This is a genomic window from Williamsia sp. 1135, assembly GCF_002095395.1.
Lineage (GTDB): Bacteria > Actinomycetota > Actinomycetes > Mycobacteriales > Mycobacteriaceae > Williamsia.
Genome location: NZ_MJEI01000074.1, coordinates 1 through 57,164 on the forward strand (window position 1 = coordinate 1; position 57,164 = coordinate 57,164).

At 65.0% G+C, this 57,164-nt stretch carries 54 protein-coding genes and 2 pseudogenes (1 of these 56 running past the window's edge); 28 read left to right on the top strand and 28 right to left on the bottom strand.

Going from position 1 to position 57,164, the window contains the following annotated elements:
• Positions 1-1,956 (top strand): DUF222 domain-containing protein (locus BFL43_RS06655; protein ID WP_143695148.1); only part of this gene is annotated, 1,956 nt, incomplete at its 5' end.
• Here BFL43_RS06655 and BFL43_RS06660 read toward each other — a convergent pair.
• Positions 1,894-2,703 carry an ABC transporter ATP-binding protein gene (locus BFL43_RS06660; protein WP_240498112.1) on the bottom strand — a complete coding sequence of 270 codons (810 nt, stop codon included), beginning with the start codon at positions 2,701-2,703 and terminating at the stop codon, positions 1,894-1,896. The two genes, BFL43_RS06655 and BFL43_RS06660, sit on opposite strands and share 63 nt — an antisense overlap.
• A gap of 188 nt (positions 2,704-2,891) precedes the next feature.
• Between BFL43_RS06660 and BFL43_RS06665 the strand changes: the two genes are divergently transcribed.
• The 8 genes from BFL43_RS06665 to BFL43_RS06700 all read left to right on the top strand — a co-directional run bounded on the left by BFL43_RS06665 (position 2,892) and on the right by BFL43_RS06700 (position 12,774).
• Positions 2,892-3,923: an ABC transporter substrate-binding protein gene (locus BFL43_RS06665; RefSeq protein ID WP_206186627.1), complete on the top strand. Its 1,032-nt coding sequence runs from the start codon at positions 2,892-2,894 to the stop codon at positions 3,921-3,923.
• A 31-nt stretch (positions 3,924-3,954) separates the two neighbouring features.
• Positions 3,955-4,608: a hypothetical protein gene (locus BFL43_RS06670; protein WP_206186628.1), complete on the top strand. Its 654-nt coding sequence runs from the start codon at positions 3,955-3,957 to the stop codon at positions 4,606-4,608.
• Positions 4,605-6,254 (top strand): ABC transporter permease subunit, encoded by a 1,650-nt coding sequence (locus BFL43_RS06675; RefSeq protein WP_084891802.1) that lies wholly within the window; start codon positions 4,605-4,607, stop codon positions 6,252-6,254. The genes BFL43_RS06670 and BFL43_RS06675 overlap by 4 nt, the downstream gene beginning before the upstream one ends.
• A complete protein-coding gene (locus BFL43_RS06680) occupies positions 6,251-6,871 on the top strand; it encodes an XRE family transcriptional regulator (protein WP_084891803.1) in 621 nt (206 codons plus the stop codon). The genes BFL43_RS06675 and BFL43_RS06680 overlap by 4 nt, the downstream gene beginning before the upstream one ends.
• The gene (locus BFL43_RS06685) at positions 6,868-7,983 is read left to right on the top strand and encodes a mandelate racemase/muconate lactonizing enzyme family protein (protein ID WP_084891804.1); all 1,116 of its coding nucleotides are present in this window, start codon (positions 6,868-6,870) and stop codon (positions 7,981-7,983) included. Before BFL43_RS06680 ends, BFL43_RS06685 begins: the two co-directional genes overlap by 4 nt.
• Entirely contained in the window at positions 7,980-8,831 is an 852-nt protein-coding gene (locus tag BFL43_RS06690; RefSeq protein ID WP_084891805.1) for an NAD(P)-dependent oxidoreductase, read from the top strand. The genes BFL43_RS06685 and BFL43_RS06690 overlap by 4 nt, the downstream gene beginning before the upstream one ends.
• Positions 8,832-8,914: 83 nt before the next feature.
• Positions 8,915-10,285 (top strand): 3' terminal RNA ribose 2'-O-methyltransferase Hen1, encoded by a 1,371-nt coding sequence (locus tag BFL43_RS06695; protein WP_346425949.1) that lies wholly within the window; start codon positions 8,915-8,917, stop codon positions 10,283-10,285.
• Positions 10,282-12,774 carry a polynucleotide kinase-phosphatase gene (locus BFL43_RS06700; RefSeq protein ID WP_084891806.1) on the top strand — a complete coding sequence of 831 codons (2,493 nt, stop codon included), beginning with the start codon at positions 10,282-10,284 and terminating at the stop codon, positions 12,772-12,774. The genes BFL43_RS06695 and BFL43_RS06700 overlap by 4 nt, the downstream gene beginning before the upstream one ends.
• 2 nt (positions 12,775-12,776) lie before the next feature.
• Here BFL43_RS06700 and BFL43_RS06705 read toward each other — a convergent pair whose 3' ends face one another.
• The gene (locus BFL43_RS06705) at positions 12,777-13,772 is read right to left on the bottom strand and encodes a helix-turn-helix domain-containing protein (protein WP_084891807.1); all 996 of its coding nucleotides are present in this window, start codon (positions 13,770-13,772) and stop codon (positions 12,777-12,779) included.
• Between the two features lie 98 nt (positions 13,773-13,870).
• On the opposite strand from BFL43_RS06705, the gene BFL43_RS06710 reads away from it, so the two are divergent.
• On the top strand, positions 13,871-14,713 hold the full coding sequence (locus BFL43_RS06710; protein WP_084891808.1) for an NAD(P)H-dependent oxidoreductase: 843 nt from the start codon (positions 13,871-13,873) through the stop codon (positions 14,711-14,713).
• Here BFL43_RS06710 and BFL43_RS06715 read toward each other — a convergent pair.
• The 5 genes from BFL43_RS06715 to BFL43_RS06735 all read right to left on the bottom strand — a co-directional run bounded on the left by BFL43_RS06715 (position 14,657) and on the right by BFL43_RS06735 (position 19,047).
• Positions 14,657-15,658, bottom strand: coding sequence for a cytochrome d ubiquinol oxidase subunit II (locus tag BFL43_RS06715; RefSeq protein WP_084891809.1), 1,002 nt, complete (start codon positions 15,656-15,658; stop codon positions 14,657-14,659). The two genes, BFL43_RS06710 and BFL43_RS06715, sit on opposite strands and share 57 nt — an antisense overlap.
• Positions 15,655-17,106 carry a cytochrome ubiquinol oxidase subunit I gene (locus tag BFL43_RS06720; protein ID WP_084891810.1) on the bottom strand — a complete coding sequence of 484 codons (1,452 nt, stop codon included), beginning with the start codon at positions 17,104-17,106 and terminating at the stop codon, positions 15,655-15,657. Before BFL43_RS06720 ends, BFL43_RS06715 begins: the two co-directional genes overlap by 4 nt.
• Positions 17,107-17,227: 121 nt before the next feature.
• Positions 17,228-17,464, bottom strand: a complete 237-nt coding sequence (locus BFL43_RS06725; protein ID WP_084891811.1) for a hypothetical protein — start codon at positions 17,462-17,464, stop codon at positions 17,228-17,230.
• 96 nt (positions 17,465-17,560) lie between these two features.
• Positions 17,561-18,427, bottom strand: coding sequence for an LLM class flavin-dependent oxidoreductase (locus tag BFL43_RS06730; protein ID WP_084891812.1), 867 nt, complete (start codon positions 18,425-18,427; stop codon positions 17,561-17,563).
• A 44-nt stretch (positions 18,428-18,471) separates the two neighbouring features.
• The gene (locus tag BFL43_RS06735) at positions 18,472-19,047 is read right to left on the bottom strand and encodes a hypothetical protein (protein ID WP_143695149.1); all 576 of its coding nucleotides are present in this window, start codon (positions 19,045-19,047) and stop codon (positions 18,472-18,474) included.
• A gap of 128 nt (positions 19,048-19,175) precedes the next feature.
• On the opposite strand from BFL43_RS06735, the gene BFL43_RS06740 reads away from it, so the two are divergent.
• Positions 19,176-19,457 carry a hypothetical protein gene (locus BFL43_RS06740; protein ID WP_084891814.1) on the top strand — a complete coding sequence of 94 codons (282 nt, stop codon included), beginning with the start codon at positions 19,176-19,178 and terminating at the stop codon, positions 19,455-19,457.
• Here the strand turns inward: BFL43_RS06740 and BFL43_RS06745 are convergent, their stop codons facing one another.
• Positions 19,458-20,504, bottom strand: coding sequence for an alpha/beta hydrolase family protein (locus BFL43_RS06745; RefSeq protein WP_240498106.1), 1,047 nt, complete (start codon positions 20,502-20,504; stop codon positions 19,458-19,460).
• 158 nt (positions 20,505-20,662) lie between these two features.
• On the opposite strand from BFL43_RS06745, the gene BFL43_RS06750 reads away from it, so the two are divergent.
• Positions 20,663-22,069, top strand: a complete 1,407-nt coding sequence (locus BFL43_RS06750; RefSeq protein WP_240498107.1) for an FAD-binding oxidoreductase — start codon at positions 20,663-20,665, stop codon at positions 22,067-22,069.
• Positions 22,070-22,074: 5 nt separating this feature from the next.
• Here BFL43_RS06750 and BFL43_RS06760 read toward each other — a convergent pair.
• The 6 genes and pseudogenes from BFL43_RS06760 to BFL43_RS06785 form a co-directional block, all read right to left on the bottom strand.
• Positions 22,075-24,003 (bottom strand): annotated as a pseudogene (locus tag BFL43_RS06760) (amino acid transporter).
• A 9-nt stretch (positions 24,004-24,012) separates the two neighbouring features.
• Complete coding sequence (locus BFL43_RS06765) at positions 24,013-25,269, bottom strand: alpha-hydroxy acid oxidase (RefSeq protein ID WP_084891817.1); 1,257 nt, start codon at positions 25,267-25,269, stop codon at positions 24,013-24,015.
• Positions 25,270-25,331: 62 nt separating this feature from the next.
• A complete protein-coding gene (locus tag BFL43_RS06770; RefSeq protein WP_084891818.1) occupies positions 25,332-25,877 on the bottom strand; it encodes an NADPH-dependent FMN reductase in 546 nt (181 codons plus the stop codon).
• Between the two features lie 6 nt (positions 25,878-25,883).
• Complete coding sequence (gene msrA / locus BFL43_RS06775; protein ID WP_084891819.1) at positions 25,884-26,399, bottom strand: peptide-methionine (S)-S-oxide reductase MsrA; 516 nt, start codon at positions 26,397-26,399, stop codon at positions 25,884-25,886.
• The gene (gene msrB, locus BFL43_RS06780; RefSeq protein ID WP_084891820.1) at positions 26,400-26,858 is read right to left on the bottom strand and encodes a peptide-methionine (R)-S-oxide reductase MsrB; all 459 of its coding nucleotides are present in this window, start codon (positions 26,856-26,858) and stop codon (positions 26,400-26,402) included.
• An 86-nt stretch (positions 26,859-26,944) separates the two neighbouring features.
• Complete coding sequence (locus tag BFL43_RS06785; RefSeq protein ID WP_240498108.1) at positions 26,945-27,316, bottom strand: DUF202 domain-containing protein; 372 nt, start codon at positions 27,314-27,316, stop codon at positions 26,945-26,947.
• A 52-nt stretch (positions 27,317-27,368) separates the two neighbouring features.
• Between BFL43_RS06785 and BFL43_RS06790 the strand changes: the two genes are divergently transcribed.
• The gene (locus BFL43_RS06790; protein WP_084891822.1) at positions 27,369-28,613 is read left to right on the top strand and encodes an MFS transporter; all 1,245 of its coding nucleotides are present in this window, start codon (positions 27,369-27,371) and stop codon (positions 28,611-28,613) included.
• 3 nt (positions 28,614-28,616) lie between these two features.
• Here the strand turns inward: BFL43_RS06790 and BFL43_RS06795 are convergent, their stop codons facing one another.
• From BFL43_RS06795 to BFL43_RS06805, 3 genes are all read right to left on the bottom strand, one after another.
• On the bottom strand, positions 28,617-29,321 hold the full coding sequence (locus BFL43_RS06795; RefSeq protein ID WP_240498109.1) for a hypothetical protein: 705 nt from the start codon (positions 29,319-29,321) through the stop codon (positions 28,617-28,619).
• 234 nt (positions 29,322-29,555) lie between these two features.
• Complete coding sequence (locus tag BFL43_RS06800; protein WP_084891823.1) at positions 29,556-30,938, bottom strand: DUF2252 domain-containing protein; 1,383 nt, start codon at positions 30,936-30,938, stop codon at positions 29,556-29,558.
• A 6-nt stretch (positions 30,939-30,944) separates the two neighbouring features.
• Positions 30,945-32,150 carry a DICT sensory domain-containing protein gene (locus BFL43_RS06805; RefSeq protein ID WP_084891824.1) on the bottom strand — a complete coding sequence of 402 codons (1,206 nt, stop codon included), beginning with the start codon at positions 32,148-32,150 and terminating at the stop codon, positions 30,945-30,947.
• 158 nt (positions 32,151-32,308) lie between these two features.
• Between BFL43_RS06805 and BFL43_RS06810 the strand changes: the two genes are divergently transcribed.
• The 4 genes from BFL43_RS06810 to BFL43_RS06825 all read left to right on the top strand — a co-directional run bounded on the left by BFL43_RS06810 (position 32,309) and on the right by BFL43_RS06825 (position 34,835).
• A complete protein-coding gene (locus BFL43_RS06810; RefSeq protein ID WP_084891825.1) occupies positions 32,309-32,845 on the top strand; it encodes a DNA starvation/stationary phase protection protein in 537 nt (178 codons plus the stop codon).
• 154 nt (positions 32,846-32,999) lie between these two features.
• A complete protein-coding gene (locus tag BFL43_RS06815) occupies positions 33,000-33,431 on the top strand; it encodes a VOC family protein (RefSeq protein ID WP_084891826.1) in 432 nt (143 codons plus the stop codon).
• 49 nt (positions 33,432-33,480) lie between these two features.
• A complete protein-coding gene (locus tag BFL43_RS06820; RefSeq protein ID WP_084891827.1) occupies positions 33,481-33,855 on the top strand; it encodes a nuclear transport factor 2 family protein in 375 nt (124 codons plus the stop codon).
• A 5-nt stretch (positions 33,856-33,860) separates the two neighbouring features.
• Positions 33,861-34,835, top strand: a complete 975-nt coding sequence (locus BFL43_RS06825) for an alpha/beta hydrolase (RefSeq protein ID WP_084891828.1) — start codon at positions 33,861-33,863, stop codon at positions 34,833-34,835.
• A gap of 3 nt (positions 34,836-34,838) precedes the next feature.
• Here the strand turns inward: BFL43_RS06825 and fmdA are convergent, their stop codons facing one another.
• The gene (gene fmdA / locus BFL43_RS06830; protein ID WP_084891829.1) at positions 34,839-36,092 is read right to left on the bottom strand and encodes a formamidase; all 1,254 of its coding nucleotides are present in this window, start codon (positions 36,090-36,092) and stop codon (positions 34,839-34,841) included.
• A gap of 12 nt (positions 36,093-36,104) precedes the next feature.
• Positions 36,105-36,395, bottom strand: coding sequence for a zinc ribbon domain-containing protein (locus BFL43_RS06835; RefSeq protein WP_084891830.1), 291 nt, complete (start codon positions 36,393-36,395; stop codon positions 36,105-36,107).
• A gap of 141 nt (positions 36,396-36,536) precedes the next feature.
• Between BFL43_RS06835 and BFL43_RS06840 the strand changes: the two genes are divergently transcribed.
• Positions 36,537-37,448: an LLM class flavin-dependent oxidoreductase gene (locus BFL43_RS06840; protein WP_206186629.1), complete on the top strand. Its 912-nt coding sequence runs from the start codon at positions 36,537-36,539 to the stop codon at positions 37,446-37,448.
• A gap of 12 nt (positions 37,449-37,460) precedes the next feature.
• Here the strand turns inward: BFL43_RS06840 and ddaH are convergent, their stop codons facing one another.
• Both ddaH and BFL43_RS06850 read right to left on the bottom strand, forming a co-directional pair.
• Positions 37,461-38,234: a dimethylargininase gene (gene ddaH / locus BFL43_RS06845; RefSeq protein ID WP_084891831.1), complete on the bottom strand. Its 774-nt coding sequence runs from the start codon at positions 38,232-38,234 to the stop codon at positions 37,461-37,463.
• A gap of 81 nt (positions 38,235-38,315) precedes the next feature.
• Positions 38,316-38,993: an SDR family oxidoreductase gene (locus BFL43_RS06850; protein WP_084891832.1), complete on the bottom strand. Its 678-nt coding sequence runs from the start codon at positions 38,991-38,993 to the stop codon at positions 38,316-38,318.
• A 77-nt stretch (positions 38,994-39,070) separates the two neighbouring features.
• Here BFL43_RS06850 and BFL43_RS06855 point away from each other — a divergent pair, with 77 nt between their 5' ends.
• The 3 genes from BFL43_RS06855 to BFL43_RS06865 all read left to right on the top strand — a co-directional run bounded on the left by BFL43_RS06855 (position 39,071) and on the right by BFL43_RS06865 (position 42,039).
• Entirely contained in the window at positions 39,071-40,411 is a 1,341-nt protein-coding gene (locus BFL43_RS06855) for a glycogen debranching protein (RefSeq protein WP_143695150.1), read from the top strand.
• Positions 40,411-41,331, top strand: a complete 921-nt coding sequence (locus BFL43_RS06860) for an alpha/beta hydrolase (protein ID WP_084891834.1) — start codon at positions 40,411-40,413, stop codon at positions 41,329-41,331. Before BFL43_RS06855 ends, BFL43_RS06860 begins: the two co-directional genes overlap by 1 nt.
• Positions 41,332-41,418: 87 nt before the next feature.
• The gene (locus tag BFL43_RS06865; RefSeq protein ID WP_084891835.1) at positions 41,419-42,039 is read left to right on the top strand and encodes a TetR/AcrR family transcriptional regulator; all 621 of its coding nucleotides are present in this window, start codon (positions 41,419-41,421) and stop codon (positions 42,037-42,039) included.
• An 11-nt stretch (positions 42,040-42,050) separates the two neighbouring features.
• On the opposite strand, the gene BFL43_RS06870 is transcribed toward BFL43_RS06865, so the two are convergent.
• Positions 42,051-44,123, bottom strand: coding sequence for a PhoX family phosphatase (locus tag BFL43_RS06870; RefSeq protein ID WP_206186630.1), 2,073 nt, complete (start codon positions 44,121-44,123; stop codon positions 42,051-42,053).
• 124 nt (positions 44,124-44,247) lie between these two features.
• Here BFL43_RS06870 and BFL43_RS06875 point away from each other — a divergent pair, with 124 nt between their 5' ends.
• On the top strand, positions 44,248-45,042 hold the full coding sequence (locus BFL43_RS06875; RefSeq protein WP_084891837.1) for an LLM class F420-dependent oxidoreductase: 795 nt from the start codon (positions 44,248-44,250) through the stop codon (positions 45,040-45,042).
• Between the two features lie 133 nt (positions 45,043-45,175).
• Positions 45,176-46,690: a hypothetical protein gene (locus BFL43_RS06880; RefSeq protein ID WP_240498110.1), complete on the top strand. Its 1,515-nt coding sequence runs from the start codon at positions 45,176-45,178 to the stop codon at positions 46,688-46,690.
• Between the two features lie 50 nt (positions 46,691-46,740).
• Here the strand turns inward: BFL43_RS06880 and BFL43_RS06885 are convergent, their stop codons facing one another.
• The gene (locus BFL43_RS06885; RefSeq protein ID WP_240498113.1) at positions 46,741-47,634 is read right to left on the bottom strand and encodes an alpha/beta hydrolase; all 894 of its coding nucleotides are present in this window, start codon (positions 47,632-47,634) and stop codon (positions 46,741-46,743) included.
• Positions 47,635-47,694: 60 nt separating this feature from the next.
• Here BFL43_RS06885 and BFL43_RS06890 point away from each other — a divergent pair, with 60 nt between their 5' ends.
• Positions 47,695-48,996: a TrpB-like pyridoxal phosphate-dependent enzyme gene (locus tag BFL43_RS06890; RefSeq protein WP_084891839.1), complete on the top strand. Its 1,302-nt coding sequence runs from the start codon at positions 47,695-47,697 to the stop codon at positions 48,994-48,996.
• A gap of 40 nt (positions 48,997-49,036) precedes the next feature.
• Here BFL43_RS06890 and BFL43_RS06895 read toward each other — a convergent pair.
• From BFL43_RS06895 to BFL43_RS06915, 5 genes and pseudogenes are all read right to left on the bottom strand, one after another.
• A pseudogene (locus BFL43_RS06895) lies at positions 49,037-50,057 on the bottom strand (alcohol dehydrogenase catalytic domain-containing protein).
• A gap of 10 nt (positions 50,058-50,067) precedes the next feature.
• The gene (locus BFL43_RS06900) at positions 50,068-51,462 is read right to left on the bottom strand and encodes an aromatic ring-hydroxylating dioxygenase subunit alpha (RefSeq protein WP_084891840.1); all 1,395 of its coding nucleotides are present in this window, start codon (positions 51,460-51,462) and stop codon (positions 50,068-50,070) included.
• Complete coding sequence (locus tag BFL43_RS06905; protein WP_084891841.1) at positions 51,459-51,764, bottom strand: hypothetical protein; 306 nt, start codon at positions 51,762-51,764, stop codon at positions 51,459-51,461. Before BFL43_RS06905 ends, BFL43_RS06900 begins: the two co-directional genes overlap by 4 nt.
• Before the next feature lie 111 nt (positions 51,765-51,875).
• Positions 51,876-52,622 (bottom strand): ThuA domain-containing protein, encoded by a 747-nt coding sequence (locus BFL43_RS06910; protein ID WP_084891842.1) that lies wholly within the window; start codon positions 52,620-52,622, stop codon positions 51,876-51,878.
• A gap of 77 nt (positions 52,623-52,699) precedes the next feature.
• Positions 52,700-53,500 (bottom strand): TetR/AcrR family transcriptional regulator, encoded by an 801-nt coding sequence (locus BFL43_RS06915; protein ID WP_084891843.1) that lies wholly within the window; start codon positions 53,498-53,500, stop codon positions 52,700-52,702.
• Between the two features lie 124 nt (positions 53,501-53,624).
• On the opposite strand from BFL43_RS06915, the gene BFL43_RS06920 reads away from it, so the two are divergent.
• The 4 genes from BFL43_RS06920 to lpdA all read left to right on the top strand — a co-directional run.
• Positions 53,625-54,287, top strand: a complete 663-nt coding sequence (locus tag BFL43_RS06920; RefSeq protein WP_084891844.1) for a TetR/AcrR family transcriptional regulator — start codon at positions 53,625-53,627, stop codon at positions 54,285-54,287.
• Between the two features lie 108 nt (positions 54,288-54,395).
• The gene (locus tag BFL43_RS06925; protein ID WP_084891845.1) at positions 54,396-55,103 is read left to right on the top strand and encodes a histidine phosphatase family protein; all 708 of its coding nucleotides are present in this window, start codon (positions 54,396-54,398) and stop codon (positions 55,101-55,103) included.
• Between the two features lie 24 nt (positions 55,104-55,127).
• Entirely contained in the window at positions 55,128-55,889 is a 762-nt protein-coding gene (locus BFL43_RS06930; protein ID WP_084891846.1) for an SDR family oxidoreductase, read from the top strand.
• Positions 55,890-55,898: 9 nt separating this feature from the next.
• Positions 55,899-57,164 carry the 5' portion of a dihydrolipoyl dehydrogenase gene (gene lpdA, locus BFL43_RS06935; protein WP_084891847.1) on the top strand. The gene runs 126 nt beyond the window's last position, so 1,266 of the gene's 1,392 nt are visible here — the first part of the coding sequence; it begins with the start codon at positions 55,899-55,901; the stop codon falls past the right edge of the window.

Consider the following 57,164-nt stretch of genomic DNA (forward strand, 5'->3'; position numbering starts at 1 on the left):
TCCATCACCGGGATAACGCCGGCGATGTCGTTGCGGGCCAATGACTTGTTGGCCTCGATCGAGCGGGCGCTGACCGGGCAGGGTTATCTGGAATGGGCCCGCTACGCCTATGCCGCGGAGCTGCACCGCCAGCTCGAAGCCGAAAGCGTTGCTTCTCATGATTTCCTGCAGGACGCGTACGTCCAGGCCGCAGCCCGCCTGGCTCTGGCGAATCGGCTGTCTCAGACGGCAGCGGAAAGTCATCTCACCTGTGCGCTCGCGTTGCGGGACCGGTTGCCGAAGGTGGCACTGGCCCTCAAGCATGGTCTGGTGGCCTGGCATCACATCCCGAAGATCGTCTCTCGCACGGATTTGATCGAAGGCACCGACCATGCTGCCGACATCGACCGCGACATCGCAGAGAGTTTGCGCGGCAAGGGGTCGTGGTCGAGCAAGGCTATGCGGGACATGATCGATGCCACCATCTTCCGGCGCGATCCGGACCTGATCCGCGAAGACCGCAAGGACGCCAAAGACAAGCGTGGAGTCTGGAGCGAGGGTGAGCAGAACGGGATGGGCAGCCTGACTGCGACGTTGTCGGCTGAGCACACGGCGATCATCATGAAGCGGTTGGAGATGTTGGCGAAGTCGACCTGCCGGCGCGATCCGCGCAAGAAGGCTCAGCGGATGTCCGATGCGTTGTTCGCGATCACGATGGGCCGCGAGTTCGCGTGCTTGTGTGATGAGGACGACGAGCATCCCTGTGAAGCGGAGATCTGGCCGCTGGTCAAGACGCAGCAGATTGGTGGGGTCGACGTCAAAATTGTGCTCCATGCGATCGCGAATCAGTCCACGCTCGATGGTGAGGACGACGAGCCCGGCTACCTCGAAGGCCATGGCGTCATTTCCGCCGAACACGCTCGCGACCTCGCCAAGCAGGACTCGACCACAGTCCGGCCCACGGGCAACAAGACTCGACCAGCACCCAAGGCTGCGCCGGAGCCCACGCCAGAACCAGCGGAGACAGCGTCAGGGTCCGAAAAACCTGGTACCGCCGAGTTTTCAGGCCCGCAGGCGACGGCCGACCCGGGCGAGGATGTCACCAACGAATCCGAGGCCAGGCACTCCTCGAGCGACACCGAAGCAGAAACCGAACATGAGACCGTGGCCGAACGCGGTGTAGAGCCGGGCGGCACCGCACCGAATGATGGTGCGGCTCCTCACCAGCATGCGTCCGGGGGACACCCCGGTGCGGGTGCAGACGGTGCTTGCTCGTCATCGCAACCGAACCGCGCAGCCCGACGTGCGGCGAAGAAGGCCGCCACCACGACGATGAACATGCCCGCACCGCCGAAGGATCCCCGATTCGGATATCTCGACAACGTCGACTGGGATGCCGTCAAACCACCCGTCTTCCAAATGATCCCACTTCCGCCGGTCAAGCCCGGCGACCACTACCGACCCTCGGCGGTTCTGGATGCCTACCTTCGGATGCGCGACCTGTATTGCATGTGGCCCGGCTGCAACAAACCCGCCTGGTCCTCAGACCTCGACCACACCACCGAATACAACCACGAGAACCCCGCCGCCGGCGGCCATACGCACCCGACTGGGATGAAAGCGCTCTGCCGTTTTCACCACCTGCTGAAAACGCATTCGGACTGGCTCGATGACCAGTACATCGACAGCCGCGGACGAACCCGAACCGTGGTCATCACCCCTGAAGGACGTGTCTACGACGGTCCCGCCTGGACCGGCGACGACCTGTTTCCAGCGTTGCGAAACATTGAGTGGGAAGACGCGGCACCGGCGCCACCGCGCAGACGAAAACCGGAACCGGATCAACCAACCCGCACCCGGTCCAGAACCGAAGCCAAACATCAACGCCGACAACAAGAACGCAATCGCAACCGGCTACGCCGAGAGATTCTCGACAAAGCTTCGTCCGGATGGCCCGGCATCGAAGACAAGTCCTGACAAGTGATCTGTGAGGGCATGGAACTCGGGTGTGCGCATGATCTCCGGGGTGCGTGGCCGCGGCAGGTTGATCGGGACCATTTCGATGACCCGCCCGGGGCGGGGGCCCATCACTGCGACGACGTCGGACAGGAACACTGCCTCCGAGATCCCGTGGGTGACCATCATTGTGGTAGCAGGCTTCTCGGTCCAGATACGAAGCAGTTCGAGGTTCAGTCGCTGGCGGGTCATGTCGTCGAGAGCGCCGAATGGTTCGTCGAGGAGCAGGACCGACGGCGAGGTCGCCAGAGCCCTCGCGATGGCGACACGTTGACGCATGCCGCCTGACAACTGAGCGGGTTTCGCCTTCTCGAAGCCTTCGAGGCCGACGAGGTCGATGAGTTCCTGCAGCGCAGTGGGATCGGCCTTCATGCCCGCAACTTCCAGCGGCAGTCGGATGTTGGTCAGTACTGACCGCCAGGGCAACAGGGCAGAGTCCTGAAACGCGATTCCCAACTCGTGATCGCCCCGGACCTCCCGCGGTGAACGTCCTGTGACGAGAGCGTGCCCGGATGTCGGTTCCTCGAGTCCGGCAAGGATTCGCAAGACCGTCGACTTCCCGCATCCAGAGGGACCGATCAGGCTCAGAAAGCTTCCCTCCGAGGTCTGCAGGTCGACGGAATCGAGCGCGGTCATCTGCCCCGATCGTTGCGCGAAGGTCTTGGTCAAGCCTTTGATGTCTATCCCGGTGCCCAGTGGTCGCTGAATGGTGGGGGTGCGCACAGTCGTCTCCTCTGATGTCCGATCTTCCTCTGAGAAAACTGTAGGCCCACCGCTCGACGCCTGCAATCTCGTATATGACGTGTTCACAGGGTTTACACCACTTAACATTTGCGAAACTAATGACTGGCAATCTTCGTGTGGTCAAGATTTGAACGCACCGAGAAGGAGAAATCATGGACCGTCGCAAACTCATGCGGCTCGGCGCGATCGGGGTGGCAACTCTTGTCGCCGGCCCGATCATCGCCGCGTGTGGCAGTAGCTCGAGCGCTGATTCCGGTGGTTCCTCCGGTGAGATGGCCTACCAGCTCAGCTGGATCAAGAACTTTCAGTTCGCAGGGGAGTACCTCGCGGACTCCAAGAAGTACTACGAAGAGGCCGGACTGAAGGTCGAGCTGCTCGCGGGTGGCCCGAGCATCGCGGTCGATGCCGTCGCCGAGTCAGGGAAAGCCCTGGTCACGCAGAGCTCACCTGACTTCACCGCCAATGCCGTAGCGGCGGGTGCCGACCTGAAGATCATTGGGGCCAGCTACCAGCGCAGCCCCTTCTCGATCATCTCGACGAAGAATCCGATCCGGACGCCGGCAGATCTGGCCGGCAAGACCATCGGTATTCAGGCCGTCAACCAGGTTGCCTGGGAAGCGTTCCTGAAGATCAACAATATCGACCCGTCGACGTTCACCCAGGTTCCGGTTCAGCACGATCTGACACCGCTGGTGTCCGGAGAGGTGGATGGCTTCTGGGGTTATTCAAATGATGATGCCGTTCAGCTTCGTCAGCAGGGCAACGACATCACGGTGATGATGCTCGCCGACTTCGGATACCAATTACCAACGGGGACATACACGGTCAGAGCCGACACGCTCACCGACCCCGACAAACGGGCCCAAGTGGTCGCCTTCATGAAGGCCGACATCCGCGGCTGGCAGGATGCCATCGCGGATCCTGAGGCCGGCGCCAAACTCGCCGTTGATGTCTATGGCAAGGACAACGGACTCGATCTGGCAGGACAGACCGCTTCCTGTGTTGCCTCGAACGATCTGATGGTCACAGACGAGACCAAGGCCAACGGATTGTTCACGATGTCGCCCGAGCTCCAGAAGAGTTCGCTCGAAACCCTTGCAGCGGGCGGTATAGCGGCAGATCCCGATCTCTTCGACATGAGCATCCTCGAAGAGATTTACGCCGACGGACCCACCATTTCCTGACCCGCCACATATACAGAATCGAAGATGCGAAATGCCTGAATACGAACAGAACAGCGACATCTGGAGCCGCGCCGTGACGATCGGCGGTCATCGGGTCGACGAGGTCCGATCGGTGCTCCAGAAGTCGATCCGCCGCGGACTCGTGGAGGAGGCGGCCGTCGCCGCGTATGAACTGTTCCGGACCGGGCCGGCCACCGAGGAGTTGCTGTGGCGCCGGCTGGAGATCATTGCGGTGGAGGACGTGGGTGACGGATTGCCGGGCGCGCCGGCAGTGCTGCACGCGATGAACGAGCAGCGCACCCGCCAGACCACCGATCTCGAGCGCTGGATGTATTCGGCGCACGCTGTGCGGATCCTGGCATCTGCGGCGAAGGACCGCAGCACCATGGAACTGGCCATCGCGGTCGCTACATCGGTGGACTCAGGTGACCGCGGCGTGCAGGTGCAAGACCGCCACGTCGACCACCACACGCGGCGCGGTGTCGGACTGGGGCGCGACACCGACTTCTGGTGGGCAGCAGGAGGATATCGGCTGAACAACGAGATCAACCCGGACGGGTCACCGTGGTCGGCCGAGGTTCGCACCCTCCTCGGCGGTAACGGACACGAACCGGCGGAAGAAGCCCGCTTCGACGCCGCCTTCGCGGACGACGACGTCGACGACGCCCTTCGGTCCATGTCGTGAGAGAGCGTCTGCTCAGATCTCCGAAGCTCGCCACCTGCGCCGGGGTCGTGCTGCTGCTGGTGCTCTGGCAGATGCTCCCGCTGCTCTCGCTCGATGCAGGTGGGACCATCCCGGGTCCACTCGAGATCGTTGCTCAGATTGGCGATGACGGACCGGATCTCTACCTGACGAACGCGTGGGCGACGCTGTCGGCCGCTGCGGCCGGCTACTTGTGGGGAAACCTCTTCGCGATCGCCCTGGCGCTGGTGGCGCTGACCGTGCCCATGGTGGCCAAGCCCATCATGCAGATCGGAGTGTTCAGCTACTGCCTGCCCATCGTCGCGGTGGGACCGCTGTTCGCCGTCGTCTTCGAAGAGGGCGTCGCCCGGGTGGTGCTGGCAGGCCTGTCGGTCTTCTTCACCACTCTGGTGGCAGTCAGCACCGGTCTGCGCGCAGCCGACCGGACCAGTCTTGATCTGGTCACCGCATACGGCGGCGGACGCTGGATGCTCCTACGCAAGGTGCGGGTCGTGGCGTCGCTCCCGTCGGTGCTCACTGGCCTGCAGATCGCCGCGCCCGCTGCTCTCCTGGGCGCCATCATCGGCGAATACATCGGCGCCGATTCGGGATTGGGGGTGCTGATGATCAGTTCCCAGCAGTCCATGCAGATTCCCCGAACCTGGGCCGTTGCTCTGCTGGGTGCTCTCATCGCTGGTGTGGTCTATGCAGTGCTGGGGCTGGCCGGCCGAAAGTTGTTGCCGTGGGCCGGCAGTCTGACCGCCGCGGCCAGTGCACCCGTCAGTGCCGGACCCCTGACAGCGCAGGCACGGCCCGCGTGGTTCCGGGCCGGGGCGTCCGCACTCGCCGCCGTGGCCGGCGTCGCTGCCGTACTGCTGGTCTGGGTCGCGTTCCTGAAGATCACCGGGGTCTCGTCCTTCATCGGTCGGTCGCCGTCCGATGTGCTGACGTTCTTGACCACAACGCCGACGACCGGTGACGACACGCGTGGCGATCTGATCTCACTTGCCGCGCTGACGACCCGGGATGCGTTTCTGGGACTGGCATTCGGCGTGAGCGGCGCCTTGATCGTGGCGGCCGTGTTCGCCGTGTCGGACGTCGTACGCTCGATGTTCAGTGCCATTGTGCTGTCGCTGCGTTCGGTACCGATGATCGCGATGGCACCGCTGATCGTCTTGGTCGCCGGACGGGGTGTGGGCAGCGTGGTGGTCATCGGCGGGCTGGTTACGTTCTTCCCCACGTTGGTCATGGTGCTCGACGCACTGCAGCGTGTTCCCAAGGATTCATCTGATCTGATGGCCGCGTTGGGGGCTGGGCGCTGGAGAACACTTGTCACCGTGCAATTGCCGATGGCGGTCACGGCATTGTTGGCGTCGTTGCGGATCGCTGCACCCCTGGCGTTCACGGGTGCGCTGCTCGCGGAGTGGCTGGCGACAGGACAAGGGCTGGGCTACGACATGATCTTGTCGATGACCACGGCGCGCTACGACATGTTGTGGGCGGAGGTGGTCATCGTCACCGCTCTGTCCCTGCTGGTTTTCGCCGGCGTCGGGCTTCTCGACCGGTGGGCGGCGAGAATGTATGCCGGTGGCCCGGTCCGTGTCGTCGAGACCAGAAGCAGCGTCGCCAAACAGGAGGTCATGGCATGAGTACCAACGGCGAGGCGACCGGCCCGGGGATGGGCGAAACTATCCGCACCATGAGACAGGTGCAGGGACTGACGCTGGTGCAGCTCGCGAAACTCTCCGGGCTGTCCAATCCCTTCTTGAGCCAGGTCGAACGTGGCAAGGCGCAGCCGAGCATGGACTCGCTCCGCCGGATCGCGGAGGGGCTCGGAACCACCATCGCAACACTCACGGCCAGCGCACATGCCTCCACTGATGACACGGACATCTGCATCGTGCGTTCGGACGACCCCCTGGTGATCATCCGCGACGAGGGCTACACCCGACCGCTTGCCCGCGGCACCCGCGAGCTCAACCCGCTGGAGTTCTTGGTGACCTCCGACGCCTATGAGGATGTGTACTGGCGACACGCGGTCGCAGAGTTTCTCTACGTTCTCTCCGGAAGCCTCATCGTCGATCTTGCAGACAAGGGAATTCATCAACTGGCGAGCGGCGATTCGCTGTACATACCCGGTGCTCTCGACCATCGCTGGCGGATCCAGGGGAAGTGGCCTTCCCGAGCACTGGTCGTGCAGGCCGGGCCCCACGACGACGCCGACCTGGAAGCACGGACGACCACCCATGAAACGAGGTTGCCATGAGAATCACCGAGGTCACCCCTCTCCCGTTGAGGTGCTCCAGCGCGAACGGGCCGATGACCTTCTTCGTGGTGCGTATCTCGACGGATACTGGACTGGTGGGCTACGGAGAAGCGTGCGATTGCTTCGGAATCTCCTATCCCACGGTGCATTCGGCCATCGTCGAAGCCGCCTTCGCGCCGCGGCTCGTCGGACGGGATCTCGAGGCTGTCGAACCGTTGATCGACGACCTCAGGAGCGCCACCCGCCGCGAGCTCGGCGAGTCGTGGTCGGCAGGGCAGGCACGCAGCGCCGTCGAGATCGCGTTGTGGGATTTGGTCGGGCAGCAGCGCAAGCGTTCGATCTCGACGTTGCTCGGGCGGGTCAGGGACTCGGTACGGGTCTATGCCGGCTCCAGCCCGTTCCTCGACGACCACCCAGGCCAGTTCCACGTCGATCAGTTGGCACCGATGCTCGAGCGCGGTGTCCGCCACGTCAAGCTCCGCACAGGACCTCGCCCTGATGTCGCTGTCGATGTGTTGGCCGACATCCGCCGGCTGCTCGGTCCCGACATCGAGATCATGGTGGACGCCTCGGAGTCACTCGATCTGCCGACTACGGCACGCCTCAGCGACCGGATGTCAGACCTGGATGTTCGCTGGCTCGAAGAGCCGTTCCTGCAGAGCCGCCACGGTGGGTATCGGCAGGCTGCAGGCCGCAGCCGGATCCCGATCGCGGCGGGAGAGCACGTCTTCGGACACGACGAAGCAATCGCCGCGCTGACGGCCGGCGAGATCTCGGTGATACAGCCGGATCCGTGTATCTCCGGCGGATTCTCCGAGGCGCGGGCGATTGCTGCCACAGCTCGGGCATTCGGCGCCCGGGTGGTGGTGCACTACCACGCCGGTGTCATCGGACTTGCCGCAGCGCTACAGTTCTCGGCTTCGACCCCGTCCGTCGATCTACTGGAGTTCCCCATCCACATCGACACCGTCCTGCGCACGCAGACCGGCACCGACGACTGGGGCATCGCAGCGATAGAGGACGGACGGCTGCCGATCCCCGACGCACCGGGACTCGGGGTAACCCCCCTCGCGGCGGCTCTCGACATGACGGTCACGGGTCACGCCGCATGAGAGTGGCAGTCACCGGTTCTCGCGGCAAGGTCGGGTCGGAGATCGTCCATGCGCTGTGTGCCCACGGTCACGACGTGGTCGGCTTCGACATCACACGTCCGGTCTATGACTCGGCGGGCGCCGGATACGTGCAGGCTGATGTGACCGATGCCGGCGACATGTTTGCCGCCATCAGGGATTTCGATGCGGTGGTGCACACTGCCGGAATCCCCGAACCGACCAAGAACGTCGCCCACCGGGTCTTCTCCGCCAACATCATGGGCACGTTCAACGTGATCGAGGCCGCGATCGCAGCGGGCGTCCCACGTTTGATCAACATCTCGAGCGACAGCGTGCCCGGATACACCTGGTCCAGCGGAATGATTCGAGCCCGCAGCTATCCGATCGACGAGACGGATCCGGTGACCCCGGTCGATCCCTACGCACTCTCGAAGTACTTCGGTGAGCAGCTTTGTGATTCGGCCTGTCTGCGCTCACCGATGACCGCGGTCTCGATCCGCGCGACCTGGGTGATCACGCCCGACACCTACGAGTCCGAACTGGGCCCCCTCATCCGAGACCCCTCTGTCACCACCGCTGTGTTCCGGTCGTACCTCGACGTCCGCGATCTCGCCGACCTGGTGTGCATGGCTGCGGAAACCAACACTCCTGGACACGAGGTGATGTTCGCCGCCGCTGCAGACAACATCGGTGGACACCCCACCAAAGAAGCCCTTGAGCAGCACCATCCGGACGTGCGGGTCAAGCGGATCGATCGGGTGGATGCCGGTGGATTCTCGCTGAAACGCCCGTATGAGCTCTTCGGCTGGGAACCGAAGAGGTCCTGGCGTGATCACCTCAGCGAGTAAATGACTGGGACGCGCCCCACCCTTACGTCAGACTGTCCTGATGCTGTTGACCATCTCCGCCGCACGTTCGCCTGGCCTTTGCAGTGCCGAGCGATCTGGGCTTCCTCCTGCACAAGCATCCGGAGAAAGTGCAACCGTTCAACGTGTACGGAGGCACAGCGCACGTCTTCTACCCCGAGGTCACCGACGACCGGTGCACCATCGCGATGGTGCTCGAGGTCGACCCGGTCGCGCTGGTACGCGGGCGGTCTGGCTCGAACGACGGATTCGCACTGGGACAGTATGTGAACGACCGTCCGTTCGTGGCGTCGTCGCTGCTGTCGGTGGCTATGGGAAAGGTGTTCCGCTCGGCGCTGAACGGGCACTGCGCGGCGCGTGCAGATCTGGTCGACACTGAGTTACCGCTGACCATCACATTGCCTGCGGTTCCGGGTGAACCGGATGTCGTGCGCCGGCTGTTCGAGCCGATGGGCTGGACGGTCTCCGCGGCACCGATTGAATTGGATGCCACCAGGCCTGGGTGGGGCGACGCGCCGTTGGTCTCTCTGACGCTCGAAGGCCCGATGCGCGTGACTGACGCGCTGAACCACCTCTACGTCCTGCTGCCCGTGCTCGATGACGCGAAGCACTACTGGGTCGACGACGCTGAGGTCGACAAGCTGGTCAGGGCAGGATCGGGATGGCTGGCGACGCACCCGGAGCGTGAACTCATCACGCATCGCTACCTCGCGCACCAGCGCGGGCTGAAAGATGCTGCGACCCAGCGGCTGATCGAACTGGATGACAGGCCCGTCGACGAGGCAGTGCAGGACGAGGAGTCTACTGTGCCGCGGCCGCTGGTCCGCCTGCGTCACGATGCGGTCCTCGAGGTCGTGCGTGAGCTCAGGCCGGCATCCATCGTCGACCTCGGTTGCGGTCCCGGCGCCCTGCTGGGCTCGTTGCTCGAACTGCAGGGGGTGGTGAAGGTGATCGGCACAGAAGTGTCGGACACCTCGCTCACGAAGGCCGCGAAGCGGTTGCACGTGGCGGAGATGACCGAGCGGCAATCGGATCGGCTGTCGTTGCTGCTCTCATCACTGCAGTACGAGGACGATCGACTCGAGAACCTCGACCTGGCGATCCTCATGGAGGTCATCGAGCACATCGACCTCGATCGGCTGCCGGCTGTGGTGGCCAACGTGTTCGGCGCGATGCGACCACGTCATGTCGTGGTCACGACACCCAACGCCGAGTACAACGTGCATTATCCGGCGTTGTCGGGAGGCGGATTTCGGCACCCCGATCACCGCTTCGAGTGGACCCGCGGTGAGTTCACCGGGTGGGCGGGATCGGTCGGCGAGGCCTACGGTTACGACGTCGTTGTGCGACCTGTGGGTGACCTCGATGACGAGGTCGGCTCACCGACGCAGATGTCTGTGTTCAGTCGGCGCGCCGACTCGGGGGTCAGCGCATGAGCGAGTTGAGCATTCCCGAACTGTCTCTGGTCGTTCTCGTCGGTACGAGCGGGTCGGGCAAGTCGACGTTCGCCGCCGATCACTTCGCGTCGACGGAAGTGGTGTCCAGCGACGCCTGCCGCGCGATGGTCTCCGACGATCCGAACGACCAGGCCGCGACGTCGGACGCGTTCGCCCTGCTCGAGTTCATCGCGGGCAAACGCCTCGATCGTGGTCGTCTGACGGCGATCGATGCGACCAACGTGCAGCCCTCGTCCCGAAAGTCGTTGCTCGCGCTGGCCAAGGACCACGACGTGCTGCCGGTGGCGATCGTCTTGGACCTGCCACCCGCGGTGGCGTTGGAGCGCAATGTGTCTCGACCTGGCCGGGACTTCGGCGCCCACGTGATCAAGCGTCAGCACGATCAATTGCGGCGGTCCCTGCGCAGCCTCAAACGCGAGGAATTTCGCACGATCCACGTGCTGGACTCGGCCGAGGCCGTCGCGGAGGCGTCGATCGTTCGAACCAGGCTGTTCAATGATCAGCGTGACCAACATGGTCCGTTCGATGTGATCGGCGACGTACACGGATGTCGCGCGGAACTGGAAACGTTGCTCACCTCCCTGGGCTACCTGATCACGCGCGACGACAGCGGTCGCCCGGTCGACGCGTCGCACCCGGCCGGTCGGCGAGCGGTCTTCGTCGGCGATCTGGTGGATCGTGGACCGGACTCCGCAGGCGTGCTCCGTCTGGTGATGGGGATGGTCCGAAGTGACAGTGCGCTCTGTGTATCGGGCAATCACAAAGCGAAACTCGTTCGTGCGCTGGGGCGAAAAGACGTCAAGCCAACCCATGGTCTGCAGGAGACACTCGATCAGCTTGCAACCGAGGACGAGTCGTTTGTCAGCTCGGTACGTCGGTTCTGCGACGGGCTCGTCGCTCACTATGTGCTCGACGACGGCAAACTAGTTGTCGCGCACGCCGGTCTGAAGGAGAAATACCACGGTCGGGCGTCGGGTCGGGTGCGGGCGTTCGCCTTGTACGGCGACACCAGCGGTGAAACCGACGAGTTCGGGATGCCGGTTCGTTACCCGTGGGCCGATGACTACCGTGGTTCGGCAATGGTGCTGTACGGGCACACCCCGGTGCCGGAGACCGAGTGGATCAACAACACGTGCCTGGACACCGGTTGTGTGTTCGGCGGTAGCTTGACCGCGCTGCGCTATCCAGAACGCGAGGTCGTCTCGGTGCCGGCGACAACCACATACTACGAACCGGTGCGTCCGCCGGCTCCGCCGGAACGTGATCCGGAGGTCTTGACCCTGACCGACATCCTCGGTCACCGCGTGATCGAAACCCGGCACATGGGGCGCCTGTCGCTGCGTGAGGAGAACGCGGCCGGCGCTCTGGAAGGGATGAGCCGGTTCGCGATTGCCCCTGCGCAGCTGATCTACCTGCCGCCGACGATGTCGCCGGTTGACAGCTCGTCGCGGGACGGCGTCCTCGAGCATCCGGACGAGGCCTTCAGTCACTACGCGAAGCGGGCTGTCGACCGCGTCATCTGCGAGGAAAAGCACATGGGGTCGCGCGCCATCGTGCGCGTCGCCGCCGACGGAACCGGCGTCATCTATTCTCGGACCGGCCGGGCGTTCTTCGATGCCGACCGGCAGGCGGTGGTGTTGACGCGGATCGCTGATGCCCTTGCCAGAGCTGGTATCTGGACAGAACTTGCGGCAAGCTGGTTGCTGCTGGACACCGAGATGCTGCCGTGGACGGCAAAGGCCGAGGCCATGGTCCGCAGTCAGTACGCAAAGGTCGGTGCGGCCGCCACGACCTCGCTTCCCGCCGCAATCGACGTGCTCGAGGCTGCCGCGGCTCGCGGCGCCGACGTCGGAGATCTGCTCGCTCGAACGCGGTCGCGGGCCGTCAACGCCGAGCGCTTCGTCGACTCATACCGCCGCTACGTGCAGCCGATCGACAACCCGCTGGGCATTCAGGTGGCACCCTTTCAACTACTCGCCAGTGACGCGGGCACATACGAGACGCGGGACCACCTTTGGCACCTCGAGATCGTAGATCGCTTGGTGGACAACGACCCTGAATTGTTCAGGACCACCAGGCGAATCCTGGTCGAGACCACCGACGGGACATCGTGTGCGGCAGGAGTGGCGTGGTGGGACGACCTCACCTCAGGCGGTGGCGAAGGCATGGTCGTCAAGCCGCTCAGCAATCTGGTTCGCGGCCCGAAAGGCCTGGTACAGCCGGGACTCAAGGTCCGTGGACCAGAGTATCTGCGCATCATCTACGGCGCCGACTACACCGACCCGAACACACTGGCCCGGCTCAAGCAGCGCAATCTCGGCCACAAGCGGTCGATGGCTCTGCGCGAGTACGCCCTTGGACTTGAGGCTGTCAGTCGTGCCGTTGCAGGCGAACCGGTTTGGCAGGTCCACCAGTGTGTGTTCGGTGTTCTCGCCATGGAGTCAGAACCCGTCGATCCGCGGCTCTGACCCTAGAGGTCACCCGGAACACCCCTGAACGTCGCCCGGTACGCACTCGGTGGCACACCGACCACGGACTGGAAGTGTTGGCGTAGGGCGGCTGCGGTGCCGAGTCCTGAGGCGGCCGCGACCCGGTCGATGGGGAGGTCGGTCTGTTCGAGCAGTTCACGGGCGTGGTCGAGGCGCTGCGCGGTGAGCCACTGCATGGGTGAGAGCCCGGTTTCCTCACGAAATCGTCGGGTGAAGGTGCGCGTGCTCATCGCGCTCACGGCGGCCAGATCGGTGAGGCCGATCGGCTGGTCTAGCCGTTCCAGCGCCCAGGCTCGCGCAGCCGCGGTCACGGCGCTCCGCGGATCCGGTACGAGACTCTCGATGTACTGGGCCTGACCACCTTCGCGGTGTGGGGGCGTGACCGTCCCGCGTGCGACGTCGTTGGCCACTGCCGACCCGTGGTCCGTTCTGACCATGTGCAGGCACAGGTCCAGGCCGGCAGCTACCCCGGCAGACGTCAGCACGTTGTCACAATCGGTGAACAGCACGTTGGGGTCGAGGGTGACGTGGGGGAACAAACGTCGGAAGTCGTCGGTGGAGCGCCAATGGGTGGTCGCTCGCCGCCCATCCAGCATCCCTGCCGCGGCCAATACGAAAGAGCCTGTGCAGATGGACGCCATTCGGGTTCCCGGGCGAATGAAGCTGAGGGCCTCCGCGAGGTTCTGGTCGATTCGACCCTGGGTGGGGGCGGCGTAGTCCTCATCCGAAGCAGGAATGACCACGGTGTCAGCGGAGGCCAGATACTCGGGGCCCTTGAGGATTTCGACTGAGAAGTCGGTGTCGGTGCGTATCAGCCCGGGCGCCGGGGTGACCGTGATGACGTCGTACAGGGGTGTGACGCCGCGGGACCGTGCCTGTCCGAAGATGCGATGCGGAATCCCGAGTTTCAGCGGGATGAGCCCGTCTCGTGCGAGAACCACGACGCGATGGCGAGGCGGGGCCGAGTGCGTAGGCATGGCTCGATCGTTGCACATGTTGTCCCGCGGGCCACTCGCACGCGATGTGCTGCCGGCCCAGACTGGAGACACCGGCTCACCGAAGGAAGGAAACGCCGATGAAGGTGCTGTGGGTGTTCGCCCATCCGGAGCAGGCGTCCCTCAGTGGCGCTCTGTTCGCCGAAGGCAGGGAAGCGCTGAGGGATTCGGGGCACAGGATCGAGACATCGGATCTGTACGCGATGAAATGGAAAGCTGCTGTCGACGCAGACGACTACGAGAACCCAGGCGATGAGAACCAAGGCGATGGGCGACTCGTGGTCACGCAGGCGTCGCGCCAGGCCTATGAGCGTGGACTGCTGAGCCCTGATGTTCGGGCCGAGCTCGCGAAACTCGCGTGGGCGGACGTGATCGTCGTGCAGTTCCCGCTGTGGTGGTACAGCGTTCCGGCCATTCTCAAAGGCTGGTTCGATCGGGTCTTCGTGAAGGGGTTCGCCTACGGGGTGGGCGATCCCGCACATCCCGGTAGGACGCTGCGGTACGGCGACGGCGCACTGGCCGGTAAACGGGTCCTGACAGTCGTGACCATCGGCAGCCCCGAGAAAGCGCTCGGCCCGCGGGGCATCAACGGGCAACTCGACCAGCTGTTGTTCCCATTGCTCCACGGCACGTTCTGGTATGTCGGTCTCACCGTACTCGACCCGGTGTGTGTATTCGGCGCAGACAGACTGAGCAACAGTGGGTTCCAGGCGGCGGCGGAGCTGCTGCGGACCCGCCTGGCGGGCATCGCGACCGCGGAACCCATTCCATACCGATATCAGAACCGCGGCGACTACGACGACGACCTGGTCCTGTTGCCTGATCATGCTGCAGGCAGAACGGGTCTCGGGGTCCACGTCGATCAGTCAGCCCTCTTCGGGCAAGAGGTTTCTCCGGTCGAGCACGTAGAGCAGACCGAGTGACGGCAAGACGAGGAGTCCAGCCGCGATCGTCGCTATCAGCAAGGCGCCGAGGGTGCCGGAGGGTGCGGCAGCCTCGCTGACAGTGACACTTTCGGGCAGCAGATAGGGAGTTTGCGCGACGCCGAAGGCGACCATCGCGGCGCCCACTGCCGCGTACGACAGCCATTGCGGGAAACGGTTGTCTCGCCGAATGATCAGCACGAGTGACGCGACACCGCACAGCCCGGACAGAATCATCAGGGGGAGAGCCCTGGACGTCAGACCGTCGAACAGATACGTGGCGTACTCCCGCAGCACGAAGATGCCTGCTGTGAAAGCGATTCCGGCAACGATGGCTGCACCGATGGCACGCTTGCGGAAGTACTCTGTCATCTCGTCGTCGCCGAGCCGGTGAGCATCACAGATGAGATTGACCGCGGCGAGATATGCCGCGACGATCACGGCGAGAACCCCGCCGAGGATGGATACCGGGTTCATCCAGCTCGCGAACGGATCACCGGCCCGGCCGCCTGGCGGAACGTGCCCGGATGCGATCGAACCGATCACGGCTCCGAGGCAATACGGGACGAGGACCGACGACGCCGCGAACATTGCACCGAAGGTGCGCTGGTCGCGGGTGCGCAGGACTGCTTTCCGAAACGCAAAACTCGACCCGCGGAGCACGATCCCGAACGCGGCGATGGACAGCGGCACGAACAACGTCAGCGTGATCGATGCGTACACCTGAGGAAACGCGGTCCACAGCACCACGAAACTGAAGATCAGCCAGACGTGATTGGCCTCCCACACCGGCCCGATGGAACGGTCGATGAGCTCACGGGGCCGTGCGCCTTTGCGGGTCCCTCCTGCGACGAGGTCCCAGAATCCGGCCCCGAAGTCGGCGCCACCGAGCATCGCGTAGGCCACGATGCCGATCATCAGGACGATCGCGATCAGCGAACTCATCGGTCGGGCACCGTCGGAGCGGGTTCCGATTCATCGGCCCCGGAGGCATCACTCGGTCCGTACGGAACACCGACGTCGTCCTCGGTCTGCTCGGCCTCATCGGCAGCGCGGAACCGCTTGGTCATGTGCCTGAGCACCAGAATCGTCGTGACGCCGAGAGCCAGGTAGATCACGAACACCGCGATGAACGTGAGCCACACGCTGGTGTTGGCGGTCGCCGCGTCCTCGACCTTCATGAAGTTGTAGACGATCCACGGTTGCCTGCCGACTTCGGAGACGATCCAGCCCGCCTCCATGGTGATCACGGCCAGGACTCCGCAGCACGCCGCGATCCGCAGGAACCACTTGCTCTGCGGCATGTCTTTCCTGAAGACCCAGCAGGCGGCGTACCAGAGCGCAATCAGCAACAAGAACGAACCGAGACCCACCATCACATCCCAGGCCAGATGCACCACGTTGGCCTGGTGAAAGGAAGGGCGGTCGCCTTCGGGGAAACTCTTCAATCCCTGTACGACGGTGGACGTGCCAGATGAGGGATCGGACAGGATCGACGCCACCCCTGGTATCGGGATCCCGCCGCGCACGTTGCCGTCCTCGTCGAGGTAGCCGAGCAATGTCTCCGGCACGTCGCTGCTGGTTTCGGGGACGATTTCCATCGCCGCGAACTTCATGGGCTGATTGGTGTACACCCACCGGGCCAGGGCGTCCCCGATGGCCATTTGCGGGACCATCGCCGCGCTCGCGACCGTGAACGGGATGATGAATCCGATGCGGTGATAGCGGTCGCGTCTGCCGCGGAGCATGCCGACCGCGTAGACGGACGCAACCAGGAATCCGCCGACGACGTAGGCGGCCACGATCATGTGCGCCGACTGCAACGGCATCGACTTGTTGAAGATGACTTCGAGCGGGTCGACCTCCGTCACATTGCCGGCGGCGTCGAGTGTGAATCCGGACGGCGTGTTCATCCAGGCATTGGCGGCGATGACGGATGCGCTGCCCAGGACGCCGGACAGGACGATGGGAATCCCGGTGATGAAGTGTGTCCAGGGCTTCAGCCGTTTCCAGCCGTAGATGTAGATGGCCACGAAGATCGCTTCGAGGAAGAAGAACAAACCTTCGAAGGCAAACGGTATCCCGAACGCCTCGCCCCATTTGCCCATGAATCGTGGCCAGAGCAAACCGAATTCGAACGAGAGGACCGTCCCGGTCACCGCGCCGACGGCGAAGGTCACCGCCATGTACTTCGACCATCGCTGGGCGAGCCGCATCGCGTCGGCATCTCCGTGACGGATGCCGCGATAGTTCGCGATGAGCGTCATGAACGCCCACGAGACCCCGAGCGGAACCAGGATGATGTGGAACGCCAGGGTGAAGGCCATCTGCGAGCGTGCCCAGGGGAGGGGGTCGACCGTCGGCAATGCCAGGACGAGTTGCGACGTGCTCACGACCGGGTCCTCCCGTTCCCGCGCAGACCGATCTGGGCGGACAGGATGTTTCTAACATGAACTGCTTCGGCGCGCCGGATGTCGCAATTTTCGGGGGTGAAGCCTCGCCGACGGGCAGCCGTCAGCGACCCGGGAGCACGTCGCTGACAGGAGTGTTCTGCCCCGCGGCGAGCCACCAGCGGTCGTCATGCTTGACGAGCACGTACATCGTCATCTCGGAGAACCCCTCGGGATCGTCTGCCCCGTCGGCCAGTGATGCCTGCCGTCTGATCTGCGCCACCACGACATCTGGCGCAGGTGAGATCCGCTGTACGAGCTCGAATCGCGACGGGGGAGCCACGGCGATTTCGCCGCCCATCATCGAACGATGGATCGAGTTGAGGTCGGTGTATCCCTGCAGAACCCGACCTTTCGGAGAGCCCCAGAGGAGATCGTCGGCAAAGTCAAGCCCCGTCTATCGCGGGTTGAACCCGCGCTCGGCAAGCGCGTCCAACATCTTCACCGAACCTCGGAACGGATCGCCGTCTCGCGGCCAGTGGATGATCACGTCGGTGAAGCCGAGTTCGCCCGCACGTCCGACCAGTTCGTCGAACGAGTCGAGGCTGGACAAGGAGAACTGCGGCGAGGCATCGACATTGAGATAGCGATCGAAGGTCGAAGAGTCGCGGCCTTTTCGTTCCAGCGCTTCCTCGAGCACCTCGCAACTGCGAGCGACACCGGTAAACCACTCGTCGAGCGTCTCGGATTTCACGCCGGTCGTCATCCAGGCGTCGCCGTGCTCGACGGCGAATCGAACGGAGCGAGGGCCGTTTCCCGCCAGGATGAACGGAACCCGCTTGCGGACCGAACCACCGACGAGCCTCATGTTGCGGGCTTGGTAATACTCGCCATCGGCACTGACGTGGTCCTCGTCGAGCAGCCGGTCGAGGAGCAGCGTGAACTCCTGGAAGCGGTCCACCTTCTGCTTCGCCGTCATCGGGGGCTCACCTTGCAAGCCATCGTCGGGGGTGCCGCCGGCACCAAGACCCAGCAACAGCCGATCGCCGGCGATGTCGAGGAGGGTCTCGACCTCACGTGAAAACGACACCGGGTGCCGAAAGTTCGGGGACACGACAAACGAACCGAGCTTGAGTTTCGAGGTCACCAGCGCCAGAGCGGCCATCGTCGGCACGCTGGAAAACCATCGCGCTTCAGGCAGACCGCCCCAGACGAGGTGGTCGAACACCCACCCGTGGTCGAAGCCCATTTCCTCGACGCGTTCCCACTTAGGGTGCGCCTCGTGCCACGACTGGTCCGGCAGAATCGAGATCCCATAACGCATTTGGCGAGCCTAGCCGGATCCCGAGACGGATCGGGGGTACGGGGTCAGCGAGGCGGCTGGTTCTGATTCGTGTGTCGCCCACGCGGGTCGTCGGAGTGGGGAACAGGTCCGCCGTTCACCGGGCCGCGGGGCCCGCCCGGTTGCTGCACAGGTCCACCCTGTGCGGATCCGGGCTGGAGGTTGACGCCCTGCCTGTTGCCGTGCTGGTCATTGTTGCCGGCCTGATTGGGGTTGCCGCTGTTCGGGTCGTGCTGGTCGCCTTCGTGGCGACCCGACCGCTTCACGTCGGGATCGAGCCGGTCGGCTCGCTGGAACTCGGCGTCCAGCTTTTCGCGAGATGACGCGGCCTCACCCTGTTGCGCTTGAGCCTCGTGCTGCAGGCGCTTCGCCTCGGCGGCTTTCGCCTCGGCATCGGCCTGCGCGCGCCGTGACTTGGCTGCCGCTTCCTCGGCGATGGCCTCGCGCCGCTGCACGTCGTTGACCTGCTGGGAGGCCTCAACGCGGATCCGCTCGGCCTCGACACGCTTTTGCGCCCGACGCTTACGGGTCAGGAGCAGCGCCAGAGCGAGCAATAGGAGGACGACAACGACGACTATCACGATCACAACTGCTGTGTTCACGATCAGCTCCAGACATGTTGATGTTGAGCAGGGGGTACCCCGAGGGAGTGACGGCAAACACAAAGGCCTTCGCCAAGGCCTGGTGTCCTCGCTCTCAGGCTGTCGGCGGCGGCGCATAAAGTCCGCGTATGAGCGATTCCGACGGCTTTCCCGACGACTGCCCCACGTTGGCTCGAGACGGTCAGGTGATCGGTTTCTGTCCGTCTCCGAACGGCACGCATCTGCTGGTGTGGTGGCGCGCCGACAGCGAGATCATCGGCGGGTTCGAAACGTATGAGGCAGGCGTGACAGCAGCGCTGCGCGCCATCGCGGCCGATGGCCTGGACCCTGATCCGGATGACGTGAAGGTCGAGGCGAGGGCTCTGGAGAGAAACTTCGTCGCGACCGACTGGATGGGCCTGGGTTTCTGATCAGTTGATCGACTTCTCCAACACTGGCCACGAGTCGTGGACGTCGTCCCGCCAGTAGTCCCACGAGTGGGTGCCACGGTCCTTGAGGTTGTAGGTCGCGGGGATGCCGAGCGAGTCAAGCCGACTCTTCAGGTTGTGGGTGCACTGGTTGGTGGCGGCCTCGATCACCCCTCCCGCGGTGAGCTGGGCGATCAACTGGCTCACCTCACCATCGACGTTGTCGGCCTCGAGGTTGTCGTATTGTCCCGGCAGCCCTGACGCGTTGGCGATGTAGAGCGCGGTTCCGCGCAGGCCGGCAGCGTGGAGATAGGGGTCGTTGGCTTCCCACGCGGGGTCGTCCGGCTTGCCCCACATGTTGTCGGGATTGCCGCCGAAGTTCGCCACGGTGATCCACACGTAGGCCCGGCCCAGCGGATCGCTCGTCTGAGCGCAACCGCTGAACGATGCCACCCCTTCGTAGAGGTCGGGGCTCTTGATCGACAGGGCCAGGACGGACGTCGCCGACATCGACAGGCCGACGATCGCGTTCTTGCCGGTGGTGTTCAACGTCGAGTCGATGATCGGGGGTAGTTCCTCGGTGAGAAAGGTGGCCCACTGGTTGCGCCCAAGTTCGGGGTCGTCCTTCTGCCAGTCGGTGAAGTAGCTGGAATCGCCGCCGACGGTCGCGACCACGTTGACGTCTTTTGTCTCATAGAACTCCGCTGCGTCGGCCCAGTCCAGGATGCCGTTCTCGGGCTCAGCACCACCGACGCCGTCGAGCACGTACAACGTAGGTCTCGGTTCGTCGCCGGGCGCTATGAGCAGCTTCAGCGGGATGTTCTTGTTCATCGCTGCGGAGTAGACCTCGGCGTCCGCCCTGCGGCCCTCGCCGAGGGTGAGACTGACCAGATGCGAACCGTCCGGAGCCGCTATCGCGGCATCGGGGTCGGCGTCCGCGGAGCTGATCGCGGCCGGGGTCGTGGCCAGCACGAGGCCGGTCGCGAGGACGCCGATCAGCAGACGTGCTGTGCGGCGGCGTGATGCAGCTGGACCCATGAAGGTACCCATGAACTTTCCCCTTGATTCACCCCGACTGCCGCGTCCGTATCCGAGCGGCTTACGTGAAGGAATACCACAGGTCGGTGATAGAGGGGTCGTCTCCGAACGTTCTCTGGGAGACTTCAGCAACGGGTTGGCGCTGCGCCACCGTGATCAGGAGGCGCCTCGTGGACATCCAGCCAGCGCATCTCGACCGTTTGGCGGCCGAGCTGCCCGGGTCGGTTCACCTACCGGACACCGCGGGGTACGCGGAAACTCTTGGTCGCGTGTTTTTTCCGGACGCATCCCGGCGACGTCCCGCGTGTGTGGTGACTCCCAAGACCACCGCCGACGTCACCACCGTGCTGCGCACGGCGAATGATTGCGGCTTCCGTGTGACCGTGCGCGGTGGCGGTTTGAGTTCGAATTGTGTTGCCGACGACGCAGTTCTGCTCGATCTGTCGCGGTACATGAACTCGGCACACCAGGAGGGTGACGAGGTGGTGGTCTCCGGTGGTGCCACGGTCGGGGCAATGCTCGACGCGCTGGCCCCCGCGGACCGCATCGTCCCGGTCGGCATCGCCGAACACGCCGGCTTCGGACTGATCGCGAGGGGCGGCGTCGGATACCTCACCCGCAGTCTCGGGTTGACACTCGATCACCTCGTCGACGTCGAGATGGTGCTTCCCTCAGGTCGTGTTGTTCGTTTGTCTAACAACAGTACTGGCGACGATGCCGACCTGTGGTGGGCGGTGCGAGGATGTGCACCCCCGTTCGGCGTCATCACCTCCGCGACGCTGCGTACCCACGAGGTCGGCCCCATGTGGGTGGACCGGATGGTTATCGGGCTCGATGCGTTGCCGACATACTTCCGGGTCGCTCCCCAGGTCCCGCGGCACACCATGATGGGTGCGGTGCTGGGCTACAGCGATCTGGTACCCACAGAGCCCATCCTCTTTCTCTACACGACGTGTGCCAGCCAGGATCCCGCCGATATCGAGACAAGTCGTTCGGCGGCAACAGAAGTGGCAGCGGCTTCTCGGCACCAGCACTACCGGACCGAGATGACGGGTCGTTACCTGACCGGACTGCCGCAATACACCCCGCCAGGTGCGGACGGCGCCGACCCCGTACCGCTGTCGTTGCCGCAGCCCGGAGATCCCCGTGGATCCTTCTACGGTAAAGCGGTGTTCGTCGGACCGACGCTGGACGGTTCCGTCGCCCAGGCGCTGGCGAAACAGGTCCAGGCTGCCCCGACACCGTTCTGCCGCATCGACTTCCAGCAGACCGGTGGCGCACTCGCCGAGGTCGGTGACACAGACACCGCGTTCTGGGGCAGGGGTAGCGAGTGGAACATCCCATTGAATGCGATCTGGGACGATCCGGCCGACGGGCCCGCGTGCCTGAACTGGGCCCGGGACACCCTTGCGGTGCTGGCCGACCACACGACCGGGGTGTACAGCGTCGAGGTGCGACCGGGCTTCGCCGAGACCGAAGCCGAACTCGAGGCCGCCTTCGGTGGGAACCTGGGGCGGCTGCGGAAGCTTCGCGCGACGCACGATCCGAACGGAGTTCTCTCGACCTATCCGTTGTGACCGACTCAGCCGATGTGCACCCGAGGCCTGTTCGCGACAGTCGGTTCCGCCCGCCGCAGCACCTCGCGGGTCACCGGGGCCACCTCGCCCATCCCGATGAACAGAAACCGCAGCAGGTTCAGCAGCGGATTGCCTTCTGACCACTCGAAATACACATTCGGGTTGGCGCCGGTCTCGTCGCGGATGTGGAGCAAGATCGCCGCGATCGAGTTCGCGACCGCCGGACTGTCCACCCACAGCACGCGGTGCTGTCCACGCATGCGGCCGTGGACGAGCAGGTCGGTGGCGAACTCGGACGAATCGGTGACGTTGACCTCGAGAAAGATGATGTGCGTGTCGGGCCCGAGCCGGCTGTCGGCCCGCTGCTGTGCCGCCTACTCGTCGTACTCCTCAATATCGAAGGTGTGCGGGTCATGGGCAATGATCTCGACCGGCCCCCACGTCGCGGCTTCGTTGATGAACTCCGTTGCCGTCTCGTCGAATTCGAGGGACGTGGCGCGAAGCTCGAAAGCTCGGTTGACCCGCGAGAGCAATGACACCACCAGGATGGCGCCGATGAAGAACGAGGCGACCTGGACGCCTTCGGGACGCTCGACGATGTTGACGACGGTGGTGTAGGCGAAGATCACGGCGACGATACCGAACATCCAGGTCTTCGACCGGTGATGGTGGGCATGCGCGGAGAGGGTGACCGCGATGGTGGCCGAGGTGATGAGGACGAGCACGCCGGTGGCGTAGGCGCTGCTCTGGGCGTCCACGCTCGCCTTGAAGTAGATGGTGACGAAGACGGCGATCAGGCCGAACACCAAGACCAGCGGCCGTACGGCCCGCGCCCACTCCGGGGCCATCCCGAAGCGGGGCAGGTATCGAGGCACCAGGTTGAGCAGTCCGGCCAGGGCGGATGCACCTGCGAACCACAGGATCGCGATGGTGCTCAGATCGTAGATCGTGCCGAACGCGTTGCCTAGGTTCTCGTGCGCCAAGTACGCGAGGGCCCGCCCGTTGGCTTCGCCACCCGCCTCGAACTCCTTCTGCGGAATGAGAATTGTTGTCACGAACGACGAGGTGATGAGGAACCCGCACATGATCAGCGCCGCGGTCGTGAGCAGGCGGCGAACGCCGCGGATGCGCCCTCGTGGGTTCTCTTCGGTGTCACCCGGTTCGCCCTTGATCTGGGGCATCACCGCGACACCGGTCTCAAACCCGGACAGGCCCAGCGCCAGTTTGGGGAACACGATCAGCGCGATCGCGATCATCATCCACGGGTTGCTGTGTTCGGCGGTGAGGGCCGATCGCCACTCGGTGATCAGGTGGGTGTTCTGGGCGATCTCCCAGAAGCTGTCGAGGATCACGATGAAGTTGAGGGTCAGGAACACCGTGACCAGGGCGACCGCGATACCGATCGCGTCGGTGAAGCCCTTGAGGAACACCGCGGTGAGCAGCATCAGCAGCACGATGGTGATGATCACCTGCTTGCCCGACAGGAACGACGGCGCAAAAGGATTGGCGATGACATGTGCGGAGGCGTCGGCTGTCGACAGCGTCATGGTGATCAGGAAGTCGGTGGCGGCGAATCCCAGCAACACCAGGATGAACAGCTTGCCGCCCCACTTGGGGAGGTGGCTCGCCAGCATGGCGATCGATCCCTCGCCGTGTGGGCTTTCCCGCGCCACGCGGCGATAGACCGGTAGGGCCCCGAACAGGGTCAGCAGGACAAGGACGAGCGTGGCCAGCGGCGCGAGGAGCCCTGCGGCCAGGGCGGCGATCGCAGGTTGGTAGCCGAGGGTGGAGAAATAGTCGACGCCGGTGAGGCACATGACTTTCCACCAGGAGTGTTTGTGCTCCTCGCGGCTGGGCTTGCGTAGCGGCCCGGGCTGACCGGCTGGTTCTTCCGTGATGTCACGCAGGAGCCAGGCCTTCAGTCTGTGCCGCATGAGGTCAATCTATGGGGTCGGCGGCAAAGACGTGCGAATTCGCGGCGCCAGCCGGACGAGCTGGGTGACGTGTTGGGGGCCCAACTCTTCGAGTGCGTTGACCCCGAGCAGTCGCATGGTCCGCGCGACCTGTTCGCCGACGATCTCGATCATGCGGTTCACGCCGTCCTCACCACCGGCCATCAACCCGTAGAGGTAGGCCCGGCCGAGCAGGGTGAAGCGGGCACCGAGGGCAATGGCGGCGACGATGTCGGCGCCGGACATGATGCCGGTGTCGAGGTGCACCTCGTATTCGCTGCCCACCTCGCGAACGATCTCGGGGAGAAGGTGGAATGGGATGGGCGCCCGGTCGAGTTGGCGTCCACCGTGATTGGACAGGATGATCCCGTCCACCCCGACGTCGGCGACCTTCTTCGCGTCGTCGAGGTTCTGAATGCCCTTGACCACCACTTTGCCGGGCCACTGGTCGCGGATCCAGCGCAGGTCGTCGAAGTCGACGGTGGGGTCGAACATGGTGTCGAGGAGCTCACCGACCGTGCCGGACCAGCGGTCCAGCGACGCGAACGAGAGCGGCTCGGTGGTCAGGAAGTCGTACCACCACCAGGGCCGCGGGATCGCATTGGCGACGGTGCCCAAGGTCAGTTGCGGCGGGATCGAGAAGCCGTTTCGCTTGTCGCGCAGGCGGGCCCCGGCGACCGGGACGTCGACCGTCACCAGCAGGGTGTCGAAGCCGGCCGCGGCGGCGCGGTCGACGAGCGCCATGGACCGGTCGCGGTCTTTCCACATGTAGAGCTGAAACCAGTTGCGGCCATCGGGGTTCGCAGCCTTCACGTCCTGGATGCCGGTCGTGCCCATCGTCGACAGTGAGAACGGGATTCCGTGCTTGGCCGCGGCGTGTGCGCCCGCGATCTCACCCTCGGTCTGCATCATCCGGGTGAACCCGGTGGGGGCGATGCCGAACGGCAATGACACCGGTGCACCGAGGACGTCCCACCCGGTGGACACGTCGGCGACGTTCCGCAGGATCGACGGATTGAACTGGATGTCCTCGAACGCCTGCCGGGCGCGGCCGAGCGAGATCTCGGCCTCGGCGGCGCCCTCGGTGTAGTCGAAGGCGGCCTTGGGGGTGCGGCGCTGCGCGATGCGGCGCAGGTCGTACACGGTCTGGGCCTTCGCGAGCCGGTTCGCCTTGAAGTCGAGGCTCGGCTTCTTGAACTGCATGAGCGGCGCGAGGTCGTGGAACTTGGGGAGTCTGCGCTTCGGCATGCGTGTCCTTCGATCGGGTGTGATCTGACCACACTAGTTTTCGCATCGAAGGAGCCGCAGGCTCAGGCAGGCAGCAGCGCGCGGATGGTGTCCTCGATCGCGCGGTGAGTGGCGGCGTCCGTGATCAGCCCGTCCGGCCCGATCAGCTCACTGGTCACCGGGATGTGGCGGCACGCGTCTTCGACGACCGCGGCCTGGACGTATCCGAGCACCGTGGCAAGGGCGGCATGGGCGCCCTCGCCCCTGCGCGAATCAGTTGCGACCTTCACCCACGCGACGGGTTTGTCGGTCATCTCGGTCCCGCCGACCGTCCAGTCGAGCAGGTTCTTGAACGAACCCGGCAGTGTTCCCGCGTACTCCGGGGTGCAGAACAGCACGGCATCGGCGGCGGCTATGGCCGCGCGGAGCGCTTGGACGGCAGCCGGGAGCGGCTCCCGATCATCGTCGGGATTGAAATGCGGCAACATCGCGACATCGAGTACGCCGTCGACGATGAGTTCGCCGGATGCGAAAGAGATGACAGTGCGACAGAACGCCGAGTTGGTCGATTCGGAACGTGTACTTCCGGAGATGACCAACAGGCGTCCTGCCGCAGCGTCGTCGGGCATGTATTTCTAGCTGGTCGCGGCGTCCGCGCGGTGCGGGAGCTTCCAGCCTGGGCGCACGAAATGGCAGGTGTAGCCGTTCGGGATGCGCTGCAGATAGTCCTGGTGCTCGGGCTCCGCCTCCCAGAACGGGCCCTCCGGGACGACCTCGGTCACCACCTTGCCGGGCCACAGACCGGAGGCGTCGACGTCGGCGATGGTGTCGAGAGCGACCTGCTTCTGCTGGTCATCGGTGTAGAAGATGGCCGAGCGGTAGCTGGCACCGCGATCGTTGCCCTGCCGATTCTTGGTCGACGGGTCATGGATCTGGAAGAAGAACTCGAGTAGATCGCGGAAGCTGGTCTGCTCCGGATCGAACTCGACCTCCAGGGCCTCGGCGTGATTGCCGTGGTCGCGGTAGGTGGCGTTCGGCTTGCTGTCATCGCCTGTGTATCCGACACGGGTGGAGACGACGCCGGGCTGCTTACGGACGAGATCCTGGACTCCCCAGAAACAGCCGCCTGCGAGGATTGCCTTCTCGGTCATCTACTTTGCCTCCTGGGTGTTGAAGAGTTCGACATAGTCGCCGTAGCCCTCGGCCTCCAGGTCAGCGACCTGGATGAACCGCAAGGCTGCGGAGTTGATGCAATAACGCAGACCGCCCTGATCGACGGGGCCGTCATTGAAGACGTGGCCGAGGTGGCTGTCGCCGTGTGCGGACCGGACCTCTGTGCGCACCATCCCGAAGCCCCTGTCGGACTTCTCGACGACGTTTGCCGGGTCGATCGGGTGGGTGAAGCTCGGCCAGCCGCATCCGCTGTCGAACTTCTTGGTCGAGGTGAACAGGGGCTCTCCGGAGACGATGTCGACGTAGAGGCCGGCCTCGTGGTTGTCCCAGAACTCGTTGCGGAACGCTGGTTCGGTGGCCGACTTCTGGGTGACGGCGTACTGGTCCGGGTTCAGCCGGGCGATGGCGTCCGGGTCCTTACGGTATTGCTGCGACACGTGGATCCTCCTCGGGATTCGTCACCGCTGGCTGCGGGACGCATTCGATGGGTACAACGACTCCCGGCGCTCTGGTGTTCCGAGGCTCAGCGGGTCTGCAGGCCCAAGATCACCGCGAAGACAGAGAACACCGTGAGTAGGGAGATCAGGGCCCAGATCGGCAGCGGGCCCGGCATCGGCCCTCCGTCGCGCAGTGCGTTGGTGGTCTGTCGCCACCGCAGACCGCCGGCAATCGCCGTCGCTGTACCGAACGCGACCAGGCAGATGCCGAGGATGTCGCGAGATGTTTGCGTCGAGTAGTCGGGCAGTACGTGCATCACGGCCAGACCGGCGGCGATTAGACCCAGCGCAGTGCGGAACCACGACAACACGGTGCGTTCCGCGGCGAGCGTGAAACGCGCGTCGACAGATCCCGGCAGTGCGTTCGTGGGATCGGGCACATCGTCCGAGGCAGGCACCCGCCAATCATCCACGGCCGCGACCCGTTGGTCGACCCCCTAGGATTGACGAGTGCGCGCCTGGGTCGTCTGGACAACGGGAGTGTTCGTCTACATCGTCGCCGTCCTCGATCGCACCACGCTCGGGGTCTCGGGCCTCGACGCCGCAGACCGCTTCTCGGCATCGCCGAGTGTGTTGTCGTCCTTCGTGGTCCTGCAGGTCATCGTCTATGCCGCAATGCAGATCCCGGCCGGGCTGTTGCTCGACCGGTTCGGCTCGCGAGCGATGATCGTGACCGGCGCGCTGATCATGGCGTCCGGGCAGATGACGCTCGCCCTGACCGAGGAGTTGCCACTCGCCATCGCGGCGCGGGCGCTGGTCGGGGTCGGCGACGCCTTCACCTTCATCTCGGTGCTTCGGCTGGTGCCGCGCTGGTTCGCCCCGAAGCGCGTGCCGCTGATCACCCAGCTGACGGGGATCACCGGGCAGCTCGGCCAGGTGCTGTCGGCCATACCGTTTCTGGCGTTGCTGGACGCGCGCGGTTGGACCACCGCGTTCATCTCCGCCGCCGCGCTCGGTGTCCTGTCGGCGGTGCTCACCCTGGCGCTGGTGCGCAACGCTCCCCGCGGGACGGTTGTGGTCGCGCAGAAGGTGTCGGTGCGGGGTTCGCTCGGCAACGTCAAGGCGGTCGCGAAACGTCCAGGCACCCGACTCGGCTTCTTCGCGCACATGGGCACCCAGTTCTCGATCACAGTGTTCGCGCTGATGTGGGGCATCCCGTACCTGACAACGGCACAGGGGCTTTCCTCCGGTCTGGCCGGTGGGCTGCTGACGATCTCGGTGGTGTCGATCGTGCTGTCGGGAGTGGTCATCGGACTGCTCACCGGACGATTCCCCGGACGTCGATCGCGGTTGGTCCTGTTCATCATGGGCAGCAATGCGCTGATGTGGACGGTCGTTCTGGCGTTACCGGGTCCGGCGCCGCTGTGGCTGCTGATCGTCTTGGTCGTGGTCGTCTCGATCGGTGGCCCCGGTTCGGTGATCGGCTTCGACTTCGCGCGCACCTTCAATCCGAGCAGCATGCTCGGCACCGCCCAGGGCATGGTCAACATGGGCGGCTTCATCGCCTCGCTGCTCGTGATGCAGGCCATGGGCATCATCATCGACGCGATGGGTGGTTACTCCTTCGACAGCTTCCGCGTCGCCTGGACGGTGCAGTACGTCGTCTGGATTCTCGCGACCATCGGGATCCTGGTGAACCGCAGGCGAGCTCGCCGGGAGATGGCCGAGGTCCGGCCGGCCGTGGTCACGTCCTGAGGGTCACCGGCGCGCCAGGGCGGCCGCGGTGGCGAGCGCGAACCGTGCCATCGCCGGGCCCCGCTTGGTCTCGGGGAGCTGACGCCAGCCCAGCGAGGGTTCGACGGCCTCGAACTCGAGTAGCCGGGGAGCGGACTCGCCGGTTCCCAGGAGGTCGACCCTGGCGTAGAGGATGTCGGCGCGGATGACGCCGACGGCGTCCGCGGCTGCGGTCAGCGCGGCGTCGCCGAGCTCCCAGAATTTCTCCGAAGGTTCTGCGGGGGTCAGTGATTCGATGACGTACAGGCCGGACTCATCGAGTTCGCCCTCCTCGCCGGGCTCGGGCAGCATCGGTCCCTTGGTGAAGGCGTGCGACCGTTGACCCGCGATGTACACCAGCGCGGTCTCGCCGTCGGCGACGGCGGGATCGAAGGGTTGCACCAGCACGCGCCGGCCCGCAGCCTGCAGGGCGGCGGCGTGGTCGGCCGCCTCCCGGGGGTCGGTGAATCGGGCCGCGCCGCGGGATCCTCCGGCCACGGCCGGCTTCACCACCACCTCGCCGTCCGGGATGGACACGGTCTCGTCTGGGGCATAGACAGCGGTCGGGACGATCGGGACACCTGCCGCCTCGAGGTCGAGCATGTACCCCTTGTCGGAGTTCCACCGGACCATCGCCGCGCTGTTGATGAGTAAGCCGACCCCGTCTGCCCAGGTGAGGAACTCGCTCAACCCGCTCCGGGTAGTCCCAGGTAGCACGCAGTACGACACCGTCTGCGGAGTTGATCTCGGGGTCGTCCCACGCCAGCCAGCGCGCCGACAACCCGGCCGCGGTGAGGGCGCCGATCAATCCCTCGTCATCACCGTCGCCGGTGGGCAGCTCCGCACAGGCCGCCAGGACCACGGTCGGTGGCGAGGGAATGGGGCTTTTGTCGGATTCTGCGCTCACGCTTTCAGGCTAACCAGTCAGCCGTCGGCCGCTTCGATCACGCCCGCTGCGACGGCGTCCACGAGTTCGGAATGATCGCGTTCGGTCTGGTCCGCATACCGGACCGCGAAGCTGCCGAAGTCTCTGTCCAGGGCCTTGCCGTCCTCGAGGTACCCCGCCAGTAGCCGCGGATCGAGCGAGCGGGCGTGTGCTCGCGCCAGCAGTGCTCCGGCGAGGCGACCGTAATCGTCGAGCAGGCTCCGCTTCAATGACGTCGGATCGATGTCGCCCTTGAGGTTTCGGAACTGGCGGACAATGTAGGGCAGTCCGTCGATGGTGGTCCAGCCCAGCAGGATGTCGGTCTCCGATTGCACCATCCGGGCGCCGCGGACGATACGTTTGCCTTCATGTCGTGAGGTGTCGGCGCGGACGTACGGTGCCAACGCCGACTGCTTCGCTTGTTTGATCTGCAGCACGAGGTCTTCCGAACGGTTGCCGTGCAGCAGTGCCACGTAACTACGTAACCCGACGCTGCCCGTGCCGACGATCCGGAAGGCGATGTCGGACAGGGCAAACCGTGAGATGAGGTTGCGCCTCGACTCCCGCAGAGTGTCGACGTAGTCGTTCAGTCCTGCCGCGACTTCATCGGCCGTCGTGGCATCGACACGGGTGAGAATGGGCGGATCGGTGACGAACCGATGTCGCCGGATACCAGTCGTATGGTCCTCGAGGTGCTCGGTCCATTTCGCGACCACCTTCTCGCTGGTGTTACGGCGCGCCTTCTTCGACGCTTCGTCGAAGTCGTCGAGCAACGCGTCCGCTTTGGCCTGATCGAGAATCGAGGCGTCGGGCAGTGCCGACCACGACCGCAGGAACGGCACCTCTGCCAGGGTGCGCACCGTCTTGCGATACGACTTCACCGCGTCCTGCGCCGCATCGCGGCATCCGGTCTCCGAGACCCCGCCGCTGCGGCCCGCCAGCACGAGACTGGCCGACAATCGTTTCAGATCCCACTCCCATGGACCGGGGATCGTCTCATCGAAGTCGTTGATGTCCATGACGATCTGGCCGTCGGGTGTGCCGTAGAGCCCGAAGTTCGCGGCGTGTGCGTCGCCGCAGAGCTGGGCCTGCAGACCGCTGTCCGGCGTCCCAGCGAGATCGGCAGCCATCAGTCCGGCCGAGCCACGGAAGAATGCGAACGGAGACACAGTCATCCGCCCGATCCGTAGCGGCGTGAGGTCGGCGAGTCTGCCTGCGTTGCTGTCCCCGATGTAGTCGAGGACGGCCGGACGGTCCGGGCCGGCAGCGCGATGGTCGTGGGCGGACTCGGGCAGTTGCGCCCGCAGGGTGCGGCCGCGGGCCAAGACCTCATCGGCGTCTTGGTAGACGCGTAGGTCGACGGGGTCCGGGCGGTTGGCCATGGGTCCTCAGTCGCTACTCGGGATGGTGAATCGGGTGAGAATGGAGTGCGCGGCGCGGGTGGCGAGGTCCCGGTCGTAGCTCTGCACCACGTCGAAGGTCCGATCGAGGTCGGGCACGTCGTCATCACGGTCGCGTGCTGCGAGCAGTGCGGCCGAATGCGGTCCGAGAACCACCACCGTCCACTCGTTGACGAGGTCGTCGGTGGGGTCGAGCGGCGCATGCTGGACGTTGCCGTCGAGCATGTGGGACAACCCGACTCCGTAGACGCCGGCGAAGCCCGCGCGGTCGGCGAGCACCCGCCAGCGTTTCGCCGTCAGAGGCGTGAACTGCTTCGCCTCCTGGAACGTCCCGAGCACCAGAACCCCGGGGCCGGCGGTGGACGCCTGGACCTCGAGCGCCTTGCTCATCTCGATCAGGAGTCGCTTGTCGCCGCGCCGCGGCCGGTGTTCGGCAGACGCGATGGAGTACGGCGTCGTGGCTGCTTCGCTGGGATGCCGACGCGATTGCTGCGGGGGCAGAGACTCAGATGGTCCGGCGCCCAGCTGGGCGAGCTCTGCCACTGGCGGGAAGAGATTTCCGATTCCGTAGTCCGCACCGAGCGTCTGCGCGGCGATCCGCCTGGCTTCGGTGTCGACGCCCTCGGCGATGACGAGCGCACCACTGCGCTCGACGTGAGCGGTCAGACCGTGTGCGAGTTGTGCGGTCGCGGCGCCGTCGCGGGCGAGCAATTCGGACGTCATGATGATGACATCGGGATCGATCAGCCACAGCAACGTCATCGCGCGGTTCGTGATGCCCAGCAGGTCAACACAGATCAAGTGGCCTGCGTTCCGTGTGCGTTCGACCTCTTCGAGCATGTCGCGCGGCCGTCGGAGGAAGTCGTCCGGATCCACCGAGGCCAGTTGCCGGTGGCCCGAAGGCGCGGCGGAGAGATCGATGGAGCCGATGTCGACGGTGAGGAGCACCGGGAAGTCGGTCACAGTGGTGTTGTCCCCGGCAACCGCCAGCTTCCGCTGATCGACGGCCAGCGATTCCTGCATCAGGCGCGCGGTGCGGCGCAGGGATTCGGGAGTGGAGACCGCGGTGCCCGGGCGCCCCGTGATCTGCAGCTCGGCAGCGACGAGCGCCCCGTCGGCAAGGCGCCTGACGGGTGCGTATCGGTGCACCAGGTCGAGTCCTCCGAAGACTCCCTCGCCGTCGGTTCGGGTCACCAAGTAACTGCTCGCACTCCCGCCATAGGGCTAGACAACCACAGGAGACCACCGTCTGCGAAGCGCCCCGTTACCATCTCGTGATCTGAAGGCCGCGATTTGATCGCGGTGGGACGTTCGAAGGTTTGGGGCACCACGCGGCTGGGCACCCGACAGTCATGACTTTTACAGCACCCGGCCTCCCGGATGACGCCACGAAAAAATTGGTCTCTGTCATGCAGGAACGTCTCAGCGCGTTCAACGATCTACATCTCACGCTGAAGCACATCCACTGGAATGTCGTCGGAACTAACTTCATCGGTGTTCACGAGATGATCGACCCGCAAGTCGAACTCGCCCGCGGTTATGCGGACACCCTCGCCGAGCGCATTGCCACTCTGGGTGGATCGCCTCGCGGGACCGCCAAGGCCATCGAGGAGGATCGCTCCTGGAACGACTACTCCGTCGGCCGCGACACCGTGCAGGCACACCTCGGTGCACTCGACCTCGTCTACGTAGGCTTCATCACCTCGCACCGTGAGGCAATCGCCGTCGCCGGTGAGATCGACCCGGTGACCGAGGACATCTTGATCGGTCAGACTGCGGAACTCGAGAAGTTCCAGTGGTTCGTCCGAGCGCATTTGGAGAACCCGTCGGGCGAGTTGTCCAATGCAGGCGCCTCCAGCGAGAAGGGCGCAGCCGACAAGGCTCGCTGACGACTCGCTGCACCACAGTCATCAAATCGAGACGCCCACCGTCGGTGGGCGTCTCGAGGGCTGTTCGGGTCTGATTGCGCAGTTCTATTGCAGCTCAAGGGATTTGGTGTCTCACGTGGTCGACCAAAGATCGTTTGACGGGTAAGTTGGAGTCATGGCACTCATCACCAGTTCCGGATTTGCACACGTCCGTTTGACCGTCACCGACATCGCCCGCTCCAAGGCCTTCTACGACAAACTGTTCGGCTGGCCGATCGTCATCGATTCGTCCGAATCCGTCGACGAGAACGGCGTCCGAGAATCTCCCGACAAGTTCTACGGCGGCACCATCTACGCGACCCCGCAAGGCACCCTGTTCGGTTTGCGTCCGGTCGGCAGCGAAACCTTCGACTCCACGACGACCGGGTTGGACCACGTCAGCTTTGCCGTCGAGTCGCGCGACGAGCTCGAGGCCGCGGCGAAGGCTCTCGGCGAGGCGGGCATCACCCACGGCGAGATCACCGACCTCGGGGGAGCCGGCTTCATCATGTCGTTTCAGGACCCCGACGACATCAACATCGAATTGACCGCGCCTCCCGCCGAGTAAGGGTAACGTCCTCGAACTAGAACACGTTCTAATCCTCGAGGAGACGCAGATGCCGAGTGCCGAAGAAATCAAGAAGATCGTCGAGTCCTATGTGGACCTGGTCGCGAACGGCACCCCGGAGCAGGTCGCAGACCTGTACGCCGCCGACGCCACCGTCGAGGATCCGATCGGTGCAGACATCCGGAACACCAGGGAGTCGCTGATCGAGTTCTACGGCGTCATCGCCGCCATGGACAAGGTCACCTCTGAACTGCACTGGTCCAAGATCGCAGGCGACACCGCCGTCTTCGAGTTCACGTTGATCACGGAGGCCGGCGGTTCGGCATTCAAGATCACCCCGGTCGACATCATGGTGTTCGACGACAACGGCAAGATCAAGACGATGCGCGCGGTGTGGAGCGCCGAAGACCTGCAAACCCTGTAGCTGACGTGCGCTACCGCCGACTGACGGTCGACGGCTTCGGCTGGAACGTCATCGACGAGGGCTCGGGGCCGGTGGTGCTGCTGTGCCACGGGTTCCCCGGTCTCGCATACAGCTGGCGGCATCAGGTGCAGCCACTGGTCTCGGCGGGATACCGGGTGATCGCTCCCGACATGCCGGGTTACGGCGGTACCGATTCACCGGCGGCGGTTGCCGAGTACACGTACCTGTCCGCCGCCGGTCGCCTCGACGCTCTCCTCGGGTCCTTGGGCGTCGAGCGCGCCATCGTTGTCGGACATGACTTCGGTGCACCGACGGCGTGGACGCTGGCTCTGGAGCACCCGCAGCGGGTGGCCGGGTTGGTGTTGTTGGCCATGCCCTACGCGCCTGACCGCATCCCGGTTCGTCCGTCCGAGGCGTTTGCGTACCTGGCGCGCAAGCACTTTTTCCATTTCGACTACTTCATGCAGCCGGACCTGGCCGACGCCGAACTCGATGCACATCCGCGGGAGTTCTTGACCCGCATCTTCTATGCGCTGTCGTGCGACTACCGCTACCTCGACATCTGGCAGCACCCGAGTCGACGCGAGGGAGTCCGGCTCGGCTATCTCGATGTCCTACCCGAGGCCCCAGATCTGCCTTGGTCGTGGATGACGTCCGAGGAACTGGACGTGTATCACGCGGCATTCCAGGATTCCGGCTTCACCGGCGGACTCAACTGGTATCGGGCGGCCGACCTCAATTGGGAGCACCAAAGCGCGCAGCCACGGGTGATAGAGCAGCCCGCCCACTTCCTCTGTGGGGGCAATGATCCCGTGCTGACCATCGCCGGACACGACGCTGTCGACCGGATGCGGGAGATGATGCCGGATCTTCGGGGTGTCGAGACCTTCTCCGGTGCCGGTCATTTCATCCAGATGGAACGTGCCGACGAGGTCAGCGCAGCACTTGTGTCGTTCGCGGCGTCGCTGGACTGGGCCTGAGCCCTATCTGCTCGCGTGGGGCGCTCCCATCCCGGGGTCGATCTGCACGGGTCCGGCGGGGCCGGGCGTGACGTCGAAGTCGAAGATCGCGGTGGGCAGGTACACCGTGGCGCAGGCATTCGGGATGTCGACCACGCCCGACAGCCTGCCTTCGATGGGTGCGGCGCCGAGCAGCAGGTATGCCTGTTCACGCGCGTAGCCGAACTTCGTGAGGTAGTCGATCGCGTGCAGGCAGGCGCGCTGGTAGGACAGATGGGAGTCGAGGTAGCGCTGCTCACCGTCGAGCGTCACCGACGTGCCGGAGAACGCCAGCCACTGGGAATACTGCGGATCGGTGTTGCCGGGCATGAAGATCGCGTTTTCGGAGACACCGTAGGTGTCCATGCCCCCGCGCAGGATGTCGACGCGCAGATCGATGAATCCACCCATCTCGATCGCGCCGCAGAACGTGATCTCGCCGTCACCCTGGCTGAAGTGCAGATCACCGACGGAGAGGTTTCCGCCGTCGATGAACACGGGGTAGAAGATCCGCGTTCCCTTGGTCATGTTCTTGATGTCCTGGTTGCCGCCGTTCTCCCGCGGCGGTGCCGTGCGCGCGGCTTCTGCTGCGGCTGCGGTGAATTCGTCACCCGTCAGACTTCCGAGGATTGCGTCCTGCGGTTCCGGTGGCAGCGCCAGCGGCGGTACGCGATCCGGATCGGTGGCGATGAGCGCGGCCTCCCGCGTGTTCCAGGTACCGAGGAGATCCTTCGACGGTGCGGTCCCCATCAGGCCTGGATGCACGATGCCGGTGAAGCTGACCCCCGGTACATGGCGCGAGGTCGCGGTCTGGCCGGCGAAGTCCCACACCGCCTTGTAGGCGTCGGGGAACTGTTCGGTGAGGAATCCGCCGCCGTTGTCGGTAGGGAAGATACCCGTGTACCCCCAGCCTTGACCGGCCAGAGGGCCCGAATCCTCTTGTGGGATGGGCCCGACATCGAGGATGTCGACGATCAGCAGATCGCCGGGCTTGGCGCCCTCGACCGCTATCGGACCACTGAGCGTGTGCACGGTGGTCAGTGGTGCGTTGAGGATGTCCTCGGCGGAGTCGTTGTTCTCGATTGCACCGTCGAACCACTCGCGGCAGTGCACCCGGAAACTCTCGCCCGGCTTCACGGTCACCGCCGGAGGGATGGCGTGGTGCCACCGGTTGTGTCCCGGGAGCTGTTGCTCCGTGAACTTCTTCGTCGAATCCAGCGGGAACACGAGGTCAGGCATCTGCAGATCTCCCTAGGGTCGCGGCAAGGTGGACAGTCGAGGGTCTGCTGCACGGACCGCTCGCGGCGATGGGCGCCCGCTGCGCGGTGGGCTCGACACCACACGCGGTTCGGACGCGGTGCGGGCCGTGGCGTCGAGAAGGCGCATCGCCTGGGAATTGCCGCTGCTCAACCCCGCCGCCGTCATCACGCGTCGCGCGGACGAGTCGCACTCGACGCACCTGGTGTGGTCGGGCACCGAGGCGATGGGATATGTGCGGTCGAAATCACCACAGGTCAGACAACGGAACTGATAGGTGGGCAATGGTATTCCGTTCGAACGAAGGAGCTTTCATGGAGAACTCACTGCCCGGCAATCGTCACAGTCGCAGGGCGACATGCAGTGTCGATATCGTCACCATCACGTTAACCAACTGATGAGGTCGGCGGTGATACTTTCGCCGGTATGGTCTCCCCGCCGCCCGGAATCGCGTCCCCCGGAATCCCGTCCCTCGGTATCACCTTCCTGCCCGCGTTCGCGCCGGACCAACTCCGAGAGGTTGCGACGGCAGCCGACTCGGCCGGTCTCGACGAGTTGTGGTTGTGGGAGGACTGTTTCCAGCACGGCGGCCTGGTCACGGCGTCGGCCGCGCTGGCCTGGACGAGCCGGATTACGGTCGGAGTCGGGTTGCTCCCGGTGCCGCTGCGCAACATCGGGGTCGCTGCAATGGAATTGGCGAGCCTGCACCGGCTGTTCCCGGACCGGGTGCTCGCCGGGATCGGTCATGGGGTGCAGCGCTGGATGGGCCAGGTCGGTGCCAGGGTCGATTCGCCGATGACCCTGCTGAGCGAGTACGACTCGGTCCTGCGGGATCTCCTCGCGGGCGGTGAGGTGACGTTCGACGGGACATACCTGCACGTCGACGCCGTGAAGCTCCACTGGCCACCCACCGGGAACGTCCCGCTGCTGGTCGGCGGGGAAGGGCCGCGCTCACTCGGTTTCGCCGCGCGGCGCGGCGACGGTGTCCTGCTGACCGCAGGGCTCGGAGAAGCCGAGATCGCAGCCGCTTGTGACCTGATCCGAGCCGAAGCGTCCGGTGCAGGCAAGGCGATGCCGCCCGTCGTCGTGCCGCTGATCGCCGCCACCGGGGCAGGCGCAGCCGACCGGGTCGCGGCGGAGGTCGCGCGCTGGGAGAAGTCGGATCGCGATGACGTCGGTGTCGCTGGTGATGCGGAGACGGTCGCGGCGGCAATCCTGCGGCTGGCGGCGATGGGCGTGACATCGGTGGCTGTTCAGCCGACCGAGGACGAACCGGATCTGCCGGGATTGTGCCGGTTTCTCGGACAGCAGGTGCGTCCGATACTCAGCGCGACCTGAGTAATCGCAGCGTCAACGGATTCGCACGCTCAAGCAGGTGACACATCCTTCGAGCTTCTCGAACTCGGAGATGTCCACGGCCACAACCTCGAAGCCGCGGTCGACGAACATCGCGGCACTGTCCGGGGCCGCCGAGCTCATCAACACCGTGTTCGCATCGAGCACGACGACGTGGGCGCCCGGTTCTTCCGGGACGGCCAGGAATTTCGGAAAGATCGACGGATCGTCGACTACCGGCGCGTAACCGATCACCGTGCCGTCCGGCAACGCGGTGATCGCGCTCTTGAGATGCAGGGCCTTTGTGACCGGCACCGCGATCACCTCCCAGCCGCGTGGAACGAGCACGTCGGTGAGCTGGTCGACAGCGGCCTGGTTGGTGCTGCCCGTCAAACCCACGTAGACGCGCTTTCCGACCTTGAGGACATCGCCTCCGTCGATGGTTGCCGGGTCGGTGATGTTCGCGACCTCGAGCCCGAGGCCCCGCACGAACTCCTCGGTCGCGACGATCTCCGGATTGCGCGCGGGCGCTTTGGGATTGGTGATCACCGCGAGTTCGTCGAACATCACCACGGTATCTTCGACGAACACCGAATCGGGAAGTGAATCGTCCAGCGGGACCTCGCGCGTCGGCCAGCCGTACTCCTCGAGTGCGGCCACGTAGTCCTGCCATTGGCGATGCGCAAGCCCGAGGTCGATCGACTGGCGCTCGATGAACGTCACGATGCCGTCGGCCAATGTCGACGCCGGTCGCCGGACCAGTGCGGTTCCTCGGGGTTGTGTGCTCATGGCGGAACATTTTTCAGCATGTGAGGTACATGTCGAGGCGATCTGGAGCATATTGCTAGAAGTGGAGCAGATTTGGTCGGCTTACCGGCGACCCGTGGGCCGCAGCACTATCTCTTCGGGATGCGCGTCGGCAGGGGTGTGGATGGCGGCGACGACAGCTGCCGCCACGGTCTCGGGGACCAGGAACCGGGACCCGTCGTAGTCGCCGCCTTCCATCGCGACGATCTCCTGCTGCATGTCGGTGTCGATGCGGCCCGGGAAGATCGACGTCACGCGGAGGTCGGGCTCCTCGCCGCGGACCGCATCGGCCAGGGCACGTAGCCCGAACTTGCTCGCGGCGTAGGCGCCCCAGCCCGGATTCACCCGCCGGCCCGCGCCCGAGTTGATGAAGACGACGTGGCCCCGGGCTTGCCGCAGTGCGGGAAGCAGCAGCCGCGTCAACTCGGCGGCCGCGATCAGATTGACCTCCAGCACCCGCCTCCACTCGTCAGCGGGAGTTTCCTCGATGGTGCCGAGTGACCCGATCCCGGCGTTGTGGACCAGTACGTCGAGCGAGGTGATCATCTCGGTCGCGGAGTACAGGTCGTCGTGGTCGGTGAGTTCGACCTCCCAGGTGGCCGCGCCCTCGAGTTCGAGCGCCATCTCGTCGAGTTCGGACGACGGACGCCCGCCGAGCAGCAGGTCATGGGTGGGAGCGAGGCCGCGGGCGATGGCCGCTCCGAGTCCGCGGCTGGCGCCGGTGATCAAGGCAGTTGGCATGCTCGCCAGCCTAACCACGAGGGCGGTGCGGCATGACCGGCCGAGCGCGATCCGGTCATCGGGGCCAGAATGTCGATGTGGGATACGTCGGCTTCACCAACACTCAGCTGTCGGCGCGCGCTGCCTACCTGCTGCGCGGCAACGACCTGGGCACCATGACCAGCGCAGCACCGCGCCTCTATCCGCACATGTGGAGCTGGGACGCGGCCTTCGTCACGGTTGGACTCGCCCCACTGAGCGTGGAACGGGCGGTGGTCGAGATGGACACCTTGCTCTCCGCGCAGTGGGGGAACGGGATGATCCCTCACATCGTCTTCGCGAACGGTCGGGACGGATACTTCCCGGGCCCGGCCCGGTGGGAGTGCTCCGAGTTGGCGTTCAACGCGCCTCGCGCTCCGCAGACCTCCGGTATCACGCAACCGCCTGTGCACGCGATCGCCGTGCAGCGCATCCTCGACCACTCGCGACGGCAGGGGCGGACCACGCGGTCGGTGGCCGAGGAGTTCCTGGACCGGCGCTGGGGCGATCTTGTCCGCTGGCACCGCTGGCTGGCGCACGCTCGCGACCCGCAGGGCCGCGGCCGCATCACGCTCTACCACGGCTGGGAATCGGGGATGGACAACTCGCCCCGCTGGGACGCCGCGTACGAGAACGTCGTGCCCGGGGTTGATCTGCCTGCGTACACCCGCGCCGATCTGTCCCACGGTGCCGACGCCTCCATGCGACCGAGTGACGTCGAATACGACCGTTACCTGTGGCTGGTCGAACAGATGAAGCGGGCGAATTACGACGACGCGAAGCTGCCCGAGGTGATGAGTTTCGCCATCGAGGACGTCTTCGTCAGCGCGATCTTCGCCGTCGCCTGCGATGTGCTCGCGACGATCGGCGAGGAGTACTCCAAACCCCGCGCCGACATCCGCGATCTGCGGGCGTGGTCGGATCGGTTCCGAGCCGGGGTCGCCGCGGCGTCCGCAGAAAGAAACGGTGCGGCAAGAGACTTCGATATCCGCGCCAATCGCTGGATCAACACCGAGACGATCGCGATGTTCGCCCCGCTGATCTGCGGCGGACTGCCTCGGGAGCGCGAACGCGCACTGGTCAGACTGTTCGAGGGCCCGCGGTTCTGTGGGCATCCGGATCTGAAGTACGCGGTACCTCCCTCGACGTCGCCTATCTCCGCGGACTTCAAACCCCGCGAATACTGGCGCGGCCCGGTGTGGCCGGTGATGACCTGGCTGTTCTCCTGGGCGTTCGCCCGGCGCGGCTGGACAGAACGATCCGCGCGCCTGCGGGAGGAAGGGCTGCGCCAGGCGCAAGACGGGTCGTTCGCCGAGTACTACGAGCCGTTCACCGGCGCGCCACTGGGCAGTATGCAGCAATCCTGGACAGCGGCCGCTGTTTTGGATTGGCTGGACTGATGACACACACGCTCGAGGCACCGGCCGGTGCCGACCGGATCGAACTGGTGCTGCCGACCGCGACACTGCAAGCCTTTGCCTGGGGCCCGGACGACGGACCGTTGGCGTTGTGCCTGCACGGTTTTCCCGACTCCGCCTACTCCTGGCGGCACGTCGGTCCGCGGCTGGCGGCCGAGGGTTATCGGGTCGTCGCGCCCTTCACTCGTGGTTATGCGCCGTCGACAGTGGCTGCGGACGGCGACTACAACGTCGGTGCATTGATGTTCGACGCCATCGGAATCCACCGGCTGCTCGGCGACGAACGCGCGGTGGTGATCGGTCATGACTGGGGTGCGCTGACCTCGAACGGTCTCGCAGCGTATCGGGATTCGCCTTTCCGGAAGGTGGTGTCGATGTCGGTGCCGCCGGTCGGGGCGTTCACATCGGCCCGGGAAGACACCGGCCAGTTGGTGACGTTGCTTGCCCGGCAGGCCTTCATGAGCTGGTACATGATGTTCGTCCAGCTACCCCGGCTGTCCGAGAGATCTCTCGACAAGCTGATCCCGCTGTTGTGGAGGCGGTGGTCGCCGGGCTACGACGCCACCGACGATCTGCGCCACGTGTTCGACGCACTCCCCACCGGCGAACATCGGAGTGCGGTCTTGCAGTACTACCGGGCGACTCTGCGGCCCGGTCGGCCCGCAGAGCCCTATCGGGCGCTGCAGGCTGCCGGCTTCGATCAGGTGCTGACGCCGCTGCTGTATCTGCACGGCGTCACCGACGGCTGCATGCAAGCCGGATTCGCCGACCGGGTGGGCGCCGCGCTCCCGCCGGGCAGCGACGTGCGACTGGTGCAGGGAGCGGGACACTTCCTGCAGCTCGAACAACCGGACGTCGTCGCCGACCTGGTGCTGGAGTTCCTCGACCCATCTTCGACCTGATCTCGGGTCGACGGAGGCCGTGAGGGTTTCTTGGACACCTGGTGAAACAATTGTTGGATCGGTCTCACCGCCCTACACTCCTGGGTGATGAGCACGCCTACACGAAAGCAGCGGATCGATCGTCGCCCCGACAAGTTCGGCGAGCGACGTCGTCAACTTGCGAAATCGGCGTTGCTCACCCTGGCCGAACGTGGTTACGCCAATACGAGCCTGCGCGACATCGCGAACAATTCGGACTTCACCCACGGGGTGCTGCACTACTACTTCGCGGACAAGAACGAACTGATCATCTTCGGCGTCCTCGAGTACAAGGCCGAATGTGTGACCCGCTACGACGTCGCAACGGAAGGTGCGTCGAGCACCGACGATCTCACCGCGCGTTTCGCGGAAGCGATGGCGACGACGCTCATCGAGGATGCCTCGCTGCACCGACTCTGGTACGACATGCGCGCACAGAGCTACTTCGACGCCGGATTCCGGCCCGCGGTGGGCGAGATCGAAAGTGGCCTGGAGGCCATGATCTGGCGCGTGGTGACGCGGTACAGCGAACTCGACGGAGCGGTCCCCGCTCTCACCCCGCCGATCGCCTACGCACTCTTCGACGGTTTGTTCCAGCAGGCTCTGTTCCGCCTCCACAACGGTGACGACACGGCGGCGCAATCCCTTGCCGCACAGGTCGCCACCGTCATGGAGTCGATGCTCACCTGAGAACTCGGCGGTCAGACGCCGATCTGACCGCCCGGCTTCCACACTGCGACAACAGCTGGCCGCGGTTGAGCATTGCCGCCCTCTGGCCAGTTCGAATACGGCTTGTCGGCGGAGTATTCGTCTTCCTCACCGGGATGCTGGACGCAGACGATCACCCGGTCGGTGCCGATGATGGGACCGCAGGTCTCGGCACCGCGCGGAACGGTGAGGAACTGTTTCGTCTGACCGCGGTTCTCGCCTTCGAGCGCGACCGCGAACAGTCCGTCGTTGTTCTTCAGCGCATTGCCGTCCGTGGACACCCACAGGTTGCCGTGTGGATCGAATGCGACGTTGTCCGGGCACGAGATCGGGCTGACCTTGGTCTTGTCGAATCCGCCGTAGTACGTGTCGGCGGCAGCCGGGTCACCGCACACCAGCAGCAGATCCCAGGTGAAGGCGGTGCCCGCGTGGTCGTCGGTGATCTCGATGACCTGTCCGTTCTTGTTCTCGTTGCGCGGATTCGCCTCGTCCACAGGCGCTTCGCCGTCGGTGCCGCGATCATCGTTGTTCGTCAGGGCGCAGTAGACCTTGCCCGTCACCGGGTGCGCCTCGATGTCCTCGGGGCGGTCCATCTTCGTGGGGTTCACCTTGTCGGCGGCCATGCGGGTGAACACCGCGACCTCTTGGGCGGTCATCCCCTCGACTCGTGATTCGGCGCCGTCGTCGGTCACCGTCAGCAACGGGAACCACTTCCCGGTGCCTGCAAACGACCCCGAGCTCGGGAGGTTGCCGGATCCGTCGATCTGGTCCGGCTCATTGCCGCTGAGCTGCGCCACGTACAGCGTTCCCGTCGACAGGATGCTCATGTTGTGCTGCATGGCCGCGGCGCCGACGCCTGGCTGGACCTTCTTGTCCGACACGAACTTGTAGATGTACTCGAACTTCTGGTCGTCACCGGTGTAAGCGACCACCGTGCCGTCGCCGGTGACGAAGATGTTGGCGCCCTCGTGCTTGAGGCGGCCCATCGACGAATGCTTGATCGGGGTGGAGTTCGGGTCGTGTGGGTTGACCTCGACGATGTAGCCGAATCGGTTGCCCTCGTTGGGTTCCTTCGACAGGTCGAACCGGGTCTCGTAACGGCCCCACTGGTGGTAGTCGTCTTCGTCGTCGAATCCGTACCGGTCCAATCGTTCTTTGGCGACGGGGTCGGTGACCGAGGCGGCGCCGGTGAAGTAGTTGTTGAAGTTCTCCTCGCCTGAGACCATGGTGCCCCACGGGGTGAGTCCGCCCGAGCAGTTCCCGATGGTGCCGAGGATCGTGGTGCCCGCCGGGTCGGCGGAGGTCTTGACGAAATCGCTGCCTGCGGCAGGCCCGGTCAGGGTGAACGGGCTGGATGCGGTGAGTCGCCGATTACGTTCGCCGACAACGGGTGTGAGCTTGCCGGAACCGTTCTCGCTCGTGACCTCGACAACGGTGATCCCGTGCGCGGCCATCGAGATTCGTGCCTGCGGCTCGGTGGGTTCCTTGGGCTTGTACCCCTTGAACATGAACTCTTCGGTGGTGTACTCCTGGTTGACCACGAGGTAGAAGTGGCCGGCCTGACCTTCGATCGGGATGAGCCCGGCGAAGTCGTTGTTGAACCCGAATTGCTGAGCCTGCGCCTCCGGTGACTGGTTGTCGAAGTCGAAGGCCGGGGCACCGGGCACCACCGGATCACCCCACATGATGACGACCGCCTGTTCGTAACCCTCGGGGACGAGCAGTGCGTCTTCGGTGTTGGGTGCGACGCTCGCGAAATTCATCCCGGCGACTGCGGCACCGGCAGCTCCGCCGGAGGTGCCCGAACTACTCGGGCTCGCCGACGAGCTGTTGTCGCCGCAGGCGGCCAGTGCAGACGTCGCACTGACCGCGACGACTGCTGCTGCCGAACCTCGCAGGACGGATCGACGGGAGACCGCTGCGCGGGCGATGTCGCGGAAGTAGGTGTTGTCGCTGGTGTTCGGCGGCTGGTGCCAGCAGGCATCGCCGCATTTGTAGTGGCATGTGACCATCGAGCGCTTGGAGGCGCCTGCGGTTTTGTCGAAAAGGGCAAGTGGAACTCGCACCGTGGGGCCCCCTGGGCTGTTGGGATTGGCACAGACCCGCCGAACGCTATGAGGCCGGAGGAAACCGATGGCCAACCCATGGTGAATCGGCGGTTAAGACTCGTGTCTGAGGCATGCTGGATTGATGAGCACACCCATACAGATCGCAGTCCAGCTACAACCGCAGCACTCGCCCGACTACGGCAACATCCGCGACGCCGTGCGCCGCTCCGAGGACATCGGTATCGACATCGCATTCAACTGGGATCACTTCTACCCGCTCTATGGTGATCCCGACGGCGCGCACTTCGAGTGCTGGACGATGCTCGCCGCGTGGGCGGAACAGACCTCCAGGATCCAGATCGGCGCGCTGGTGACCTGCAACAGCTACCGCAATCCGGATCTGCTCGCGGACATGGCCCGGACGGTCGACCACATCTCGGATGGACGGCTGATCTTCGGAATCGGATCAGGCTGGTTCGAAAAAGACTACACCGAATACGGCTACGAGTTCGGTACCGCAGGCAAGCGCCTCGATGCCCTCGGCGAGGCGCTGCCACGGATCAAGAACCGATTCTCCGTGCTCAACCCGGCGCCGACCCGTGAGATCCCCATCCTCATCGGCGGTGGCGGCGAGAAGAAGACCCTCAAGCACGTGGCCGAGCATGCCCACATCTGGCATTCCTTCGTCGATGTCGAGACCTATCGTCACAAATCGCAGGTCCTGGCCGATCACTGCGCGACGGTGGGCCGCGACCCGGGTGAGATCGTCCGCTCCAGTGAACTGTCGCGCGAAGGCAACATAGACGACGCGGTGAAACTGGCCGACGCGCTCGTAGAGGAAGGTGTGACCCTGTTCACCGTTGCTGTGAACGGCCCTGATTACGACCTCGACCTCGCCCGCGGCCTGTGCGAGTGGCGCGACCGCAGGAACGGCTGAGGCCCGGTGCGCTCGCCATGCCGACGGCATCGCGGCGAATCTGAGCGATAATGGTCGCGGCGTAGACGAACGGATACCTGACGCGGGGAGGTGAGCTGCGATGACCTACTGGTCCAACTCTCAGGGACGCCTGATGAGTGAGCCCGAGTTCATCGATGCCATCGCGGCGCAGCTGCAGTCAGCAGCACCACCGGGTGCGACCGGCGCCAAGGTCGACTTCAGTTTTGCGGGGACCGGCACGCGGTACGCCCTGACCTACTTCGGTCAGGTGTCGCAGTACCCGGTCCCGATTCCGCCGCAGGCGCTGGAGTTGGCGAGGGATCTTCGGGTCGGTCGATATCAGTCGGGCGGCGACGCCTGCCTGCTGATGGAGATCACTGTCGGCGCCGGCGCACCCGTGACCCGCTTCGACCACGGCGAGAACGGACCGATCGACCAGGGATTGATCTTCGATGCCGATGCTTATCGGGACGACCTGATGCGGTATCCGCGCCGGGCGCCTGCGTGGTTGGTCGAGTACGTCGGTGGAACACCGATCGCGCAGTTGACGTCAGGGTCGTACTTCCCGTTTCCGTCGGCGGCATCGGTGCCCGCCCACGCCACCGATGCCCAGGCGGCGGTACTCATCGCCCTCGACTTCATCCGGGTCCGCAACTTCGATTTCACCGGGCACAACCTCTATTCACTGACGGCGCAACGTATTCAGACCGGCTGGAGAGTCTTCACCCAGGCCCCCGTCGATCCCTCCAGGGCCGGCGGCCGGATGCGGCTGATCTTCCTGGTGGCCGACGACGGGGTCGTCGAGATGCCCTCGCCCGCAATGACTCCCGAGGCGAACGAACTGATGTTCACGCAGCGGACTTTCGAGCGATCAAGACAACGTACCCAGACACCGTCGGTACACACCCCGGCGCAGTCCGGAGGCGGTGTGGGGGTGGCCACGAGAGGGCCACAGGAATCGACCCAGGATGTGCCCGGCGCCCGCGAGGCCCAGGTTGCCCGTGACAACATGTGGCGCGGTGTCGGCCAGATGTACGAGCCCCTGCTTCCACCGCTCGCGGACAATGCCGAATTGTGGCCGGGCGGCATGCGGGGCTACCGGGTGGTCCGTCGCACTCGGACCACGTTGCTCGCGACCGACGGGCTGTCGGCGCCGAGCCTGATCGGTGGGGGCACCAGCACTGCCTTCGGTCCGATCCCCGGTGGGTCGATCCTGGGCGTGGGCGCCGAGTTCTTCGCCGAGACAATCGATCCCGAGCTGAGGGCCGACGAAAGCGCCCGTAGCCATTGGCTGTTCACCGTCCTGTCTGCCGTCGCCGCGCAGGGGGCCGCCGGAGGCTCCGACCTCGTCGCCGCCATCACCGGATCGCCCGATGCGGTCTATGTGGAACTACCGGGCGTCACCGCCCCGAGGGAATGGCTCGTCGGCAACACCATGGGTGTGTTGCTGAGCAACAAGGGCTGGGGCGCCCCGAGCGGCTTCGACACCCCGCTCGGCCGTGTCGCGCTGGTGTCGATCACGGTGCTGCGGGCCAGCGAATCGGTGACCACCTCGGCGTGGCCTGCGGCGGCGGGTGAGATCTTCCGTCAGCTGACGGCGCGTCGGTTGGGGCACTATTTCGACCCGGGACGTGACGCGATCTACTGAGTGTTGGCCCACTTGAGCAGATGATTCAGCGACCCGGGACGCGACGCTATTTATTGAGTGTTCAGTGCTTTCTGGAGGACCTCGCACTGTTCGTCGAAGAACTTCCGCCCGACGCCGGATTTCAGGATGGCGTCGAAGCCGTGGAACGCGCCGGCGATTACCGTGAATGTCACCGGAACCCCGGCCGCTTCCAGGCGCTTCGCATACGCCTCGTCCTCGTCTCGGAACAGGTCGAGCGAACCGACTCCGATCCAGGCAGGTGCCAAGCCGGTCAGGTCGGTGCGGCGGGCCGGGGCTGCGGCATCCGCGGATTCGCTGCCGATGTAGGCGGCCCACCCGAATTGGTTGCTGGTGACATCCCACAGGCGATGCAGACGGTCGGGGGCTGCGGTGCGGTCGTCCAGCATCGGGTAGACGAGCAACTGGAACGCCGGTGTGATCTCACCCCGGTCGCGGGCGAACGCGGCAACGGTGGCGGCCAGGCCACCCCCTGCGCTCGCGCCACCGATGGCGATGCGCGCCGGGTCGACATCTCCTCTTGCGGCGAGCCACTCGAGGGCCGCGTAGCAGTCTTCGGCGGGCGTGGGGAAACCGAACTCGGGTGCGAGCCGATAGTCCACCGACGCCACGATCAGGCCGACCTCGTCTGCGAAGCGCTGGCAGATCTTGTCGTCTTGTGCCGCGGTGCCGATCACGTAGCCGCCGCCGTGAATCCACAGCAGCGCAGGTCCGGGTATGGCCGCGGGAGTCTCGGGCCGGAACACCCTGACGCTCACGCCGGGAATGACCTCGTGCACCTGAGCTCGTGCACTGCCCCGCACCACCCCGGTCAGCTTGCGCATCACCGGCAGCGTCCGCTTCGTGATGGGATGGCCCGGAACCAGTACGGACGCCAGACGAAGATCCGGGTGGAAGTGCTTACGTTCGCGGAGACGGGCGAGGATCACGATCGGATGCTAGCCGAATGCTGCGCCTCGCAGGGCCGGGACTTTAAAGTCGATGCCATGACAAGTAATGCCACCGCCGAAAGCCCCGACATCACCAGCGTCGAGGTTCCCACCCACTGGTACAACCTGGCCGCCGAACTGTCGGAGCCGATTCCTCCGCACCTGCATCCGGGGACGAAGGAGCCGGTCGGTCCCGAGGACCTCGCACTGCTGTTCCCCGCGGGGCTCATCGCACAGGAGGTGACGCCCGAGGTCTACATCGAGATCCCGGAGCCGGTGCGTGAGGTCTACAAGATGTGGCGACCTTCGCCGCTGATCAGGGCGCGCCGCTTCGAGCAGGCCCTGAACACCAAGGCGCGCATCTACGTGAAGTACGAGGGCGTGAGCCCGGTGGGCAGTCACAAGACCAATTCCGCGGTGGCACAGGCCTATTACAACTCGGTGGACGGCGTCAAGAAATTGACGACAGAGACCGGGGCCGGCCAGTGGGGCAGTGCCCTGGCATTCGCAGGGGCGCTGTTCGACATCGACGTCGAGGTCTGGCAGGTGCGCGCGTCCTATGAGTCGAAGCCCTACCGGCGCTATCTCATCGAAACCTACGGCGGCACCATCCATTCGAGCCCGTCCGAGCTGACCGAAGCAGGTCGCGCGATCCTCGCCGCGACCCCGGACACCACGGGCAGCCTGGGTATGGCCGTCAGCGAAGCCGTGGAGGCGGCTGTCAAGGACCCGCAGGCCCGGTACGCGTTGGGCAGCGTCCTCAACCACGTCGTCTTGCATCAGAGCGTGATCGGACTCGAGGCCGTGGAGGAACTCGCGCTGGTGGAGTCCGGTGGTGCGGATCTGGTGGTCGGTTGCGCCGGAGGCGGATCCAACCTCGCCGGGCTGGCGTTCCCATTCCTCCGGGAGAAGCTGCACGGCCGGTCCGATCCGAAGGTGCTGGCCGCCGAACCGTCCGCGTGTCCGTCGATCACCAAGGGCGAGTACCGCTACGACCACGGCGACGTGGCCGGATTGACGCCGCTGCTGAAGATGCACACGCTGGGAATGGATTTCGTTCCGGATCCGATCCATGCCGGCGGACTCCGCTACCACGGGATGTCGCCGGCGCTGAGCCACACCGTCGAACTGGGGCTGGTCGAGGGTGTCGCGATCGAACAGCGGGAAGCGTTTGCCGCCGGTGTGCTGTTCGCCAGGACCCAGGGCATCGTCCCGGCGCCCGAATCGACTCACGCGATTGCCGCAGCGGTTTCGCGGGTGCGTGATTCAGACGCGGAAGACGTTGTGGTGATCGGACTGAGCGGCCATGGTCAGCTCGATTTGCCGGCCTACTCCGAGTTCCTCGCCGGAAACGTCTGACCAAGGCGACAGATTCGTCGAGGACGAACCCGGGGCATGATCAGCGGGTGGGCACCACAACTGCCCGCCCGCGGATCGTGCCGGCGTGGAGGCGTTCGTATGCTTCCGGTGCAGAGTCCATGGCGAACTCCTCTACGGCGATCTCGATCGCGCCACGGCGGGCGAGTTCGACCACCTCGATCAGCTCCGATCGGGATCCCCAGTTGACCACCCGTACAGAGACATCGAACGGCACGGTCAGATATCCGACGGGGACGGCACCGGTGCTGACACCGACCATCACGATCTGTCCGGCGATGGCGACCGTCGACTGCGCGAGCGCTGCCGTGGGTTCGGCGCCGACGAAGTCGAAGACGACATCCGCGCCGCGACCCCCGGTGAGTTCGCGAACCCGTTCGGCGGCAGCGGCGTCCGAGGCGAAGGCGTGATCTGCGCCGAGTTCGAGGGCATGGGAGATGCTTGCCGGGTTGATGTCCACGGCGATGATCGTCGCCTGCGTCAACGCTTTGAGCAGTTGCACGCCCACGTGGCCCAGGCCGCCGACGCCGATCACCAGCGCGGTGGTTCCCGGAGTGAGCACAGGAAGCGACGGTTTGATCGCGTGGTAGGGCGTCGGTGAGGGACACACTCGGAATGGGATCGAGGTCGCCGAGCGGCACCAGATGCCGGACGTCGTCGACGATCATGTACTCGGCCATCGTGCCCGGCCGATGGATGCCAGGGGCTGATATCCCGTCGACGCAGTTGTTTTCGCTACCCTGCGCGCACGAATGGCAGACGCCGCAGCCCCAGGGGCCGTAGACGAGAACCGAATCGCCGATCTCGACCCCGGTGGTGCCGGGTCCGAGTTCGGCGACCTCTCCCGCACCCTCGTGTCCGAGGGTCAGCGGGAGGGGTGCGAACACATACTGATCCGCAGGGGTCGACATGATGAACTCGTCGGAATGACAGGCCCCGGAGGCGGTCATGCGCACCAGGACTTCGCCGGCACCCGGGGTCGGCCGGTCGATCTCCACGACCTCGGGGCGGGCCCCGAACTCGCGATACTGCAGGGCCCTCATCGTCGGCATGTCAGTCGTCGACTTCCTCGCCGATCCACTTCGCGAGCAGATGGTGGATGTGGCGGATCTTGACTTCCTGGTACCGGGCCAGCGGAAGGGTCTTGGTCTGAGCGGACTTCAGGCCCTTGTGTACCTTCGGCATGTTGTATGCGTCCTGGTCGAACACACGGGCCGAACTGCCGAGAACCGTTGCCTCCAGCCAGGACTGCTCAGGATCGAGCCACTGCGTCTTGGCAGGCTTCGGCCGTTCGCCCTTGAAGGGGGCGAGCAGGTAGACGTCCATGATCGATGTCTCATGGTTGTCACCGTTGGGCCGGAACCGGTAGACGATGCGCTGGTAGGCGCCCCACGGATGAAAGTTCGGGAAGACGGTGTAATAGATGCTGTCGAGCGACTCCGCGTCAGACATCAAGTCTGCCTTGACGTCTCCGATGATGTCGCGCAGACCCTCGCGGGCCAGCATGCCGGACATCTCGCGGGCGGTGACACCCTCGGGCAGGGTCACCATCGGATCCTCGTCGATGCGGGCATCGACCATCGAGTCGAACATCTCCTGCTCGGAGGGTACGAACTTGATGTGCGGGCTGGGGACACCGTTGGCGGTGATCCCGCGGTTGAAGTTGCCCCAACTGTCGTACTGGCTGTTCGAGTCGCCGGTGCCGACCACGCGCTGCGGGTGGGTGGTGATCACGTGGAAGGCCTCGGAGAAGGCTTCCTGGGCGATCTTCCAGTTGGCCTGGATCACCTGTGCCACGTGAGCCTGGATGTAGCGGTCTTCCAGTGGCCAGGCCTCGAAGTGCTTTCCGAGGTCGCCCAGGAAGCTGTCGAGTGATTCGGACGCGGGATCCATGTTGATGAAGACGAACCCGCCCCAGGTGTCGACCTTGACCTGCGGTAGATCCATCTTGCCCTTGTCGACCTGAGGAAAGTCCCATGCGCAGGTCATGGACTTCAGTGAGCCGTCGAAGTTCCAGGCGAATCCGTGGAAGGGGCAGCGGAGTTCGTTGCCCGCCGGTCCGTCCTCCTCGCGGAGGGTGCGGCCACGGTGCAGGCAGGAGTTGTAGAAGGCGCGGATGCTCATGTCCTTGCCGCGGACGATGAGGATCGATTTCTCGCAGATCTCGTAGACCAGGGTGTCTCCGGGCTCGGGGATCTCTTCCTCTCGGCACGCCATCTGCCAGACCTTGTACCAGACCCGGTCGCGTTCGAGTTCGTGGTACTTGCGGCTGATATAGCGCGACACCGGCACGAAGTTCTGGTCCTCGTACAGCTCGTACGACTCTTCCCGCAGGATGTCCGGAACCGGGTGGGTGTCGGTCTCCAGCAGGCGCTGGTAACCGGTGCCGTTCTCGATGAAGCCGCCGTCAGCTGCCGACTGCTGGGACGGGCGCGCTTCGGTGGTCACAGTTTGCCTCCTTGTTCCAGGCTGACGGCGAGAGCATCTTGTGCCACCTTGTCGGCCTGCATCTTCTCGAGGAGCTTCGCGGCTCCCATGAATCGTCGGTTCTGGGTGATGGGTACGGGTTCTCGGGGGCCGAGACCCACCCAGCGGGCCAATTCGGGATCCACTGACTTCACCTCACCGTGGAGGTATCGGCCTTCGGGGTCGAAGGTCCCTGTCTTACCGTCTTTGGTGGTCACGAGGACGTTGTAGTCATCGTCGAACTCGTAGATCGCACGGCTCATCGGATGCTTGATCTGTCGCATCTGGAGTCTCCTTTGTCGGGGCTGCTGCCTTACTTGGCACCGAATGCATTAACTGTAGCAGCGAAAGGTGATGACGAGCACACTTTTCTTTACGTTCACTCCAATAACCCCTCAGCGCAGGCGGGCGGCCCATTCGAGTGCACCGGCGACGAGTTGCCGGTACGTCGGATCGGAGAGCGTGGGTGCCTTGTCACCTGGCTGGAGGTAGGCCAGCCGGCTGCGTCCGGTCGTCTTCGTCCACCCGACCAGTTGTGATCCCGGTCGATGGTGCCAACCTGCACGTTCGTCGCGCCTTCCGGCCATCGCGAGGGCTGTGGACCAGTGGACCGCATCGCTCATCTCGGCATCGGTGCGCAGCAGGGGCGTGACGTCGTCCTCGAAAACCTCGCACAGATAGGTTTCGTCGACGAGCTCGAAGGTGGGCGGGAGTCCGGCGACGATCGGATGGGTGGGATCGGCGACAGTGACCCGCTGTGCGACGGCGTGCCGGTAGCCGGAATCAGGGCAGCTCACGCCGCGTACGACACCGGGTCGGTACAGGTAGCGGCCGCCGACGAACTCCGCCCAGTCGTCCCAGTTCGCCCAGGATGCGATGGCGTGGTGAAGGATCACATAGCCGTGGCCGGTCGCGGGCGCGGCGGCGACCGCTGCGCGCAGGGTCGCGGGGGGATCGGCAGGCTCCGGCAGGGTGCCAGGCATGTCGTAGTGCAGTGATACGTCGAACTTCTCCAGTTCGGCGGCGTCCGGCTCTGCGTCCGGGTGCTCGAACCAGGTGATCTCGCCGGGCAGCGAGCCCAGGAACTCCGTGAAGGCGTCGCGGTCGAACGAATGTCCGCCGGTGAAGGCCGCTACGCGCATGGCCACACTCCGTTTCTGAGTAATTCAACTGGGGTTGCAGTCAAGTTACTCGACCGGAATGGCCTCGCGGGGTCGGTTCAGCGACCTTCGATCATCTTGGAGCAGACATCCGTGGTGGCCGAGCGCAGACGCGGGACCGAAATGGTCGCGAGTGGACCGCCCTCGATACGCAGCGGCTGGATGGCGATCGTGGTGGCGATCATCGTCCGCACCCGCAGTGTCCGCGCCGCCTGTTGCGCGGCCGCCGAACGCTTGTTCGCGGGTGTCTCGTCGACGGGGAAGTAGTCGAAGGCTCGCCGGATGTGCCGGTCCTCGTACTCCTTGGTGAGAAGTCGGGTGCCCGGGGTCGCACCCCCGGCCATCTGTAAGAACAGCATGCGGGCGGCATTGGGGTGGGCGGCCGTCCAGTCCCAGACGGCCTCCACGACATCCTTGAACGACTGCGCATCTCCGGTGACATCATCCGGGCGAGCCGCCTGCGCGGCAGCGGAACTGGCGTCCATCGCATAGCCCAGCGCGCTCTCGAACAGGTCTTCCTTGCTGGAGAAGTGGTAGTAGACCGCGGTCGGAACCATTCCGGCTTCCTCGGCGATCTCCTGGATCGACGCCTCTGCGAAACCCTTCTTCGAGAAGACGCGGACGGCGGCCTTGACGATCAGGTGCCGTCGCGATGGTCGGTGAGCTGACCCCTTGACCTGCGCTGTCGGCTCGACGGGCGCGTCCTCGACCTCTGGTTCCCGGTTGGCCGGGATGACCACCGTGGCCGGGATGTCGTCGGCGGCGGGGAAAGAATCCCATCCCCACTGCTCGGCGTCGCCCCCCTCGGGGCCATCACCTGGTGCGTTGTTGTCATCTGGCTTGCTGTTTCGCCGTGGCACAGCGGTCCTCCTCCACCTGCGGATCACTGAAGTGACCCCAAGCTACTCCCAGATCGGGCCGCGATGACCGCGGGCCGGGCCGTGGGGTGTCACGATCCGGGTATCGGGTGTCATGATCTAGCCCATGGCAGGCAAGGGAGTGACGTCAGGACAGGCCGGTGCCGGCCGGAAAGCCGCCGCGAGCACGCCTACGACGAAGGGTGCCAAGCGGGCAGCGCACCGGCCATCTCGCCGCGAGGTGGTGGTCGAGGCGGCCATGCACTTGTACTCGGTCCGCTCGATCGAGGACGTCACGGTGGCCGACATCGCTGCGGAGGCACACATGACCTCCGCCGCGGTGTATTACCACTACCCGTCGAAGGACGAGGTCCTGCTGGGCGGCCTGCGGTTGTACGCGACCGGACTGCTCGACGAGTTCCGTGCTCAGCTGCTGGCAAGTCCCGATGCCCCCCTCGGAGACATCATCGTGCGGCTTCTGGAGTGGACGGACCAGCACCGGCCCGCCTCGCTGGTGTTCTTCGTCCGGTCTCCGGGGTGGAGCCTGTCGATCGAGGCGCTGCGCCGTGAGGTGCGGCTGGAACTGCTCAACCTCTTCTCGACCGAACTGCGGGTGCGCAACGGCATTTCTGTGAAGGCCAAGCAGGCCGCTGCGGCGACCGCATTGTCGAGTCTGCTCGAGGTATCGGTGTCGTCGTGGCTCACCGAGGACGCCACGCTGGCCAATCTGGGGCGACGCCGATTCTCTGATGAGGTTCGTGAACTCGCGGCCGATATCGGCAGTGTGTGACCTGCATCGCGGTGGTGCGAGCCAAGTAACGCCGAATTAATCGCGGCTGACCTGCCATTTCGCGAAAGTATCTTTAGACTGACGACAGTTTGTGGTTGACTTGGCCCCGTGCCCAACTCGACCCGTGCCCGGTCCATCGACCTCGACAACCCCTTCGCGCCACTGACCGGGCTGTGTGAGTTGGTGCTCGTCCGGCATGGCGAGCAGCAGCTCAGCAGAGAGCTCAGCGCCGCCGAGACCGTTGACCCGCCGCTGTCCGAGCTGGGCGAGAACCAGGTGCGGGCTGTGGCCCAGCGGCTGGCAGAGCGGCACATCGACGCGGTGTACAGCTCGCCGCTGAGCCGCGCGCTGCGCACCGGGACAGCCATCGCGGATGAACACGGACTCATTCCTGTTGTTCGTGAGGAGTTGACGGAATACGAACCGTGGCAGAACTTCCCGGCCGACCAGTCGCCGTTCGAGGTACTGCCGCACGAAGAGATCTCGAAGATCTTCTCCGAGCACATCCGCACCCGGCGGTATGACGCGTTCCCGTACGCGGAGGATCCGATCGGATTCCGGACCAGGGTGCTCGGTGAGATCGGAGCGATCGTCGAGCAGCATCCGGGGGAGCGTGTGGTCGTGACCTGCCACAGCGGAGTCATCAACGCCGTTCTCGCCGACGCTCTCGGGAGCAGCTTCGACATGCCGGTGCGGGTTCACCACACGTCCGTCAGCGTCGTCCGGGGAGCCGACACCCGGCGGGCAGTGCAGTCGATCAACGACTTCTCGCACGTCCTGGAATTCCAGACGCATGTCGGAGCAATGAACCTCTAGTCACAGTAGTAAAGGAGTCTTTCGATGGATCTCAATCTCAAAGGAAAACGCGCCCTCATCAGTGGTGCGAGCCGCGGCATCGGGTTGGCGATCGCCCGGACCCTACTTGCCGAGGGCGCCTCGGTGGGCATCTGTGCCCGCGGAGAAGAACATCTCGCCGAGGTCGCCGGCGAACTGTCGGAGCAGGGAACGGTTTTCCACAAGGCAGTCGATGTAGGCGACGCCGACTCGGTGAAGTCCTTCGTCGATGAGGCGGCCGAAGCTCTCGGCGGAATCGACATCGTGGTGGTCAACGCCTCGGCGGCCACCGGCAAGGGACATCAGGCCTGGGTCAACAGCTTCAACGTCGACCTGATGAGCCTGGTCAACTTCATCGAATCCGCCACCCCGCATCTCGAGGTGAGCGAGTCGGCCTCCGTGGTCACCATCAGCACCACCTCCGCGCTCGAGGCCGGCCCCATCAGCACCGCCAACAGCTACGGAGCACTGAAGGCAGCCGTGCTGCAGCATTCCTCTGCGCAGGCGCGGGCGTTGGGTCCCAAGGGAATTCGCGTAAACGCCATCTCGCCCGGACCGATATTCTTCGAAGGCGGCGCCTGGGACACCATCCAGACCGCTCGCCCCGCCCTGTACGAGGCCGCACTCGCCTCCGCCTCGCTCGGCAAGCTCGGCGGCGCCGAAGATGTCGCCAATGCCGTTGTCTTCCTGTCCTCCCCGGCTGCCGGACACATCACCGGGACCAACCTGGTGGTCGACGGCGGATTCACCAACCGCTTCGACTTCTGAGTCTCTGACATGGCAAGCGAGAAGTCGGCCGATCTGCTGATCCTCGGAGGCGGGTCAGGCGGGTATGCGTGTGCTCTGCGGGCTGCGCAGCTCGGAATGTCGGTGATCCTGATCGAAGCCGACAAGCTGGGCGGCACGTGTCTACACAACGGGTGCATTCCGACCAAGGCGCTGCTCCACGCGGCCGAGGTCGCCGACTCTGTTCGCGAGGCGCCGGGTTTCGGGATCGAGGCGACGCTCGACGGCATCGACATGAGTGCGGTGAACACCTACAAGGACGAGGTCATCGCGGGCCTGTATCGCGGTCTGCAAGGCCTCGTGGCCTCTCGCGAGATCGATCTCGTCAGTGGGCACGGTCGAGTGGTGGGCGATCGCACCGTCGAGGTCGAGTTGGCTGACGGCGGCACCGCGCGCTACCGCGGTGAAGCACTCGTGCTCGCCACCGGTTCACAGCCGAAGTCGTTGCCAGGTCTGACAGTTGGCGGCGCGGTCATGACCAGCGACCGCGCGCTGGAGCTCGACAGCGTTCCCGAACGTGTCGTGGTGCTCGGCGGCGGCGTGATCGGCTGCGAGTTCGCCAGCGTCTGGTCGTCGCTCGGCGCCCACGTGACAATCGTGGAGGCAGCGCCGAATCTGCTTCCGACAGAGGATCCCTGGACGTCCAAGCAGGTCGAGCGCGCGTTCCGTAAGCGGGGGCTGGTCCTGCGGACGAAAACCGCCTTCAGCTCGGTGACCGAAGCCGATGGTGGCGTCGACGTCGAGCTGGCCGACGGATCGCATATCGAGGCCGACATCATGCTCGTCGCGGTGGGCCGCGGCCCGCGCACGGCAGACATGGGTTTCGCCGAAGCAGGTGTCGATCTCGAACGTGGCTTCGTGGTGACCGACGAATGGTTGCAGACGTCTGTGCCCGGCGTCTTCGCCGTGGGCGACATCGTCGCCGGACCGCAATTGGCGCACCGCGGCTTCGCCCAGGGCATCCTGGTGGCCGAGCAACTGGCCGGATTCGACTGTGTTCCCATCGTGGACAAGGGTATTCCTCGTGTGACGTACTCCAATCCCGAGGTCGCGTCGGTCGGTCTCACCGAAGCCGAGGCCGCGCAGGAGTATGGCGACGTCGCGACAGTGGTCTATGACCTCGGAGGCAACGGCAAGAGCCGCATCCTGCGTACCTCCGGCGGGGTCAAGCTCGTATCGGCGGGCCCAGACGGCCCGGTTGTGGGAATCCACCTGGTTGGTGCCCGGGTCGGTGAGCTCATCGGTGAAGCCCAGCTC

What these genes read in the sequence shown, in the direction of transcription:
- BFL43_RS06665 (WP_206186627.1), top strand. Translation starts at nt 2,892, where the DNA reads ATGGACCGTCGCAAACTCATGCGGCTCGGCGCGATCGGGGTGGCAACT.
- BFL43_RS06670 (WP_206186628.1), top strand. Translation starts at nt 3,955, where the DNA reads ATGCCTGAATACGAACAGAACAGCGACATCTGGAGCCGCGCCGTGACG.
- BFL43_RS06680 (WP_084891803.1), top strand. Translation starts at nt 6,251, where the DNA reads ATGAGTACCAACGGCGAGGCGACCGGCCCGGGGATGGGCGAAACTATC.
- BFL43_RS06685 (WP_084891804.1), top strand. Translation starts at nt 6,868, where the DNA reads ATGAGAATCACCGAGGTCACCCCTCTCCCGTTGAGGTGCTCCAGCGCG.
- BFL43_RS06690 (WP_084891805.1), top strand. Translation starts at nt 7,980, where the DNA reads ATGAGAGTGGCAGTCACCGGTTCTCGCGGCAAGGTCGGGTCGGAGATC.
- BFL43_RS06700 (WP_084891806.1), top strand. Translation starts at nt 10,282, where the DNA reads ATGAGCGAGTTGAGCATTCCCGAACTGTCTCTGGTCGTTCTCGTCGGT.
- BFL43_RS06705 (WP_084891807.1), bottom strand. Translation starts at nt 13,772, where the DNA reads ATGCCTACGCACTCGGCCCCGCCTCGCCATCGCGTCGTGGTTCTCGCA.
- BFL43_RS06710 (WP_084891808.1), top strand. Translation starts at nt 13,871, where the DNA reads ATGAAGGTGCTGTGGGTGTTCGCCCATCCGGAGCAGGCGTCCCTCAGT.
- BFL43_RS06715 (WP_084891809.1), bottom strand. Translation starts at nt 15,658, where the DNA reads ATGAGTTCGCTGATCGCGATCGTCCTGATGATCGGCATCGTGGCCTAC.
- BFL43_RS06725 (WP_084891811.1), bottom strand. Translation starts at nt 17,464, where the DNA reads ATGGGCGGCGAAATCGCCGTGGCTCCCCCGTCGCGATTCGAGCTCGTA.
- BFL43_RS06730 (WP_084891812.1), bottom strand. Translation starts at nt 18,427, where the DNA reads ATGCGTTATGGGATCTCGATTCTGCCGGACCAGTCGTGGCACGAGGCG.
- BFL43_RS06740 (WP_084891814.1), top strand. Translation starts at nt 19,176, where the DNA reads ATGAGCGATTCCGACGGCTTTCCCGACGACTGCCCCACGTTGGCTCGA.
- BFL43_RS06745 (WP_240498106.1), bottom strand. Translation starts at nt 20,504, where the DNA reads ATGGGTACCTTCATGGGTCCAGCTGCATCACGCCGCCGCACAGCACGT.
- BFL43_RS06765 (WP_084891817.1), bottom strand. Translation starts at nt 25,269, where the DNA reads ATGCCGAAGCGCAGACTCCCCAAGTTCCACGACCTCGCGCCGCTCATG.
- BFL43_RS06770 (WP_084891818.1), bottom strand. Translation starts at nt 25,877, where the DNA reads ATGCCCGACGACGCTGCGGCAGGACGCCTGTTGGTCATCTCCGGAAGT.
- msrA (WP_084891819.1), bottom strand. Translation starts at nt 26,399, where the DNA reads ATGACCGAGAAGGCAATCCTCGCAGGCGGCTGTTTCTGGGGAGTCCAG.
- BFL43_RS06800 (WP_084891823.1), bottom strand. Translation starts at nt 30,938, where the DNA reads ATGGCCAACCGCCCGGACCCCGTCGACCTACGCGTCTACCAAGACGCC.
- BFL43_RS06810 (WP_084891825.1), top strand. Translation starts at nt 32,309, where the DNA reads ATGACTTTTACAGCACCCGGCCTCCCGGATGACGCCACGAAAAAATTG.
- BFL43_RS06815 (WP_084891826.1), top strand. Translation starts at nt 33,000, where the DNA reads ATGGCACTCATCACCAGTTCCGGATTTGCACACGTCCGTTTGACCGTC.
- BFL43_RS06820 (WP_084891827.1), top strand. Translation starts at nt 33,481, where the DNA reads ATGCCGAGTGCCGAAGAAATCAAGAAGATCGTCGAGTCCTATGTGGAC.
- fmdA (WP_084891829.1), bottom strand. Translation starts at nt 36,092, where the DNA reads ATGCCTGACCTCGTGTTCCCGCTGGATTCGACGAAGAAGTTCACGGAG.
- BFL43_RS06840 (WP_206186629.1), top strand. Translation starts at nt 36,537, where the DNA reads ATGGTCTCCCCGCCGCCCGGAATCGCGTCCCCCGGAATCCCGTCCCTC.
- ddaH (WP_084891831.1), bottom strand. Translation starts at nt 38,234, where the DNA reads ATGAGCACACAACCCCGAGGAACCGCACTGGTCCGGCGACCGGCGTCG.
- BFL43_RS06850 (WP_084891832.1), bottom strand. Translation starts at nt 38,993, where the DNA reads ATGCCAACTGCCTTGATCACCGGCGCCAGCCGCGGACTCGGAGCGGCC.
- BFL43_RS06860 (WP_084891834.1), top strand. Translation starts at nt 40,411, where the DNA reads ATGACACACACGCTCGAGGCACCGGCCGGTGCCGACCGGATCGAACTG.
- BFL43_RS06865 (WP_084891835.1), top strand. Translation starts at nt 41,419, where the DNA reads ATGAGCACGCCTACACGAAAGCAGCGGATCGATCGTCGCCCCGACAAG.
- BFL43_RS06875 (WP_084891837.1), top strand. Translation starts at nt 44,248, where the DNA reads ATGAGCACACCCATACAGATCGCAGTCCAGCTACAACCGCAGCACTCG.
- BFL43_RS06880 (WP_240498110.1), top strand. Translation starts at nt 45,176, where the DNA reads ATGAGTGAGCCCGAGTTCATCGATGCCATCGCGGCGCAGCTGCAGTCA.
- BFL43_RS06890 (WP_084891839.1), top strand. Translation starts at nt 47,695, where the DNA reads ATGACAAGTAATGCCACCGCCGAAAGCCCCGACATCACCAGCGTCGAG.
- BFL43_RS06905 (WP_084891841.1), bottom strand. Translation starts at nt 51,764, where the DNA reads ATGCGACAGATCAAGCATCCGATGAGCCGTGCGATCTACGAGTTCGAC.
- BFL43_RS06910 (WP_084891842.1), bottom strand. Translation starts at nt 52,622, where the DNA reads ATGCGCGTAGCGGCCTTCACCGGCGGACATTCGTTCGACCGCGACGCC.
- BFL43_RS06920 (WP_084891844.1), top strand. Translation starts at nt 53,625, where the DNA reads ATGGCAGGCAAGGGAGTGACGTCAGGACAGGCCGGTGCCGGCCGGAAA.
- BFL43_RS06930 (WP_084891846.1), top strand. Translation starts at nt 55,128, where the DNA reads ATGGATCTCAATCTCAAAGGAAAACGCGCCCTCATCAGTGGTGCGAGC.